This is a genomic window from Neisseria sp. HMSC058F07 (assembly GCF_001810035.1).
Classification (GTDB): Bacteria; Pseudomonadota; Gammaproteobacteria; order Burkholderiales; family Neisseriaceae; genus Neisseria; species Neisseria perflava.
Genome location: NZ_KV799663.1, coordinates 113,782 through 154,512, shown reverse-complemented (window position 1 = coordinate 154,512; position 40,731 = coordinate 113,782). Strand labels below are relative to the sequence as shown.

Below are 40,731 nucleotides of genomic sequence, written 5' to 3'. Positions count from 1 at the left end.
AAAAAGGCCGTCTGAAATATTCAGACGGCCATTGGTTTATCCCTACAAAGCGAAACGCTATGAAACCCAAAATCCAAAGACACGAACATATCCTCACCCTTGTCCGCGAACATAACTTCATGACGGTGGAAGAGTTGGCGGCGAATTTGGATGTTACGCCGCAAACCATACGCCGCGATGTGCAGGAGTTGAGCGAGACCGGACAGCTCAAACGCTATCACGGCGGCGCATCTTTGGGCGACGTTTCAGTCGTAACGGCAGGGCAGGAGCGGCGCAACCATCAGCAGCAGGAAAAAAACGCCATTGCCCAATTGATCGCTTCCACCATTCCCGACAATGCCTCGCTCTTTATCAGCATCGGCACCACCATGGAAGCCGTTGCCGCCGAGTTGGTCAGACAGCGTAAAAACCTGCGGATTATCACCAATAATATCTACGCCGCCTCTATCACTGCGGCGCGTACCGACTACACGGTCATCATCGCTTCCGGTGTGGTCCGCCCGTTGGACGGCGGTATTACCGGTGTGGCGACCGTCGATTTCATCAACCAATTCAAAGTCGACTATGCCATCATGAGTACCCACGGCATAGAAAACGACGGCTCGCTTTTGGATGACGATTACAAGGAAGTCAGTGTCATGCAGGCGATGGTGAACAATGCACGCGTGCGCTATCTCGGCGTCGACCACAGCAAATTCAACAGCAATGCCTTGGTCAGACTGGGCGATATCGGCGCATTCGATAAGCTGTTTACCGACCGCCCACCATCCGCCGCCATGCAGAAAACCCTAAACGAGCGCGGCGTGGCGTGGCAGATTGCCGACCCTGTATCAAAGTAGCCAAGTCGGGTACAATTGAGCCATCATTCCATTCCTTTCAGACGGCCTGATTGAATGCTCAGGCCGTCTGAAAACAGAAAATCATTTTCCCATCAAAGAAATATTATGTTGAATAAAGACCAATTCGCGGACAACCACTTTATCCGCACCATCATCGAAGAAGACCTTAAAAGCGGTAAACATACAGCCATCCAAACCCGTTTCCCGCCCGAGCCGAATGGCTACCTGCACATCGGCCACGCCAAATCCATCTGCCTGAACTTCGGTTTGGCTTATATTTATGATGGTTTGTGCAACCTCCGTTTTGATGATACAAACCCTGAAAAAGAAAACGACGAATACGTCAACGCCATCAAAGAAGATGTTGAGTGGCTCGGTTTCCATTGGGCGGGCGAGCCTCGTTTCGCATCCAACTATTTTGACCAGCTCTATGATTACGCCGTCGGTTTAATCAAAGACGGCAAAGCGTATGTCGATGATTTGACGCCCGAAGAAATGCGCGAATACCGCGGCACACTCACCGAAGCAGGCAAAAACAGCCCTTACCGCGACCGCAGTGTCGAAGAAAACCTCGACCTGTTCACACGCATGAAAAACGGCGAGTTTCCAGACGGCAGCAAAACCCTGCGCCTGAAAATCGACATGGCTTCAGGCAACATCAATATGCGCGACCCCGTCATCTACCGCATCCGCCGCGCCCATCACCACAACACCGGCGACAAATGGTGTATCTACCCGATGTACGACTACACGCATTGCATTTCCGATGCCATCGAAGGCATCACGCATTCCTTGTGTACGCTCGAATTTGAAGCACACCGTCCGCTGTACGACTGGGTGTTGGACAACATTCCTGCGCCGCACGCCACCCGTCCGCGCCAATATGAGTTTTCGCGTTTGGAGCTTTTGTATTCCATCACGTCCAAACGCAAGCTGAACCAACTGGTTTCAGACGGCCACGTTGCCGGCTGGGACGACCCGCGTATGCCGACCATTTCCGGTATGCGCCGCCGTGGTTACACGCCCGAAGGCCTGCGCCTGTTTGCCAAACGCGCCGGTATTTCCAAATCTGAAAACATCGTCGACATGAGCGTGTTGGAAGGCGCGATTCGTGAAGAGTTGGAGAACTCTGCGCCACGCCTGATGGCGGTTTTGAATCCGCTCAAAGTGACCCTGACCAACTTTGAAGCCGGCAAAACCCAAAGCCGCCGTGCCGCGTTCCATCCGAACCACGAAGAAATGGGCGATCGCGAAGTACCTATTTCACAAACCATCTACATCGAAGCCGACGACTTTGCCGAAAATCCGCCCAAAGGCTTCAAACGCCTGGTTCCCGGCGGAGAAGTGCGTTTGCGCCACGGCTATGTGATTAAGTGTGATGAAGTAGTAAAAGACGAGGCAGGCAATGTGGTTGAACTCAAATGCAGCATCGACCACGATACCTTGGGCAAAAATCCCGAAGGCCGCAAAGTTAAAGGCGTGATTCATTGGGTTTCTGCCGAACACGCCGTCGAAATTAAAGTCCGCCTGTACGACCGCCTCTTTACCGTCGAGCGTCCTGATGCCGTGCGCGGCGAAGACGGCAACTATCTGCCGTTTACCGATTTCCTCAATCCAGAATCCATCAAGGAAATCACTGCCTACGCCGAACCTGTCGCAAAAGATCTGCCGGCAGAAAGCCGTTGGCAGTTTGAACGCATCGGCTACTTCGTAACCGACCGCAAAGACCACAGCAAAGACATGCCGGTGTTTAACCGCACGGTGACGCTGAAAGATTCTTGGCAGCCTAAGTAATCTGTTTGCAGTCGCTATATTGAAGGCCGTCTGAAAACTTGAAATCCGGTTTTCAGACGGCCTTTGTCGATAAAGGGATAAGATGGAACGTTATTCTGTACATTTGAAACTGCTGGGAATGGCGGTGTTGTGGGGTGCGTCTTGGCCGATGGGGCGGATGTTGGGGCAGTCGCTGCCGCCGCTGACGGGCGGGGCGGTTCGGTTTGTCTTGGCTTCGGTTTTGTTGTTGGGCTGGTTGTTTGCGCGCAGCAGGTTCGCGACTTTGGCGGCTTTGTCGGCGCGGCAATGGCTGGGTTTGACGGCAGCCGCTTCTGTTGGCGTGTGCGGTTATGCGGTGTTTTTTATGCTGGGTTTGCAGACTATGCCGGCAGGCAAGGCGGCGGTAGTCGTGGCGGTGAATCCGGTATTGACACTGCTGTTGGCAACTTGGTTTTTCGGCGAGCGTTTAAATGTGAAGATTTTGGCGGGTATGCTGCTGGCGGTCGGCGGTGCCATTATGGTGGTAACGCAAGGGCAGCCGTTGACAGTGTTATCGGGCGGCATCAAGGCAGGAGAGTGGCTGATTTTCGGTTGCGTGGTTTGTTGGGCGGCTTATACTTTAATTGGTCGCGCGGTTTTGCGTGGGATAGATGTGCTGACGGTAACGACGGCAACGTCGTTCATTGGTGCGTTGATGTTGTCGGTGGTGGCGTTGTGGACGGACGGAATGCCGTTTGAGGCGATAGCGGCAATGGATGGGCGAGGCTGGACAGCCTTGGCGTGGCTGGTCATCGGCGCGACGGTATTGGCCTACGCGTGGTATTTCGAAGGCGTGAAGACTTTGGGTGCAGGCAGCGCGGCGGCGTATATTACGCTCGTGCCGATTTTCGGTGTGCTGTCTTCGGCGTGGTTTTTGGGCGAACCGCTGCATATTTCGCTGGTTGCGGGCTGTGCGGCAGCGGTCGGCGGCATGACGCTGATGCGGTACGGGCAAAAGGCCGTCTGAAGTTGGGTAAATACTCGGATTTTGGTCGATAGGGTTGCGATTGCCAAGCTGTTGCCGGCCATAATCTTATTGCATGGTAAGATTATAGTCTCGGCTCAGTGTTCGATTTAAAAATTTGACACCCTGCCTCCAACTGCCTAAAATTCAACTTTCTCAAAAATCTACCGTATCCTGCGGCACGATTTCATACTTTCAGACGGCCTTTGTGCCATCTCTCTGATACTATTCAAAATATATCAATACTATGCACGTTTCAGAACTCCAAACCCTCCACATTTCCAAACTCTTGGAAATGGCAGAAGAACATGGCATTGAAAACGCCAACCGTTTCCGCAAACAAGACCTCGTTTTTGCCATCGTCCGCCAGATGATGAAGCAAAATGTCAGCTTTACCTGTTCCGGCACACTCGAAATCCTGCCCGACGGCTTCGGTTTCCTGCGCAGCGCAGATACTTCTTACCTTGCCGGTCCTGACGATATTTATGTTTCGCCCACGCAAATCCGCCGCTTCAATCTGCACACCGGTGACACCATCGAAGGCAGCGTGCGCGTACCTAAAGACAACGAACGCTATTTCGCACTTGTCCGCCTCGATACCATCAACGGCGATCAGCCTGAAGTCTGCAAACACAAAATCCTCTTTGAAAACCTCACGCCTTTATTCCCAACCGAACAATTCAAACTTGAGCGCGACATCAAAGCCGAAGAGAATCTGACCGGCCGCGCTATCGACTTGGTTTCCCCAATCGGTAAAGGCCAACGTGCATTGTTGGTGGCGCCGCCTAAAACCGGTAAGACCGTGATGTTGCAAAACATTGCCCACGCTATTACCGCCAATTATCCCGATGTCGAGCTGATTGTCCTGTTGATTGACGAGCGTCCGGAAGAAGTGACCGAAATGAGCCGTTCTGTACGCGGCGAAGTCGTTTCCTCTACGTTTGATGAACCGGCGCAACGCCATGTACAAGTGGCCGAGATGGTGATTGAAAAAGCCAAACGTATGGTTGAACACAAAAAAGACGTGGTCATCCTGCTGGATTCGATTACCCGTTTGGCGCGCGCCTACAATACCGTTGTGCCGACTTCGGGCAAAATCTTGACCGGCGGTGTCGATGCCAACGCCTTGCACCGTCCGAAACGCTTCTTCGGCGCAGCGCGTAATGTGGAAGAGGGCGGTTCGCTTACCATTATTGCGACAGCGCTTGTTGAAACCGGTAGCCGCATGGACGACGTGATTTACGAAGAGTTCAAAGGCACGGGCAATATGGAATTGCACCTTGACCGCCGTATGGCCGAAAAACGCCTGTTCCCGGCCATTAGTATCAATAAATCCGGTACGCGCCGCGAAGAATTGCTGGTGCCGAACGATCAGTTGCAACGCATGTGGCTCTTGCGCAAATTCCTGCATCCTATGGACGAAATCGAAGCGACCGAGTTTTTGGTGGGCAAACTCAAAGACTCTAAAAATAACGACGATTTCTTTGAATTGATGCGCGGTAAATAAGCATAAGGCCGTCTGAATATGTTTCAGACGGCCTTTACTTTGCTTGAGGAACCTTTATGACCATCCGAATGAATTGGCAAAACTTATTATCCACCCAACGCTTCCGTACTAAAAACGGCGAAATCGTGCCGACCGTTACCCCTTCGACTCAAGAAGGTGCCGATGCCTTGCGTACGGATTTTCACATCGACTACGACCGGGTTGTTTTTTCCGGAGCCTTCCGCCGCCTTGGCCGTAAAACACAGGTGCATCCGCTGGCGCAACATGACTTGACGCACAACCGCCTGACGCACAGCGTTGAAGTTGCCAGCGTGGGCAGGAGCTTGGGCAACCGCGTGGGCGTGATGTTGCATAACGGCGGTTTTCTGCCGCAGGGCAATACGCCCAGCGATATTGGTGCCGTGGTGCAGGTTGCCTGTTTGGCTCATGATTTGGGCAATCCGCCGTTTGGCCATACCGGCGAAGATGCTTTGCGTGATTGGTTCAGACGGCCTGAACATCAAATTTATCTGAACACATTAAACGAAGCGGAACGCAACGATATTCAAACCTATGAAGGCAATGCGCATAGCCTGCGTATCGTCGCCAGCCTTGAAATGTATCCGGAGGCAGGCGGAATGCGCCTGACTGCGGCAGCCATCGGCGCATTGCTGAAGTATCCGTGGACAACGCAACATCCAAACGGCAGAAAGAAATTCAATATTTATCAAACCGAGTTGCCGTTTATCCGTCAAGTTGCCGACGAATTGGGGCTGGTTTCCGCGGGAGTAGACAGCTGGGCGCGCCATCCTTTGTCTTATTTGATGGAGGCTGCCGACGATATTTGCTATGCCTTGCTGGATTTGGAAGATGCCGTCGAATTGGATTTGCTCACGGATACGGAAGTAGAAAGTATTTTGTCCGAGCTGACCTTCGCCGAAAGCGCATGGCACGCCAGCTCCAGCCGTCAGCGTTGCGCCATGTTGCGCGGCATTGCGATCGGCAAGGCGATTGATGATGTCGCGCAAACCTTTATGCTGCATCAGTCCGACTTGTTGGACGGAACATTCAAAGGCAAAGACCTGCTTGCTCTGTGCAGCCCGCAAGTGCAAAACACTTTGGCAAAAGCGAAAGAATTGGCACAAACACGGATTTTCCGCCATCACACCAAGCTCTTGACCGAGATTGCCACGTTCCCATGCTTAGGCTCCATCTTAGATTTGCTCGTCCCTGCCGCCTATGCCCTGATTGCAGAAAAACAGTTAGCAACGCGTCAGTCTTTGGCGTTGGAATTATTGAAAAAGCACAATCCGATTCTTCCTGAAGACAGTCTGTATCAGGCCTATATGAAGATTTTGGATTTTGTCGGCGGCATGACCGATAACTCCGCCGCTAAAATGGCGCAGGATTTGTCAGGAGTAGGGATTTTACGTTAATTTTATATTGTTTAACTTCAATTGGTTAAATAAAAATATAAAAAGTTTCTGTGAAAAGAGTAGACAGGCTTTAGTAAAGCCTATATCATTCGGTCTTCTTGATTCACAACGCACTTGCGAAGTGATGAGGATGCACCCGTAGCTCAGTTGGATAGAGTATCTGGCTACGAACCAGAGGGTCGGGCGTTCGAATCGCTCCGGGTGCGCCACAAGATTTATCCGCGCCCATCGTCTAGCGGTTAGGACATCGCCCTTTCACGGCGGTAACCGGGGTTCGATTCCCCGTGGGCGTGCCAGTTTTCAAAAAAAACGCAATCTGTTTCAGATTGCGTTTTTTTATTGCATTTACTGTTTGTGTTCTAAGGCCGTCTGAAATGCTCAGCAACTCAAGAGACAGAAGTGTGTAAAATCAATTGCCCTGAATTTTGTCATCTCTATGCGCTTTTCAATCTCATTTTACCATTGTCAAAACCCGATTTATTGACAACAGTATTCATCTTAAGAGTTCCTAAACCTGAATTTACATGATTTCATATTTATAATTTCTTGATTTTAGAAAATAAAAATATTTATTTGAACTTTTCTTAAAAAATGCCGTCTGAGATAAAGACAAGACGGAATATCTCTGTTAATGTGTAAATGTCAGCCGGCGTTTGCCGGTTTTTTATTGAAACCATTTGGGAGTCAATTATGAATATGAATGTTAAATTAATCGTTCCTGCCGTTTTGGCGGCTGTTGCCCTGACTGCATGTAGCAGCGGTTCTAAAGCTAAACCTGAAGCTAAAGCTGCGCCTACTGCGCAACAACAAACTCAAGCTCAGGCTCAACAAGCTCAAGCTCCAGTACCTAATACTTTGAAAGTAGACTCTATCGACGGTACTAAAGAAGTTCACTACAAATGCGGTAAAGACGGCAAAGAGCCTCTGAGCGTAATGTATGGCTTCAAAGGCAACGAAGTTGTTGCTGCACAAGTAAAATACAAAGGCCAAGTAACTGAAAACCTGTTCCGTATTACTGACAGCAGCAAAGATGTAAACGCATTCTGGGGCGGCAATGTTGCTTGGATTGCTGAAGCAGCCACTGCAGCCAACGTGGACAAAGTTGATGGCAACATGCTGACTATCCGCGGTACTACCGAAGTAAATGGCAAACAAGAAGTGGTTGACCAAATCGCTACCCGTTTCTGCGCATTGGACAAAGGCGCGAAAGCTGCCGCTAAACCAGCTGCTAAAAAAGTGAAAAAATAATCTTTTACCGACAGCTTTAAACGCTGGGTAAAATAAAACAGGCCGTCTGAAAAGTTTTCAGACGGCCTGTTCTTTTGAGCAGTTTAACCCAAGAACCAGAATTTCAATGCCCACAACACGGCGACAATCCATACCATAGGCGGTACGTCTTGAGTGCGGTTGCACAAGAGTTTGATGAGTGCATAGCTGATAAAGCCAAACGCAATACCGTCGGCAATCGAGTAGGTAAACGGCATGAAGACGATGGTCAGGAATGCCGGTGCGGCTTCGGTCATGTCGTCCCAATCGATTTCACGCGCGCTGCGCAACATTTGCGCGCCAACATAGAGCAGGGCGGGTGCGGTAGCGAATGCAGGAATGCTTTGAACCAGCGGGGAGAAAATCAGACAGGCAAGCATCAGTACGCCGACGGTAACGGCAGTCAGGCCGGTACGGCCGCCGGCAGAAACGCCTGCCGCGCTTTCAACGTAAGGGGTGGTAGAAGAAGTACCCAAGGCGGCGCCTGCAACGATGGCGGTAGAGTCGGCAAGCAGGGCGCGTTTCAAACGCGGCAGTTTGCCGTCTTGCAACAGGCCTGCGCGGTGGGAAACGCCGACCAATGTGCCGGTAGAGTCAAACAGGTCAACCAGGAAGAATACAAAAATCACGCTGACCATGCTGACGGTGAATAAGCCTTTGAAGTCCATCTGCATGAATGTTGGTGCAATGCTCGGAACTTCGCCGACCACGCCTTTGAACTCGCTCAAGCCCAAGATGGTGGAGACGGCGGTCAGCGTTAGAATGGTAATGATGATAGAGCCTTTAACGCGGAAGTGGCCAAGTGCAACCACCATGACAAAGCCTGCCATCGCCAGCAGGGCGGTGGGCTGGTGGATGTCGCCCAAGCCGACCAATGTGGCAGGATTAGCCACAATCACGCCTGCGCCTTTGAGTGCAATCAATGCCAAGAAGAGGCCGATACCTGCGGCAATCGACATTTTCAAGCCCATAGGCAGGGCGTTGACCAGCATTTCGCGTACTTTAAAGAAGCTGAACAGGATGAAAATAATGCCTGAAATGAAAACGGCACCCAAAGCCACACGCCAGTCCACGCCCATGCCTTTGACGACGGCAAAGGTAAAGTAGGCGTTCAAACCCATGCCCGGAGCGAGGGCAATCGGGTAGTTGCCGACAAAGCCCATCACGAAACAGCCGATGGCGGAGGCGATACAGGTGGCCACAAATACTGCGCCCATATCCATGCCGGTTTCGCCCAAAATCAGGGGATTGACGATGATGATGTAGCACATGGCGAGGAAGGTTGTCACACCGGCCATAATTTCCGTGCGGACGTTGGTCTGATTGGCGTTGAGGTTGAATAATCTTTCCAAAACGCTTTGATTTGAAGAACTCATTTCGAGATATTCCTTTGGGGAAAGCCGTTTAAGGACGGTATCAGCGGGTTTAACTGCCGGAAGCTCGGATTTGCTCCTTAACTTCTCAACAGATAAGGGAATTTTCGGGCGGTATTATACTGAAAAGCCTTTTGTTCGGGTAATAAAAATACATGAATCAGATAATGCCGGGCCAAGCCAAGATAAAGGCCGTCTGAACAGTTTCAGACGGCCTTTGTTTGTGTGTGCTTATACCGGTTTGCCTTTCAGGGAGAAGGTGTAGGCTTCGGTGATTTCCAAATCGATCATTTGGTTGATCATGTCGGGTGTGCCGGTAAAGTTGACCACGCGGTTGTTGGCGGTACGGGCTTGCAGTTGGTCAGGGTCTTTTTTGGAGATACCTTCAACCAAGCAGCGTTGAACCGTGCCGATCATGGTTTGATTGATGCGCGCGGTTTCGGCTTCGATGACTTCGTTCAAAGCTTCGAGGCGGCGCACTTTTTCTTCGTGCGGCGTGTCGTCGTGCAGGTTGGCGGCAGGCGTACCTGGGCGCGGACTGTAAATAAAGACGAAGCTCAAGTCGAAGGCAATGTCTTTCACCAGTTTCAAGGTTTGCTCGAACTCGCGCTCGGTCTCGCCCGGGAAGCCGACGATAAAGTCGGAGCTGAGGCACAAATCAGGACGGATGGCGCGCAGTTTGCGGATGATGGATTTGTATTCCAAGGCGGTGTAGCCGCGTTTCATTGCGCTCAATACGCGGTCGGAACCGCTTTGAATCGGCAGGTGCAGGTGGGAAACCAGCTTCGGCAGGTCGCGGTAGCACTCGATAATCGCGTCGGTAAATTCGCGCGGATGGCTGGTGGTAAAGCGCAGGCGTTCGATGCCGGGGATTTCGTGGACGATGCGCAACAAAGTGGCAAAGTCGCAGATTTCGCCGTTTTCCATTTCGCCGCGATAGGCATTGACGTTTTGGCCTAAGAGGTTGATTTCTTTAACGCCTTGTTGCGCCAAACCGGCAATTTCGGTCAATACGTCGTTGAGCGGGCGGGAGAATTCTTCGCCGCGGGTATAAGGGACGACGCAGTAAGAGCAGTATTTGGAACAGCCTTCCATAATGGAAATGAATGCCGAACCGCCTTCTACGCGCGCAGGCGGCAGGTGGTCGAATTTCTCGATTTCGGGGAAGGAAATGTCGATTTGAGACAGACCGGTGGTTTCTTTATCGACGATGAGTTTGGGCAGGCGGTGCAGCGTTTGCGGGCCGAAAACCACGTCCACATACGGAGCGCGTTTGACGATGTTCTCACCTTCTTGAGAGGCAACGCAGCCGGCAACGCCGATGATGAGGTCGGGATTTTTTTCTTTGAGCGGACGTACGCGGCCTAAGTCGGAGAAGACTTTCTCTTGCGCTTTTTCACGCACGGAGCAGGTGTTGAACAAGATGATGTCGGCGTCGTCAGGTTGGGTAACCTGCTCGATGCCGCCGTGTTCTTCGGCGAGGACGGACAGCATTTTTTCGCTGTCGTACTCGTTCATTTGGCACCCGAAGGTGCGGATAAATACTTTTTTCATGGTTTGTTTTGATTGACTTGCTTGTTGTAAAAGGGTTCAGACGGCCTGTGCAATACTCTGGTCGTCTGAAAAATTATTCTTCCGCCTTTTTCTGCTTTTTGGCGTGTTCGATGAACCTGTCGGCCTCGGCGTCGGTCAAAATCCAGATTTCGCGGACGAGGCGGCTTTCTTCGTTGTATTTGAACGCAACGGCTTTGCCGGTTTGATTCAGCAGGCGGCCCATGGGGATGAAACGGTCGTTTTCATCGTGGATTTTGGTGAAGCGGGTGATTTGCAGTTTGGCTGCGTTGCCGTCCACAATGCCCAAGGTCAGCAGGCGCGTCCAAGAAAAACCGCCTTTGCTGACTTTCAGATAAGGCAGATCGACGGTTTTTAAAACGGCCACATCCATATCGTCAGGCAGGCTGCGTTGTGCATGGACGAGGGAGGACGCCAAAAGGGCGAGGCTGAGTATGAATCCGCGTAACATGATGCTTTTCTTTTATTGTTTCAATAGGTCGCGGATTATAGCACAAGCAGGAAAAATATGGATAGAGTGTTTGTTTTTAAAGAATAATTTTGATTTTGCGCCCGATTCTTATTTTGAAGCCTGGGCCGTCTGAAAAGGATTTGGTGTTAAAATGGCATCGATTTGATTTTCAGACGACCTCTTACGAAAGAATTGACCATGAACCGTAATGAAAGCTTGTTCAACCGCGCCAAAGCCATTATTCCCGGCGGCGTGAACTCTCCTGTGCGCGCATTCGGCAGCGTCGGCGGCGTACCGCGCTTTATCAAAAAGGCAGAAGGCGCGTATGTTTGGGACGAAAACGGCACGCGTTATACCGACTATGTCGGCTCTTGGGGCCCTGCGATTGTCGGCCATGCCCATCCCGAAGTCATTGAAGCCGTGCGCGAAGCAGCATTGGGCGGTTTGTCGTTTGGTGCGCCGACTGAAGGCGAAATTGTCATTGCCGAAGAAATCGCTAAAATCATGCCGTCCGTCGAGCAGCTGCGCCTTGTCAGCTCCGGCACGGAAGCAACGATGACCGCCATCCGTCTGGCACGCGGTTTTACCGGACGCGACAAAATCATCAAGTTTGAAGGCTGCTACCACGGCCATTCCGACAGCCTGTTGGTGAAAGCAGGCAGCGGTCTGCTGACGTTTGGCAACCCTTCTTCCGCCGGTGTGCCTGCCGACTTTACCAAACACACTTTGGTACTCGAATACAACAATATCGCCCAACTGGAAGAAGCCTTTGCCCAAAGCGGCAATGACATTGCCTGTGTGATTTTGGAGCCTTTTGTCGGCAATATGAATCTGGTTAGGCCGTCTGAAGCCTTTGTCAAAGCCTTGCGCGAATTGACTGAAAAACACGGTGCCGTGTTGATTTACGACGAAGTGATGACCGGTTTCCGCGTGGCGCTGGGCGGTGCGCAATCTTTGCACGGCATCAAGCCTGATTTGACCACCATGGGCAAAGTGATCGGCGGCGGTATGCCTTTGGCGGCGTTCGGTGGCCGTAAAGACATTATGGAATGTATTTCCCCGTTGGGCGGCGTGTATCAGGCAGGCACATTGTCCGGTAATCCGATTGCGGTTGCGGCCGGTTTGAAAACGCTGGAAATCATTCAGCGCGAAGGCTTCTATGAAAACCTGACTGCCCTGACCCAACGCCTCGCCAACGGTATTGCCGACGCGGCTAAAGCGCATGGCGTTGAATTTACGGCGGACAGCGTGGGCGGTATGTTTGGTTTGTATTTTGCCAGCCATACGCCGCAAAACTATGCCGACATGGCGCGTTCCAATATCGACGGTTTCAAACATTTCTTCCACGGTATGCTCGACCGCAATGTCGCATTCGGCCCGTCAGCTTACGAAGCCGGTTTTGTTTCCGCCGCGCATACGCCTGAGCTGATTGACGAAACCATTGCTGTGGCACACGAAGTGTTCAAAGAAATGGCAAAATAAAAGCTGAAGTTGTCATGTGAAAATGAAAAAAGGCCGTCTGAAAAATATTCAGACGGCCTTTCGCTATTTTAAATAAATGCTTGATTATGCTTCTTCAGCTTTGCTGCGGATAATCAGCAGAGGCAGGTGGCTTTGACGCATTACGGTCTCGGCGAAGCTGCCCATCAGCAGGTGCATCAGGCCGGTGCGGCCGTGTGTGCCGAGTACCAACAGGTCTGCGCCGTTGTTGTCGGCGTAGTCAACCAAGTCTTGCGCCATTTCGCGCGCGCCTTTGTTGGCAACCAACAGGTGTTTCACGATGTTTTCAACGCCGCTTTCACGCGCTGTTTTTTCTGCGAAATCCAAAACTTCGTTACCTTGAGCCACTGCGGCGGCTTCGTAGCTTTCGTGTTGCAGGAATTCAGGAGCCAAAGCCATGTATTCTGCAGGGTTGGCAACGTGAACCAAAGTCAGTTGGGCTTTGTTGAGGCTTGCCAGTTCGGCGGCATGTTTCAATGCATTGAGGGAGGTCTCGCTACCGTCAACGGCTACAACCAGATGTTTGTACATATTCATTCTCCTTTTGCGCCGAGTAGCGGCACTTTCGTTTAATATGAAATCAGAACTTGTCTGAATGTGAAACGATTATAAACTCTTTCGGGCAGGTACAACAGCCCATCTGCTTTCAAGTATAATGTCTGTCCGAATCGCCTGTCGCGTTTTTCATTAATTTATTGATATATCACAAGGTTGCTTATGCAGGACGCTGCTTTTCTTTCTTCGCGCCGCTTTGGCGGTATTGCCAGACTTTACGGAGACGAAGCGCTGGCGCGCTTTTCGCGTGCGCATGTGTGCGTGGTCGGCGTCGGCGGCGTCGGCTCGTGGGCGGTGGAGGCGTTGGCGAGGAGCGGCATCGGTCGTTTAACGCTGATTGATTTGGACAATGTTGCCGAATCCAATGTCAACCGCCAGTTGCACGCTTTGACCGATGATTTCGGTAAGGCAAAAGTTACCGCTTTGCGCGAACGCATTGCCCAAATCAATCCGCAATGCGAAGTGACGGAAATCGAAGATTTTGTGACGGAAGATAATCTGGACGAGCTTTTCAGACGGCCTTTTGACTTCGTCATCGACGCCATCGACCAAATCCGTGTCAAAGCGGCGATGGCGGCGTATTTCGTGCAACATAAACAACCGTTTATTATCAGCGGCGGCGCGGGCGGACAGAAGAATCCGGCGTTGATTCAAACCGCCGATTTGAGCCGCGTTACCCACGATCCGCTGCTTTCCAACTTGCGCTACACCTTGCGCAAACGCTACGGCTTCAGCCGCGATACCAAAGAAAAAATGCGCGTGCCTTGCGTTTATTCAACCGAGAATATTACGCCGCCGCAATCCGGCGAAGCGTGTTCGACCGATGCCGCGCCGCAAGGTTTGTCCTGCGCGGGCTATGGCGCGAGTATGCTGGTGACGGCTTCGTTTGGGTTGTATTGTGCGCAAGCTGCGGTGGAGCATATCGCAGGGCGGAAGTGAGGGGTAGGAAATGGGTAAGAGCCGATTTTTTAAAGCCTACTTTATCGCCAGTCTGATTTATGCGGTATGGTTCGGCGTGTTGATGTATGCCGTCGATCCGATGTTTCTCGATGTGATGGAATGCAATACGCTGCCCGGCGATTATTTGTGTGTGCAAAGCGGTTATACCCGCCCGTTCACCACTTTTCTTTATCCGTTTCTGTCCATCGTGATCTTCAGTCTTGTGCACGCCGGTATCATGAAATGGCGCAAACGCCGCTCGGTTAAAATGATTTGGTTTTTGGTCGGCTGCGAAAGTTTGCTGTTGTCGGCTTTGATGGTGGCGATGCTTGCGAGGGATGGTTTTGTGTTGTCCCGAGATATTGGTTCGGTACTGACGGGTACAGTTTTCGCCAGTCTGCCGCTGTTGGGCATGGCCTTGGCGCAGACCTTTGCCGTCGCCATTGTTTCTTTGCAAATCAATCGTAAAAACCGCTGATTTTTATATTAAAAACAGGTCGTCCTTGTTTCAGACGGTCTTTTGTTGATGAAACTTCTTACTAAACTTAAAAAGAAAAAGACCCTTTAACCATGCCTTCAGAACACCTTATTTCTTCCACTGCTGCAACGCCGTCTGAACATACCGTTGCGTGGGTGTTCGGTCAGCCTGTTACCGATGTGCCGCAGGATTTGTTTATTCCGCCCGATGCATTGAAGGTGGTATTGAGCAGCTTCCAAGGGCCGTTGGATTTGCTGCTGTACCTTATCCGCAAGCAAAATATCGATGTCCTCGATATTCCGATGGTGAAAATTACCGAGCAGTATCTGCACTATATTGCCCAAATGGAGGCATATCAGTTTGATTTGGCGGCGGAATACTTACTGATGGCGGCGATGTTGATTGAAATCAAATCACGCCTGTTGTTGCCGCGTCCTGAAGAAGTTGAGGATGAAGAGGCGGATCCGCGTGCCGAGCTGGTGCGTCGTCTGTTGGCTTACGAACAGATGAAACTGGCGGCTCAGGGTTTGGACGCGTTGCCGCGCGCCGGACGTGATTTTGCTTGGGCGTATTTACCGCTGGAAATTGCGGTCGAAGCGAAGTTGCCGGAAGTGTACGTTGCCGATTTGACGCAGGCTTGGTTGGGTATTTTGTCGCGTGCCAAGCATACGCGCAGTCATGAAGTGGTGCGGGAAACCATTTCCGTGCGCGCGCAGATGACGGCGATTTTGCGCCGTTTGAACGAAAGCGGCATCAGCAAGTTCAGCGATTTGTTTAAGCCGGAGCAGGGCGCGACATATGTGGTGGTCAATTTTATTGCATTGCTGGAATTGGCCAAAGAAGGCTTGGTGCGTATCGTACAGCCTGAAAATTATGGCGAAATCGAAATCAGCCTGAAAGACGGTTTGGAAACAAACGAAGCCGAAATGCTTTCAGACGGCCTTGAAGTCGATGAAACCGATAACGGTTATTTGAAAAAAGAGAATTTAAGATGAATTCGACGACAAGTCGCAGCAAGGCCTCTTTATGGGCGGTGGGCTTGATGCTGTTTGCGCTGTTTTTTGGCGCGGGTAACTTAATTTACCCGGCTTATTTGGGGCAGCAGGCCGGCGAAAACTGGCTTTCGGCAATGTTCGGCTTTTTGTTGACTGGGGCGGGGTTGCCATTGCTGGGCGTGATTGCCGTCGGCTATTCCGGCTCGCGCGATGTGGAAGCGCTGGCTTCCCGTGTTGCGCCTTGGTACGGCGTGACTTTTGCCGCCGCGCTTTATTTGGCAATCGGCCCCTTGTTTGCCATGCCGCGTACGGCAACGGTATCTTTTGAAACCGCCATCTCTCCTTTCATTGATGAATCTTGGAAAAGCATCGCATTGGCCGTATTCAGCCTGGTGTTTTTCGGCATGACTTATTGGCTGTCGATTTCTCCGGGGAAACTGGTTGACCGTATCGGTAAAATCCTTACGCCCGTTTTATTGCTGGCAATTGCAATATTGGTCGGCTATGCCGCTATTAACCCGATGGGTATGCCACAGACTGCACAAGGCGATTTTGCCACTCATCCGTTGGTTAAAGGTATTTTGGAAGGCTACGGCACCATGGACGCGCTGGCTTCGCTGGTGTTTGCCATTATCGTCATCGATGCCGTTCGCTCCATGGGCGTGGACAACCGCGCGGACTTGCTGAAGACAACGACGATTTCCGGTGTGTTGGCGGCTTCTTGTTTGGCAGTGGTTTACCTGTTTATCGGCTATATGGGCGCGACAGGTGTGGCCGGTATCGGCTTGCAGGAAAACGGTGCGTTGGTTTTGTCTAAAACCGCACAGCATTATTTCGGTACGGCCGGTATTGTGTTGCTTGGCGTCATGGTGCTGCTTGCCTGTCTGAGTACGGCGGTGGGTTTGATTACTTCATGCGCCGAATATTTCAACCGTCTTTGCCCGGGTATTTCTTATAAAGTCTTTGTAATACTGAATACGGTGGTGTCTATCCTGTTGGCCAATAAAGGCCTGTCAGCGATTTTACATTTTTCTATTCCAATGTTGATGCTGTTGTATCCGCTGACCATCGTCATCATTCTGCTGGCTTTGACGGATAAACTGTTTGGTGGCAGCCGTATTGTCTATTTTTGCACCATGATGGCGGCCCTTGTAGTCGGTCTGCTCGATGCCTATAAGGCCGCGTTTGGATTGGATGCCGACACCGCTGCCGCCATCGAGCGCGCATTGCCGTTTTACAATATCGGTTTGGGGTGGGTTGTTCCCTCTTTAGCCTGCTTTATACTCGGCTGCGTTTTGAATGCGGCGTTGAAGAAAAAAGCATGATGACAAGCAGGCCGTCTGAAATTTTCAGACGGCCTGTTTATTTCGCCGACCACGCAAACGACAGATGATTTTTTTAAAGAAATCCGTTATAATTGAAAAGTTAAGGCTTTGCGAGATACCGTTTCGCAGATGCAACATATTGAGAAGGTTTATTTCCACAAATCCCGTTTTTTCAGCAAACGACTTGAACTGAAGGCGGATTTCGTGGTATAAATCGCGTTTTACTATTTTAGAAGTTTGGAGACTAACCATGGCACGAGTTTGCAAAGTGACCGGTAAGCGCCCGATGTCTGGCAATAACGTATCACACGCCAACAACAAAACCAAACGTCGTTTTTTGCCTAACTTGCAATCACGTCGTTTCTGGGTAGAAAGTGAAAACCGCTGGGTTCGCCTGCGCGTTTCTAACGCTGCATTGCGCACCATCGATAAAGTAGGCATTGATGTCGTATTGGCTGATTTGCGTGCTCGCGGCGAAGCTTAATTTAAACACCATTAATTAAGGATTACTGCAATGCGCGATAAAATCAAACTGGAGTCCAGCGCTGGTACTGGTCACTTCTACACAACTACTAAAAACAAACGTACTATGCCTGGCAAACTGGAAATCAAAAAATTTGACCCAGTAGCCCGTAAACACGTTATTTACAAAGAAACTAAATTGAAATAATCCGGTTTCTTCCAAGAAAAAGCTCCTGTTTTGCAGGAGCTTTTCTTTTTGTTTCATGATTGGTTTTGGAGGGCTTGTTTCAAATGTGTATGCAAGATATTTTTGGATTGCTTTGGAAGAGGCAAAACAAAAGAGCGTGTATCCATTTGGATCACGCTCTTTTGTTTTTCAGACGGCCTGATGGGGGATAAACAGCCTTGAGTTATGAATAGACATTCAACAAAGACTTAATGATCGACCTTGATGTCTTGATTGTCGGAATGTTGTTTTTTATCCAGCTCTTTTTGCAAAGTATCGCATGGCGTGTCGCAATCGCACATTTTCTTCATGCCGAGAGAGGAAATGCCGCCGCAGCTGCCTTTGATGGTGCGTTTAGAGAAAATATAGCCGACTGCCATGCCGAGGATGACAATGATAAAGATGCCGAAAGTCAGAAGGAGGGTTTTCATGTGTGTATTCCTGAAGGTTAGTTTAATAATTTCTTGAATGCGCTAGACATTTTAGTATGGTAGCCGCCTTGCGGGGTTCGGATGATAAGGAAAACGGCGAGATTTTCTTGCTCGGCAAGTTTAAGCGCTTCGGTTTCTCCGAGAACAAACAATCCGGTGGAAAGGCCGTCTGCAAGTGTGGCGTTTTCTGCTACTACGCTGATGGAGGCGAGGTTGTGGCTGATGGGTTGTTTGGTTTTAGGGTTGATGATATGGGAAAGGCGACGGCCTGACTTATCGACATGGAAAATGCGGTAGTCGCCGGATGTGGCCAGTGATTTATTGTCCAATGGAATGGTGATTTGAGTGGCGCCGCCTTGAACGATATTGGGTTGCTCGATGCCGATACGCCAAGGGTTGCCTTGCGCATTGTGGCCTTTGCCATGCAACTCGCCGCCGATTTCTACCAAATAATTACCGAGATTGAGTTTTTCAAGTTCGGCGGCGGTTTTATCCACGCCGAATCCTTTGGCGATGGAGGATAGGTCTAAATAGACTTCGGGATGGGTTTTGGCAAGTGTAGGCTGCTTTCCGTCTTGGGAAAGTTTGAGTTTGTCCGTACCGACCATTTCTGAAGCATGTTGGATTTCTTGTGCGGTTGGTTCATGTGTGATTTCTTTTTGCGGGCCGAATCCCCAAAGGTTGACCAAAGGGCCGACGGTTACGTCCAATGCGCCGTGCGTCAATTTGTTTAAACGCAAGGCTTCGCCGGTCACATAGGCAAAGTCTTGGGAAATGGGCATGGCCTGATTGACGGTACGCAGTTGGTTGAATTGGCTGATTTCGGAATCGGTCTGGTAGGTAGACATCTGCCGGTTGACTTCTTTAAGCGCGTCATCAATGCGTTTTTGTATTTCGGCAGGGGAGGGGAGTTTGTCTTGGCCGTCTGAAAGGTATTTGACGGTATAGGTTGTGCCCATGGTCTCGCCTTGCAGGGTGATGGTTTGTTGTTGTTTTTCAGGTTGGCAGGCAGAGAGTGTAAATGCGGAAAAGATGGCAACGGTGCAACCGATTATTGGACGGTAAAACGAATTGGAAAGAAACGGCATAAGGGATTTGCGGATTATTTTTTGAAGCCTTTATTGTATCGTAAAAGAAAGGTTCAGGCCGTCTGAAAGTATGATTTTCAGACGGCCTGGCAATAAAAAAGGAAGAAACCGAAGTTTCTTCCTTTTTGTTGGTTAGCCGCCGAAATCGTCCAAGAGGATGTTTTCGTCTTCCACGCCCAAGTCTTTGAGCATTTTGATCACGGACTGGTTCATGATTGGAGGGCCACACATATAGAATTCGCAGTCTTCCGGTGCTTCATGGTTTTTTAGGTGGTTTTCGTAAACCACGTTGTGGATGAAGCCTGTGTAGCCGTCCCAGTTATCTTCAGGCAATGGGTCGGACAAGGCGACGTGCCATGTGAAGTTCGGGTACTCTGCCGCGAGTTGGTCGAAGTCTTCGACATAGAACATTTCGCGTTTGGAGCGTGCGCCGTACCAGAAGGTAATCTTACGTTTGGAGTTCAAACGTTTCAGCTGGTCGAAAATGTGGGAACGCATCGGCGCCATACCCGCACCGCCGCCGATAAATACCATTTCGGCATCGGTATCTTTGGCAAAGAATTCGCCAAACGGACCGGAGATGGTTACTTTATCACCGGGTTTAAGCGACCAGATGTAAGAAGACATTTGTCCCGGAGGCGCATCGGGTACGCGTGGAGGCGGTGTGGCGATACGCACGTTCAGCATGATGATGCCTTTTTCTTCTGGATATGAAGCCATAGAGTAGGCACGCAGAATCGGCTCGTCCACTTTGGAAACGTATTGCCACAGATTGTATTTGTCCCAGTCTTCGTGGTATTCCTTAGGAATATCGAAGTCTTTGTAGGCAACAGTGTGCGGCGGGGCTTCAATTTGGATGTAGCCACCGGCGCGGAAAGGAACTTCTTCGCCTTCGGGAATGGCAAGTTTGAGTTCTTTAATGAACGTGGCTTTGTTGTCATTGGAGATGACAGTACATTCCCATTTTTTCACGCCGAACACTTCTTCCGGTACTTCGATGTCCATGTCGGTTTTAACGTTGACCTGACAAGACAGACGGCAGCCTTCGCGTGCTTCGCGTTTGCTGATGTGGGATAACTCGGTCGGCAGAATGTCGCCGCCGCCGCTTTTCACGACAACGCGGCATTGTCCGCATGAGCCGCCGCCACCGCAGGCGGAGGGAACGAAAATACCTTGGCTGGCAAGCGCACCCAGCAGTTTACCGCCGGCAGGCATCGTCAGCTCTTTTTCGTTATTAACTTTGATGGTGATGTCGCCTTCGCTCACCAACTTGGATTTGGCAAACAGAATCATCAGTGCCAAAACCAAGACGATGACGGTAAACATCACGATACCTAAAATAATCTCCATGCCGATTCCTTTCTTATAACTGGATGCCGGAGAACGACATAAACGCCATTGCCATCAGGCCGGCGGCGATAAAGGTAATGCCCAAGCCTTTGAGGCCTTTAGGGACATCCGAATATTTCATTTTTTCGGTAATGCCCGCCAAAGCGACAATAGCCAAAAGCCAGCCCAAGCCTGCGCCGAAACCGTATACAACGGACTCGCCGAAGTTGTATTCGCGTTGCGCCATAAACGATACGGCACCGAAAATCGCGCAGTTTACGGTAATCAGAGGCAGGTAGATACCCAATGCGTTGTAGAGGGCAGGGACGAATTTGTCCAAGAACATTTCCAAAATCTGCACCAAAGCAGCAATCACGCCGATGAAGGTGATGAATTTCAGGAAGGTCAAATCCACGCCTTCAACCAGTGCGCCGTCTTTCAGTAGCGAGTAAACCAGTTGGTTGGCAGGGACGGACAGGCCGAGTACGAAAGTGACGGCAACGCCCAAACCGAATGCGGTGGATACTTTTTTAGATACCGCCAAAAACGTACACATCCCCAAGAAGAAGGACAGTGCCATGTTTTCCAGAAAGACGGATTTTACAAAGAGGCTTAAGTAATGTTCCATGTGTTATTTCTCCGCCTGTTCAGGTTTCCAAGTGCGCAGACCCCATACCAAGAAACCGATGATGAAGAACGCGCTGGGAGCGAGCAGGAACAAGCCGTTGGTTTGATACCAGCCGCCATCTTGTACGGTTTGGAAAATGGTGTAGCCAAAGAGCTTGCCTGAGCCGATCAGTTCGCGGATGGTCGCGATGATGATCAACATCATGCCGTAACCTGCGCCGTTGCCGATACCGTCAACCAAGCTTTCCAGCGGCGGCTCTTTCATGGCGAATGCTTCGGCACGTCCCATCACGATACAGTTGGTAATAATCAGGCCGACGAATACGGAGAGCTGTTTGGACAGTTCATAGGCAAAGGCCTGAAGCAGTTGGTCAACCAGCGTTACCAAAGAGGCAACAATCGCCATTTGCACAATAATACGGATGCTGTTGGGGATGTAGTTGCGTACCAATGAGATGAAAAAGCTGGAAAAACCGGTTACCAAACTCACGGAAATACCCATCACGATGGCCGTCTGAAGCTTGGTGGTAACCGCCAAAGCCGAACAAATACCCAAAACCTGCAAGGCAATCGGGTTGTTGTCGATAAAGGGTGAAAACATCAAATATTTCAAGCGTTTCATGTCAGCCATTATTGTGCTCCTGCTGATTTCAATTTGTTCAGGTAGGGGATATAGCCGTTTTCGCCGAACCAGTAGGCGAACGAACCTTGCACGCCTTTAGATGTCAGCGATGCGCCGGAGAGGGCATCTACGCCGTGTTCTTTGTCCGAACTTGCGCCTTTGCCGACATGCAGGGCGAGTTTGCCTTGTTCGTCAAACAGTTTTTTGCCGACGAATTTTTGTTGCCACAACGGATTGCCGATTTCGCCGCCCAAGCCCGGGGTTTCGCCTTGGTCGTAGTAGGTGATGCCGTTGATGGTGTTGCCGTCGGGTTGGATGGCGACAAAGCCGTACATAACAGACCACAAACCGTTGCCGTGCATAGGCAGGATGATTTGGCTGACTTTGCCGTCATCGCCTTTTACCAGATAAACCTCGGTGTATTTGGCACGGCTTTTGATGCCGGCCAAATCGTCTTCGGGTTTGATTTGGATGCTTTGGGCAGGGTCTTTGCCTGCGATGCGCGCGCTGAAGTCTTTCGGCGCATCTTTCACGTATTCGCCGGTTGCCAAATCGACCACGCGTTGCTCGATACGCTCGGCAAAGGTTTTGCTGATGTCGGTGTTTTTATCCATCAAACCGGCTACGCTCAGGATATAGCCTTGTTTGTCTTGGAGTTTTTGTTTCTCTTGGATGGGTTTCAAGCCGACGACCGCACCGGCAACGATGATGGAACAAATCAGGCTGACAACCAATACCACAATCAGCGTGCCGCTGAAGCTGTCTTTATCGAATTTCTTAGCCATTGCTGCGCGCCTTTCTGCGTTTGATGTTCGCTTGTGCGACGAAATAGTCGAAAATCGGGGCAAACAGGTTGGCAAACAGAATCGCCAACATCATGCCTTCGGGGTAAGCAGGGTTGACCACGCGGATCAATACGCACATCACACCAATCAGCGCGCCGTACCACCATTTGCCGACATTGGTAAAGGAAGCGGAAACAGGGTCGGTCGCCATAAACAGCATACCGATGGCAAAGCCGCCGACAACCAGATGCCAATACCAAGGCATGCTGAACATCGGATTGGTGTCCGAACCGATGAAGTTAAACAGCGAAGACATGGCAATCATACCGATCATCACGCCGGCAATAATGCGCCAAGAAGCGATGCGGGCAAACACGATAAACGCGCCGCCGATTAAAAGCGCCAAAGTGGATACTTCGCCGATAGAGCCGGGCAGATTACCGATAAACGCATCCATCCAAGTGATGGATTTACCGGTAACGGCATTTTGCAGGCCGTCTGCACCGTGTGCCGCCCATTGAGCCAGCGCGGTTGCGCCGGAATAGCCGTCAACCGCCGTCCAAACGGTGTCACCGGTAATATTGGCAGGATAAGCGAAGAACAAGAAGGCACGACCTGCCAGCGCGGGGTTCATAAAGTTTTTACCCGTACCGCCGAATACCTCTTTCGCAACCACCACGCCGAAGGTAATACCCAAGGCGGCCTGCCACAGCGGCAGGGTAGGCGGAACGATTAAGGCGAACAAAATCGAAGTCACGAAGAAACCTTCGTTGATTTCGTGTTTGCGCACGGTGGCGAACAAGACTTCCCAGAAGCCGCCGACGATAAATACGGTTGCGTAAATCGGCAGGAAGTAAATTGCGCCGAACAGCATTTTGCCCAACACGCCCGCTTCAGACGACATATTGATGCCCAAAGCGTTGGCAAGGGCGTAATGCCAGTCGTTGGCGATATTTTGTTGCAGCAAATCAGGCGTTAACGCGCCGAATGCTTGTACGCCGACGTTGTACATACCGTAGAACATGGCAGGGAACAAAGCCAGCCACACCAAAATCATCATGCGCTTGGAGTCGAGCGCGTCGCGGACGTGGGCCGCTTTGCGCGTTACCGCGCCGGATGTATAGAAAATCGTCGCCGCAGCTTCGTAGAGGGCATACCATTTTTCATGTTTGCCGCCCGGCAGGAAGTGCGGTTCGATTTTTTCAAGAAAATGTTTCAAGCCCATAATCAGCCTTCCTTCTCAATGGTTTCCAGCACCTTGCGCAACAGCGGGCCGTATTCGTATTTGCCCGGGCAGACGAAGCTGCACAAAGCGAGGTCTTCTTCGTCCAATTCCAAGCAACCTAAAGCCTGCGCGCTGTCGGTATCGCCGACGATTAAATCGCGCAAGAGCAGGGTAGGCAGGATGTCCAGCGGCATCACGCGCTCGTAAGTGCCAATTGGTACCATAGCGCGGTCGCCGCCGTTGACGGCTGTATTAAACTTGAAGAGTTTGTTTTTCAGGAAATGACCGAGGGTTGTGCGCGTGATGGAGTATTTGTCCGGCTGCGGCGCAACCCAGCCGAACAGCTCTTTGCTGCGGCCTTCTTCGATAACGGAAATCTGATTGTGGTAGCGGCCGAGGTAATCGTGCGCGCCTTGTGCAATCGCGCCGTTTAATACCGAGCCGGAAATCACACGGTTGTCTGCATTAACCAATTCGCCGGCGGTAATTTGCGATACTTTTGCACCCAAAACGGTACGCAAAAGGCGCGGTTTGTTGACTTGAGAGCCACCCAAGGCAATCACGCGCTCGGTGTTCAGACGGCCTGTAGTAAACAAACGTCCGATGGCAATCACGTCTTGATAATTGATGGTCCAAACGGTTTTATTCGCGCCGACTGGCTCGATGAAATGAATGTGCGTACCGCTCAAACCGGCAGGATGCGGGCCGCCGAATTCATGTGTTTCAATATTGGCGGCGTTTTCAGACGGCACGTCCGCACCGGCAGCTTTGCACACATGAATTTTACGCTCAGTCAGGCGGCTCAATACCAACAGGCCGTGTTTGAAGTCTTCGGCGGCTTCTTTGATGATGACCGTAGGATCGGCAGCCAGCGGATTGGTGTCCATCGCATTGACGAAGATGGCGAACGGCTCGGCATCGACGGCAGGGATTTTGCTGAACGGACGGGTGCGCAGCGCAGTCCACAAACCGGATTGAATTAGATTGCGGCGCACCTCTTCGTTGCTCAATTTTGCCAACGCTTCAGGTGCGTAGCGTTCGAACTCGATTTCGTCGTTGCCTTCAACGGCAATCACGACTGACTGAAGTACGCGCTTTTCGCCACGGTGAATCGTGGCGATTTTGCCTGAAGCCGGCGCGGTAAATACTACGCCCGGATTCTTTTTGTCTTCAAACAGCACTTGGCCTTTTTTGACGGCTTCGCCTTCCTTGATTTTCATCGAGGGGCGCATGCCGACATATTCTTCGCCAAGCAACGCGACTTCGGTAATGGCCGGGCCGTCATAAATGACTTGCTCCGGTCTGCCCGCGATAGGCAGGTCTAAGCCTTTTTTTATCTTAATCATAAGGATGCGTTACTTTTTGGTGGGTTGAGATTCGGATGTCGGATTGTTTTTTCAGACGGCATGTAATGCTTTGAAACAAAGGATGGGCCGTCTGAAAAAAGCAGAGGTTTGCTATAAAAACAACGAATAAACGCAAACAACAAAGCTTTAGATTCTATCAGGTATGGGCCGTTTTATGTCAGTTTTACGCTTATTTTTACGGGAAAAGTGGGAAAAAAGTAGGAATATGTAATTGAGTGTTAAGAGAAATAATTTTTAACTGATTGATATTTAAACGCTATGTTTGATGATATAGCTGAAAATAAAAGGCCGTCTGAAATTCAGACGGCCTTAAGTTTAAAAGAGCTGCCAAACGAAGAAAATCATCGTATGCAGGGCAAACAGCGGTATCAATACAATCACCGACCATGCCATATAGCCGAAGAAAGAGGGCATCGGTACGCCGCGCTGCTCGGCAATGGCTTTGACCATGAAGTTCGGCGCATTACCGATATAAGTGAGCGCGCCCATGAATACGGAGCCCATGGATACGGCCAGCAGCGAATGGAACAGATGGCCTGTCATCAAGGCTTGGGCATCTCCCCCTGCCATATTGAAGAACACCAAATAAGTCGGCGCGTTATCCAAAAATGCCGACAAAATGCCGCTCATCCAGAAATACATCACATTAATCGGATTGCCTGCCGCGTCGTGAACCAGAGAAACGACAGCGCCCAGTGCGCCTGTTTCACCGGCTTTCAAAATCGCCAAGACGGGCGAAATGGTAATGAAGATACCCAAAAACAGTTTGCCTACTTCGGCAATCGGCTCGAAGTTGAACTCATTGCCTGCGCGTACTTGTTTGGGCGTAATAATCCAAGATACGGCGGTCAGAGCCAGCAAAATACCATCGCGTGCCAAGTTTTGCAGTGCATAGTGGCTGCCCAAAATCTCGAAACCCGGATGATTCGGCTGCCACAAGCCGGAGAGCAAGACTGCGCCGACCACGCCTGCCAGCAACAGGAAATTCCATTTGCCGTAAATTTTGACTTTCTCTTCGGTTTCGGTAGAAGCAGGGACAAGGTGTTCGCGTTGTTCACGATGAAAATGTCTGCTGTCGATGATGTAGAAAACAGTCAGCAAAACCACGGAACTGATCAACACAGGCATCAGCATGTGTTTGACGGTCCACATGAAATCTACGCCTTTCAGGAAACCCAAAAACAACGGAGGATCGCCCAACGGCGTCAAGCCGCCGCCGATATTCGCTACCAAGAAAATGAAGAAAATCACGATGTGAACACGATAGTAGCGATTATGGTTGGCTTTTAAAAGCGGGCGAATCATCAACATCGCCGCGCCTGTTGTGCCCATGACGGATGACAAAGCCGTACCGACTGCCAACAGGGTGGTGTTTAATTTCGGCGAGCCGTGCAAGTCGCCGCTGACAAAAATACCGCCCGAAATGGTATAGAGCGCCAAAAGCAGTAGGATAAACGGAATATATTCTTCAACCAACGCATGGGCAACGGTATGTACGCCGGCGCTGAAACCAAAGGTTACGATAAACGGCGTTAAAAACAGCAGCGTCCAAAACGCTGTAATTTTGCCGAAGTGGTGGTGCCAAGTATGGGAGAAAAACAGAGGTCCGAGTGCAATGGACAAGAGAATCAGGGCAAACGGCAGACCCCAAAGCAGACTTGCGGATGAACCGTCAAAATCGGATGCCGAGGCAGGAAAGGCGGCAAGAAGCAGTAAAAATGAGAGAGAGCGCATAGTATTTCCTTTTTATTCTGTTGCACCGTTAGAAACTTCGTTGAGAAAGCACGGCGGTGAAATATTCAGGCCGTCTGAAAATATCCAGACGAACTGCGCGGTTGTGTCAGGGGAAAGTATAACGCAAAGCAAGTGTTAAGGGACGGTTTAGAGTGTTGGAATCAAAAGAAATGTTGATACAAATAAAGAAATAAAAAGGAGGGAAGTAGTCGAAAGTAGTAGAAAAGTGGTTTTGAAACAGGGGTTTGAATTATTAATAATAATCCTATCAGAAAAACAATTTAGATTAATTTTAGCTAAAATTTACATTTGATTGAATAAATAGAGGCCGTCTGAAAAATGAGGGTTGAATAGGGTGTTTTAGGTGTTACTGATTGTTTTGACGGATAAATCGGGTATAAAAACAAAAACAGGTGAGCAAAAATGCCTACCTGTTTTATTTATGCCTCCGGCCGCAGCCACATCCACACGGCCACGCAGCTGCAACAGATTGACGATATGACACCGATCCACCAGCGTTCCGGAAACCGCCAAAACATCAACAGGCAGGAAAAGGTCATCATGCCGATAGCGAAAAACTTTGCCTTGCGCGGCACGGCACCGTTGTTTTCCCAATTTTGTATGATGGGGCCGAAATAGCGGTGATGATAGAGCCAATTGTGAAAGCGCGGCGAAGCCTGTGCCCAACAAGTAGCGGTCAATAAAATGAAAGGCGTAGTCGGCAGAAATGGCAGGAAAATACCGATAATACCCAAGACAAGCGACAATGCGCCGCAAAAAATCAATAGATGACGAACCATCTTCCATCACCAATTAGTTGTTTTCAGACGGCTTGTGATGCGGAAATGGACAACGCGGAATGTCCAACTTATCCCAGCCCTCATGCCCCATTTTTTCCAGCAACGCAATATTGCGGTCAAAAATTGCCGAGGCATCGGGAAACGCTTCAGCCGCTTTGGCAATGCTGTCTTCACGAATCAGGTGTAAAGTCGGGTAGGGCGAGCGGTTGGTGTAGTTGCTGATGTCGTCGGCTTCTGTGCCTTCAAATTGAAAATCAGGATGGAACGGCGCAATTTGGACAATACCTTCCAATTCGTTTTCTACAACGGCATCATCGGCGATTTCCAACATTTGGTTGAAGGTTTCAAAATCAGGGAACAGCGTCGGATGAACCAGTAAAGTGGTTTCCAATTCCGAAGCAGGCGTATTGCCTAGAAGTTGCAATTCACGATCCAAGTCTTCAAGGAAACCGTCCAAATGACGGGCTTCGCTGACAACGATGCGAACCAGATTTTTAACGTGCGGCGCTTTGGCAAACGGGCAGAGATTTAGGCCGATAACGGCTTTTTCCAGCCATTGTTTGGTATGTTCTGCAACAGTATGGGCGTCGAGATGGGCGGTGTCAGTCATGGTAAAAGCTTATGTGAATTATTCTTAAAAAGTATACAAGTGTATGGATGTGAACGCAAACCATAGAAATTTAAAAGGCCGTCTGAACAACAGACGGCCTTTATCAGTTTCAAATCACTAATCCTGAACCAAATGAACCAAAGGCAGAGCGGTCGTGTTTTTAATTTCTTTCAACACAAAACTCGATTGCGCATCTTGCACGCCGTGGTGAGAAAGCAGCGTGTCTAAAACAAAATGGGAAAACGCGTTCATATCGGTAAAAAAGGCATGGAGCAGATAGTCGGTTTCACCCGTTAAAGCAAAGCAGCTCAATACTTCCGGCCAAGCGCGGACAGATTCGGAAAAATCCTCGCGCGCATCTTTTGCCTTGCTAATCGATACACGGATAAAAGCCTGCAAGCCCAAGCCCAAAGAAACAGGGGAAAGCTGGGCGGCGTATTTTTGAATAATGCCCGCATCTTCAAGCTGCTTGAGACGGCGCAGGCAGGGAGAAGGGGAGAGTGCCACCTTTTCAGAAAGTTCAACATTGCTCAACCGCCCGTTTTCTTGCAAAACCTGCAGAATCTTTAAATCCGTTTTATCTAAATTCAGATGAGGCATGATGTTTCTCCCAATGTAGGCAATGTATGTTTTAAAAATGAAAAATGCTTAAAAATAAAGACTTGTATGGTTAAATTATATATTGAGTTCAGATGGGCGACAAATTGTCTTATCAGGAGTGTTGCGAATTTGTTTTATGTAGTGGTGAAAAGACGAGGGCCGTCTGAACCAATCAAGTTAAAACTTTTCTGTCGGATCAGGATTAAATATAAAGAGGCCGTCTGAAAATGGATTTCAGACGGCATTTATTCTCGTAATGTGATGATTCAGGCTCTTAATGACCTTGTTTTGGAGAGTTTGGTTTCTTTTGCTTTTGTTCGTTTTCCGCGTTTGTATTTGGCTTTGCTTGGGATGTTTTCTTCGCAATGTATTTTTGTGTTTTTTTGTAGGGTATGGGCTTGGTTGTTATCCGTTTGAATTGTCACGACACATGGCGGGGATCATCATCGGATCCAGCGTTCCGCCGCATTGCCAGTTAAGCAACCAAGTCGAGTCATTGTTAATTCGATAAGGGGTCAGGGTCAGGACTTTGCCTTTGTTTTGGCCTTTATCGAAAGGAATACTGATTTTGCCTGTATCTGCTTCTACAGTTACGCCACCGTTTTGGATGTATGTACCGCCGATGCGTTGAGCAGTAATGCCGATTGCACCTTGTTTGCTGACATCCTCTGCATTGGGCAGGCGGTTATTTACCGTTGAGGTAATGCTGATTTCGGTTTTCAGGTCGTCGGCAAGGTACAGTGCTTCGGAGGCTTGCGCCCTACCGATATAGTTTTGATAAGTGGGTATGGCGACTACAACCAGAATACCGAGGATGGCGATCACTATCATCAGCTCAATCAGGGTAAAACCTTTTTGGGCTTGAAATGGGGTATTCATTTGAGTGTATCGTTTTCTTATTTTTATAAAGTAAATCCCATAATTGCCTTATGGGATTTACTTTTATTCAGGCTGCAATACCAATATTAGCGGCAGTTAGCAGGAACGTGTTTAGGCTCGCTGTCTTTATATTTACAAGTCCAAGTGATTGGAGACTCAGGATTTGCTTGGGATGGAGTCAGGGTTAGTACAGGTTGTTTACTTGCACCTGTATTTTGAGTAGTTACTGTAATTACCCCTGTAGTAGCTGCAATAGTAATACTTTTAACGTAGTTAGTGCCTTTTGCAGGGAAAGTGTAACCAGTATTGGTAGCAGTAATTGCTTTTAGGCCACCCAAAGCAGAAGCAGTTTCTGCTACAGCCAATTTTGCAGGCTCGGCCAAGCTCAAGCCTTCAGATACTTTAGCGCGGATGGTGTAGTCTTGGTATGCAGGCAGAGCGATTACGGCCAGGATGCCCAAGATGGCGATGACGATCATCAATTCGATCAGGGTGAAACCTTTTTGGATTGCTTTCATTGATTAAAACTCCAGTTTGAAAGTGTGAATAATTATGTTTAAGTAAAAAGTCCGTAATGTGCTTGGCACTTTGTATTATGAGTAAACCATAAAGTAAGAAGGAATATACAGCTTCCGTCGGGCTTGCTGCTTTGAGGCTTGGGCCTTGCCGGACGTGTTGTTTCAAGCAGTCGGTGTGCCAAGTGTGGAAAATGGGTTAAAAATTTTATTTTTTATTTTTTGTTTGTTGTTTTTATTGGGTTTATTTTTTAATTTTTAAGTTTTGTGAGGTTTTGTTTGAAAGTTTCAGGATTTTAGGGAATTTGGGTGGTTGACGTTTTTTGTCAGTTTTGTGTTTTTTGTGACAGGGAAGGGAGACAAGTTTGGGTGTGTGACGTTTTTTGTCAGAATTTTAGATTGATTCAATAATATGTTAATTGGTTTGGACAGGCGGTGTTTTTATGGCTTAATCGGTCGGTTTGATTTTTTGTGATTTTATTCTTTTGTTTTTTATGGGTTTTATTTTGAGTATGTATTTTGTGTGAATATTGATGGGGAAATGGTTTGGAAGGAGGGGATTTGAAAAGGGGTTTGGTGTAATAGATGAATGAAATTTTGTATTTGGAATTATATTTATTTGGGTTATGATTTTGTAATGTAGTTTTATATCAGGGAGCAGTCTGGTTTTGATTTTTAAGGCGTTGGATTTCTTGAGTGTTTTAGAAGGGTATATTCAGGATGTTTATATGTTGAATGCGATTAGGGTGAGCAAAAAATGCTCACCCTATATTTTTAAGATGTTCAGACGGCCTTTATGGGGTCAGAACTTCGATCAATGCTTGTTTTAGGGTATTTTGGGTTTGCGGGTCTTGGAGGGATGGGCTGTAGGTGATGAAGCTGTCTTCGATGCGCTGATCCAAGGTGGTGATTTTGGCGTAGCGCAGGCTGATGTTGTGTGCGAAGAAGGTCTCTGCGATGTCGGCGAGGAGGTGGGGGCGGTTGACGGCGGTGATGTCTATGGTGTGCCAGCCGGGATAATCTTCTTCGGGGGTGATGATTACGGTAGGCGGAATGGGGATGTGGCGGATGCGGCGGCTGATGTGTGGGCGGCCGCTTTGTTTTTGGACGGTGGTATTGCCGTGGATGAAGCTGTTGAGTTCGGCTTCGAGTGCGCTTTGGCGGTCGGGATATTCTTCGGGCGGGAGATTGTCGGGAAGTTGCAGGATAAAGGTGTCGAGGATGTAGTCGTGCTCGGTAATGAAGGCGCGGGCGGCTTGGATGTCGAAGCGGTGGCTGCTGAAGATGCGGCAGAGGCGTGCGAAGAGGCGGTCGCCGTTGGGCATGAAGACCATGACTTGAAGGCTGTTGCTTTGGGGGAGGATGCGGCTGCGGACGGCCGGACTTTGGGTGTCGTAGGCGAGGTTTGCGGTGTGCCAGAGGATTTCCCGCGTTTGATGGCGGACGTAGTATGCGCTGCCGAGGATGCGGCGGAGTTTTTGTTGGTTTTTGAGGGGAACGGCTGCGCGCGTGAGTTGGTCGGCCGCGGCTTGTTCGCGTCGGTTGGGGAGGCGTTCGGGATCGTGGTTTTTGCTGTTTAAAACGGCGGCGGTGCTGTGGTAGAGGGTTTGGAGCAGGCTGGCGCGCCATGTGTTCCAAAGTTTGGGATTGGTGCCGCGGATGTCGGCAATGGTAAGCAGGTAGAGTGCGTCGAGGTATTCGCGTGTGGGAATATGGCGGCAGAAGGCTTGGAGGACGTGCGGGTCTTGGATGTCTTCTTTTTGGGCAACGGTGGACATGAGCAGGTGGTTTTCAACCAGCCATGCGAGGAGGTGGCTTTCTTCGTCGGTGTAGTAGTGGTCGGCGGCGAATTGTTGGGCGTCTTTGATGCCTTCTTTGGCGTGATCGCCGCCACGGCCTTTGGCGATGTCGTGCAGCAGGGCGGCGGTGTAGAGGATGTGCGGTCGTGGGTAGGCCTGCATGATGGCGCTGGCCTCGGGCATTTCGTGGCTGTGGGTTTCGATGGCGAGACGGCGCATATTGCGGACGACGGTCAGGATGTGGTCGTCTACGGGGTAAATATGGAAGAGGTCGTGTTGGAGCAGGCCGGTGATTTTTTCCCATGCGGGGAGATAGCGGCCAAGTACGCCGTAGAGGTTGAGAAAACGGAGGGTTTGGGTAAGGCCGGTGCCGTGTTTGAAGAATTGGATGAAGCGGCGGCGGTTTTCTGGGTTTTGGGTGAAACGGGCGTTGATTTTTCGTGTGGCCGCCCACCATGCGCGCAGGGTTTGCGGCTCGATGGTGGTGATGCTTTGCTCCTGCATGGTTTGGATGATGGTGAAGATGTGTTCGGGGTTGTGTTCAAACAGGGCAAGGTCGTTGGCGGCGATTTGGTGGCCGATGCGTTTGTAGCGGCTGTCGATGGGGTGGATATGTTGGGGGCGGCTGGAGGTTTGATGGTTTTTGAGAACCGGAATGAGGATGCCGTTGAGTTGTTTGATGGCTTTGGTGGCGCGGTAGAAGGTGTGCATCAGAGCTTCGCTTCTGCCGCGGATGTCGGGTTGGGTATAGCCTAAGCTTTCGGCAACTTGGGACTGGTAGTCGAAAAGCAGCCTGTCTTCGGGGCGGTCGGCGGTAAGGTGGAGATGAATGCGGATGTTGGCGAGGCGGCGGTAGCCATGAGCCAGCATGCCGGCTTCGGTGCGTGTGAGGACACCGGCGGTAACGAGGGCGGTGGGGTTGCTGTCTATGCCTTGTGCTTTGGCTGTCCAGATAAGGGTGTGGATGTCGCGCAGGCCGCCGGGGCAAGTTTTGATGTTGGGTTCGAGTTGTGCGCCTGTGCCTTGGGATTTTGTATGGCGTTGCTCCATTTCGAGGAGTTTGGCTTCGATAAAGGCGGCTGTGTCGCGACGTGTGTTGAGTTTGTTTAGAAGTTGGGCGGTAAGTTTGGCATCGCCTTGTAGGTGGCGTGCTTCAAGAAAGGCGGTTTCGCCGGTAATGTCGTTTTGGGTACTTTGGAGGATTTCTTCTATGCTGCCGCTTTTGATGGCCGGATTGAGGCGTGCGTCCCAAAGGGTTTGGATAAATTGGGCGGTTTGTTGTTGCAGGCCGTCTGAAAATGGGGCCGAGGAAATAATCGCTAAGTCCCAGTCAGAATGGGGGTAGAGTTCACAACGTCCGAAGCCGCCGATGGCAATCAGACTGATGTCGTTGCTGTCGGGAAAGTGGATTTGCCAGAGGGTTTGCAGTAGGGTTTCAGCAGCGGCGATATGGTCGCGGAAGTAAGCGGTAGGGCGGTTGTTTTGGCGGTAGGCAGTTTCTGCTGCGGCTTTTTGCTGCTGGTAGATTTGGATGGCTTGTTGGGCGGCGGGCATGATGGTGTCTGGCTGTGAATTAGGCTTGGGTATCGGTAGGCTCGGTCATTTGGCGGAGCATTTCTTGCGGCGGAAGGAGGAGTTTGTAAGGGGCGATTTTAAGCGCGGATGCGATTTTTTCGATGTTGGAAAGGGCGATGTTCCAGCGTTTGCGTTCGACGGCGGAAACGTAGGTGCGGTCAAGTCCGCATTGGCGTGCCAGTTCTTCTTGCGACCAGCCGTGATTAACGCGGTAGAGGCGCATGTTGTAAGCGATAATGGCGCGGAGGTCTTGCGGATCGGGCAGGCTTGGAGGGGGAGTGAGTTTGTTGACCATGGTGTTTTGAGTTTGTGGTTTGAACGATAAGGGGATTTTATACTATTTTTGTGAGAGGAAAGGAAAGGCCGTCTGAAAGTTTTCAGACGGCCTGAAAGGGGGTAGGTATAAAAAAAAGGGGGTGGCTTTCGGCCACACCCAAACACACACACATCAAGAGGAAAGAAAAATCATTTAATAAGAGAGCTGGCTCTTATCGAGGAAACTGGAGGATTCGGGCTTGGCCCTGAATCATTGAAAGGCATTATAAATGAAAATAGGGTCAGGGTATTGATACAGGTCAATTCGGGCTTGATTTAGAAAATATATTTTTAGGATAGTGGAAATAAATTAAAAATAAGCTAAGGCAATCAGGCCGTCTGAATAATCGGTTTCAGACGGCCTGATTGGTTTGAAGGCTACTACTTATATATAAATAAAGTATTAAGCCAAACCTTTATCTTTGGCTTCTTGCAGGCGGGTTTCAAAGTTGCTGAGGTTGACGCCAGCCTGTTCGGCTGCGGCAACTACTTCGGCTACGGATGCGCCGTGTTGCACTTGATGATAACCCCAAAGCAGGGAGCAGCGAGTACCGGTGCGGCAGAAAGCAAGAATAGGAGCCGGAGATTGTTGCAACAGATTTTGGAAGGCTGCGACATCGGCTGCGTTGATTTGAGGCGCGACAACGGGCTGGGATGAGAATTGGTTGATGCCAGCCTCTTTAAACCAGTTTTGCACTTCGGCAAAAGCCAGTTGGTTTTCTTCTTCACCGTCCGGGCGGTTGCAGATGATGGTTTTGATGCCGAGACGTACGGCTTCTTGGACATCTGCTTCGGTCAGTTGGGGGGCGATATAGAGGGTGTCGGTCAGTTTACGGATGGGCATAGTTTTTCCTTTCTTTATATTAAATGGATATGTTGATTTCAGACGGCCTAGGAAGTGGCAGGCCGTTTGAAGTTTTATTTAATGATTGTACAACCAGTTTTCGAGTTTTTGGCGATCGGTAATGTGCAGCAGGGCAGTATTGGCTTCTGCCGCTTGAACTGTGATGCTGGTTTCACGCAATAGGCCTTGACGGAAGAAATGGATGGTGGTGCGCGTGCCGATAGGCAGTTTGCTCCACTGTGCCGCAAGGTCGTTGCAGGCATAGCCGCCTAGGGCGATGATTTTGTCTTGCGGGCAGAGTCCGGCATTTTCTGCACTGCCGCCATTAAATACATGAGTCAGGACGGCATGATCGCTGCTTTGTTTGAAACGTGCGCCCAAATCGTTGGCGGGGGCAACCGATTGGGGTTCGCTTGCAAATGCTCCGCCATGTTGGCGAGGTAGGGGAATAAAGTCGAGTTTGACACCTACGCTTTGTAGGCATTCTGCGAGCGGAAGGTCTTCGGTGCTGTATAAGGCCGTCTGAAAGAAGGTTTCTAAATCTAAACTGGTCATTTCTTGGCAACGGATTTGCCAGTGTTTTTCGGGTATGCCTTGATGGGTGTTGCACCAGTCGCGATAGTGTTGCTGCATCACGCTGTCGATGGTGTATTTGCCTTGGCTTTTTTCACGGATGATAAGGTCGAGGCAAAGTGCGGCCAGTGCGCCTTTTTGATAGTAGCTGACGATGGCGTTTGGGCTGTTTTCGTCTTGTTTGTAGAACTTGTCCCACGCGCTGAAACTGGATTGGGCAAGTGTTTGTTTCAGGCGGCCTTGTGTCTGCTGTACACGTGTGATGCTTTGTGCAAGCAGGGTAAGGTAGGCTTCGGGGCTGATGGTTTTGCTTCGGGCTAGAAAGAGGTCGTCGTAGTAGGAAGTAATGCCTTCGAATGCCCAAAGTTGCTCGGTATAGTTTTCTTGGTCGAGGTTGTAAGGTGCGAATACGGCCGGTTTGATGGATTTGACGTTCCATGCGTGGAAGTATTCATGGGAGAAGAGGCCGAGCAGTTCGGTATAGGCTTTGTCGGCTTCACCCATATCGTAAGATGGCAGACTGTGGCGGTCGGCGAGTAGGGCGGTGCTGCTGATGTGTTCCAGTCCGCCATAAAGGTTGTCGCCCAGATGTAATAGGAAAAGGTATTCGGAAAACGGGGCAGGGGAGGGGAACATCGCTAACTCGGTTTCGCAGATTTTTTGAATATCGGCGAGGAAGCGGGTGCGGTCGAAATCAGGATAGATGCCGCTTAATGCAATACGGTGGGGGATGCCTTGTGCTTCAAAGTCGAGGAATTCGATGATGCCTGTTTCAACAGGATGATCAATAAGCTCGGCATATGAGGCCGTCTGAAAAGTGGTCGCCGAAATTTGGGGTAGGGTGGTGGCTATCTGCCATGTGTGTGGCAGGGTAGGAAATTCGACTTGGTGTGGTTGTTCCTCTTGTCCGTGCACTTTTAAGAATAGGCACGCGCCATCAAAAAAGCCGCGCTCGGTACTGAGGAATGAGCCGCGAACAGACAAGTCGAATGCGTAGACGGTGTAGTAAATTTCCCACGCTCCATTGAGGGCAGGGGTTTGCCAATAGTTTTTGCTGGTTTGTGTCAGTGGCTGGGCTTTGCCGTTGCAGCACGCGTTGATGTGTGTGATGTGGCGGGCAAAGTCACGGATGAGATAGCTGCCGGGAACCCAGTTTGGCAGGCTGATTTCTGTTTCAGAATCATCAGTTTGAGTGAATGATAAGGTGATGTGCCATTCATGAGACAGAAAGTTGGGGGTAATTTTGTAATTAATCATGGCTATTGGTTAATTTGCTAAAGTTTATTAAGAGGAAGGGGTTTTAAAGGGTAGGCTTAATCTATATCAATAAAACTGTACGAAAAAGGGGGCTTGAAAAAATGCTGTGTCCGATTTATTGAACATGTTTAAATAATTTATTGATTATAAAAGAAATGAGATTATGTCTCACTAAAGTTTTTATGCAATATGGAATGTAATTTTGCTTGGCATGTTGTGGTGTCTATGTTAAATTTAGAAAAATTTGAGCCTTGGCCGTATTGCGCTTTTCGTAAATGCAGGGGCTGGGGTGAGATAAAAATTTTTTATACCCATAATTTATGGAGACTTCCATGGACACACAAACTTATAACTACAAAGTGGTGCGCCAGTTCGCCATCATGACTGTAGTTTGGGGTATTGTGGGCATGTTGGTTGGCGTTATCGTCGCTGCCCAGCTTTTTGCTCCGGCCCTAGATTTATCCAATATCGGACCTTGGTTCCACTTTGGCCGCCTGCGTCCTCTGCACACCAATGCGGTTATTTTTGCATTCGGTGGTTGTGGTTTGATCGGTACATCATACTACGTTGTTCAACGTACATGTAATACCCGTCTGTTTGGCGGTTGGCTGCCTGCATTTACCTTCTGGGGTTGGCAGGCCGTTATCGTGGCTGCTGCCATCAGCTTGCCTATGGGTTACACCCAAGGTAAAGAATACGCCGAGTTGGAATGGCCTATCGACATTTTGATTACGCTGGTGTGGGTTGCCTACGCTATCGTATTCTTCGGTACGATTGCCAAACGTAAAATCAAACATATTTACGTTGCCAACTGGTTCTACGGCGGCTTTATCTTGGCCGTTGCACTGTTGCACATCGTCAACAATATCAGCATCCCTGCCGGTTTGATGAAATCTTATCCGGTTTACGCAGGTGCGATTGATGCGATGGTTCAATGGTGGTATGGCCACAATGCGGTGGGCTTTTTCCTGACAGCCGGCTTCTTGGGTATGATGTACTATTTCGTACCTAAACAAGCGGGCCGTCCGATTTACTCTTACCGCTTGTCCGTCGTTCACTTCTGGGCTTTGATTTTCACTTATATGTGGGCTGGTTCACACCACTTGCACTACACCGCATTGCCTGACTGGACTCAATCTTTGGGTATGGTATTGTCTTTGATCCTGTTTGCGCCTTCTTGGGGCGGTATGATCAACGGTATCATGACTCTGTCCGGCGCATGGGACAAACTGCGTACCGACCCGATTTTGAAATTCTTGATCGTTTCTCTGTCTTTCTACGGTATGTCTACCTTCGAAGGCCCGATGATGTCTATCAAAACCGTTAACGCTCTGAGCCACTACACCGACTGGACTGTTGCACACGTTCACGCCGGCGCATTGGGCTGGGTGGGCTTTGTAACCATCGGTTCCGTTTACTATATGATTCCCCGCTTGTTCGGCAAAAATGAAATGTACAGCACCAAATTGGTTGAGGCGCATTTCTGGATCGCGACCATCGGCGTGGTTCTGTATATCGCTGCAATGTGGATTGCCGGCGTAATGCAAGGTCTGATGTGGGGTTCTTTGAATGACGACGGCACGCTGACTTATTCCTTCGTTGAATCCGTAAAACGTACCATGCCTTACTACATGATTCGTTTCACCGGCGGTCTTCTGTACCTGAGCGGTATGTGCATCATGGCATATAACGTTTACCGTACTGCTATCAGTGGTAAAGCAGTTGATGCTGAGATTCCTGCGGTTTCTCAAACTCAACACCACTAATGACAAGAAAGATAGGCTACCAAAATGAAATTACAACAATTAGCTGAAGAAAAAGTCGGTGTACTGATTGTATTCACCCTGCTTGTAGTCAGCGTCGGCCTTCTGATTGAGGCTGTTCCGCTGTTCTTCACCAAGGCAGTTACCGAACCTGCGCCCGGCGTGAAACCATATAACGCTCTGCAAGTGGCCGGTCGCGATATTTATGTGCGCGAAGGCTGCTACAACTGCCACTCTCAAATGATTCGTCCATTCCGTGCAGAAACTGAACGTTACGGTCATTATTCCGTTGCCGGTGAGTCTGTTTATGACCATCCGTTCCAATGGGGTTCTAAACGTACCGGTCCGGATTTGGCTCGTGTCGGCGGCCGTTATTCCGATGAATGGCACCGCATCCACCTGCTGAACCCGCGCGACGTTGTGCCGGAGTCCAATATGCCTGCATTCCCATGGCTCGCACGCAATAAAGTCGATGCCGAGGCAACTGTGGCGCATATGAAAGCCCTGCGTAAAGTGGGTACACCTTACAGCGATGAAGAAATTGCCAAAGCACCTGAAATGCTGGCTAACAAATCAGAGCTGGACGCTGTTATCGCCTATCTGCAAGGCTTGGGCTTGGCATTGAAAAACGTAAGGTAACATCATGGACGCTAACTGGGCTCGCTCGCTCTTTACTGTTTGGGTATTTATCAGCTTTATTTTAGTCCTCTATATTGTGTTCAATAGACGCAATAAGAAAAACTATGACGATGCTGCCAGCAGTATTTTCGATAATGACGAACGAAGGCCGTCTGAAAAGGACGATCAAGCTCAGTCAGTCCGTGATCACGGAGCAAAATAATGAACACAACATCCCAATTTACCAGTAGTTTCTGGAGTATATATATTGCCGTTATCGTCGTGCTCAGCTTCATCGGCCTGGCTTGGCTTCTGCTTTCGCAAAACGTTGTGAAACGCCCTAAAAAAGGCGAAGAAGTAAAAACCACAGGTCATGAGTGGGACGGCATTTCGGAGTACAACAACCCTCTGCCACGTTGGTGGTTTTGGCTTTATGTCTGCACATGGCTGTTTGGCGTCGGCTACCTGATTATGTATCCAGGTATTGGCGATTACAAAGGCCTGTGGGGCTGGAGCAGCCATGGTCAATATGAAGAAGAAGTTGCCAAAGCCAATCAGCAATACGGTAAAGTGTATGCTAAATTTTCCAATATGCCGATTGAGAAAGTGGCTAAAGACCCTGAAGCCCGTGCTATTGCACAAAACCTTTTCAATACCTACTGTATCCAATGTCACGGCTCAGATGCCAAAGGCTCCAAAGGCTTCCCGAATTTGACCGACGACGACTGGTTGTGGGGTGGCGAACCTGAAAAAATTCAGGAAACCATTGAAAAAGGCCGTACTGCCTCTATGCCGGCATGGGGGCCTGCTTTGGGTGAAGAAGGAGTGAAAAACGTAACACAGTATGTTATGTCTCTTTCTAAACCTAAAGGTCAATACGACGAAGAACGTGCAGAACGCGGTAAAGCCCTGTTTAGCGGCCCACCTGCCAACTGTTTCACTTGTCACGGCGACAAAGGTCAAGGTATCCAAGGCCTCGGCCCGAATCTGACCGACGATGTATGGTTGTGGGGCGGTACTCAAAAAGCGATTACCGAAACCATTACCAACGGCCGCAGCAGCCAAATGCCTGCTTGGGGTCACTTCCTTGACAAAGACAAGCTGCACATCATGACCGCTTATGTTTGGGGTTTGTCCAACAAAGACGGTAAAAAAGCTCCTGCTAAAAAAGCCGAGCCTGCTCCGGTAGCTCAACCTGCCGATGTTTCTGCTCCGGCGGCTGCTTCTGCTCCTGCTGCCGATAAAGCTGCTTCAGATGCTAAAGCTGCTCCGGCTGCTGAAGCCAAACCTGCTGAAAAAGCAGAAGCAGCTCCGGTTAAGGTAGACGGCAAAGCTGTTTTTGAAGCCAACTGTAAAACATGTCATGGCGGTATGATTCCGGGCGCACCTGTTGTCGGTAAAAAAGACGACTGGGCTCCTCGAATTAAGCAAGGTAAAGATACTTTGCACAAACACGCGCTTGAAGGTTTTAATTCAATGCCTGCCAAAGGCGGCAACAGCAGCTTGAGTGACGATGAGGTTAAAGCGGCTGTAGACTTTATGGCAAATGAGTCCGGTGCAAAATTCTAATTTTGAGTCGGATTGAAAAAAGCGTACCTAACAAGGTACGCTTTTTTATATTTGATAAAACCAATAAGAGAAGACATATCAAAGAGGTGAAATATATAAGGCCGTCTGAAACATTCAGACGGCCTTT

At 49.8% G+C, this 40,731-nt stretch carries 39 protein-coding genes and 2 tRNA genes; 19 read left to right on the top strand and 22 right to left on the bottom strand.

What is annotated here, in order from left to right:
- The first annotated feature begins 59 nt into the window (after window positions 1-59).
- The 8 genes from HMPREF2696_RS00960 (at window position 60) to HMPREF2696_RS00925 (ending at window position 7,785) form a co-directional block, all read left to right on the top strand.
- The gene (locus HMPREF2696_RS00960) at window positions 60-839 is read left to right on the top strand and encodes a DeoR/GlpR family DNA-binding transcription regulator (protein ID WP_070587505.1); all 780 of its coding nucleotides are present in this window, start codon (window positions 60-62) and stop codon (window positions 837-839) included.
- Between the two features lie 105 nt (window positions 840-944).
- A complete protein-coding gene (locus tag HMPREF2696_RS00955) occupies window positions 945-2,633 on the top strand; it encodes a glutamine--tRNA ligase/YqeY domain fusion protein (RefSeq protein ID WP_070587503.1) in 1,689 nt (562 codons plus the stop codon).
- An 82-nt stretch (window positions 2,634-2,715) separates the two neighbouring features.
- Window positions 2,716-3,618: a DMT family transporter gene (locus HMPREF2696_RS00950; protein WP_004519553.1), complete on the top strand. Its 903-nt coding sequence runs from the start codon at window positions 2,716-2,718 to the stop codon at window positions 3,616-3,618.
- Window positions 3,619-3,862: 244 nt separating this feature from the next.
- Window positions 3,863-5,122, top strand: a complete 1,260-nt coding sequence (rho, locus tag HMPREF2696_RS00945) for a transcription termination factor Rho (RefSeq protein ID WP_003680905.1) — start codon at window positions 3,863-3,865, stop codon at window positions 5,120-5,122.
- A gap of 56 nt (window positions 5,123-5,178) precedes the next feature.
- Window positions 5,179-6,537 carry a deoxyguanosinetriphosphate triphosphohydrolase gene (locus HMPREF2696_RS00940; protein ID WP_049336415.1) on the top strand — a complete coding sequence of 453 codons (1,359 nt, stop codon included), beginning with the start codon at window positions 5,179-5,181 and terminating at the stop codon, window positions 6,535-6,537.
- A gap of 132 nt (window positions 6,538-6,669) precedes the next feature.
- Window positions 6,670-6,746: transfer RNA gene (locus tag HMPREF2696_RS00935), tRNA-Arg, on the top strand.
- Window positions 6,747-6,758: 12 nt separating this feature from the next.
- Window positions 6,759-6,833: transfer RNA gene (locus HMPREF2696_RS00930), tRNA-Glu, on the top strand.
- A gap of 394 nt (window positions 6,834-7,227) precedes the next feature.
- Complete coding sequence (locus tag HMPREF2696_RS00925; protein ID WP_039862107.1) at window positions 7,228-7,785, top strand: hypothetical protein; 558 nt, start codon at window positions 7,228-7,230, stop codon at window positions 7,783-7,785.
- Between the two features lie 83 nt (window positions 7,786-7,868).
- On the opposite strand, the gene HMPREF2696_RS00920 is transcribed toward HMPREF2696_RS00925, so the two are convergent.
- From HMPREF2696_RS00920 to HMPREF2696_RS00910, 3 genes are all read right to left on the bottom strand, one after another.
- Window positions 7,869-9,179: an NCS2 family permease gene (locus HMPREF2696_RS00920; protein ID WP_004519556.1), complete on the bottom strand. Its 1,311-nt coding sequence runs from the start codon at window positions 9,177-9,179 to the stop codon at window positions 7,869-7,871.
- Between the two features lie 228 nt (window positions 9,180-9,407).
- Window positions 9,408-10,730 carry a tRNA (N6-isopentenyl adenosine(37)-C2)-methylthiotransferase MiaB gene (gene miaB, locus HMPREF2696_RS00915; protein ID WP_003684389.1) on the bottom strand — a complete coding sequence of 441 codons (1,323 nt, stop codon included), beginning with the start codon at window positions 10,728-10,730 and terminating at the stop codon, window positions 9,408-9,410.
- Between the two features lie 73 nt (window positions 10,731-10,803).
- Entirely contained in the window at window positions 10,804-11,199 is a 396-nt protein-coding gene (locus HMPREF2696_RS00910; RefSeq protein ID WP_049333912.1) for a hypothetical protein, read from the bottom strand.
- 198 nt (window positions 11,200-11,397) lie between these two features.
- On the opposite strand from HMPREF2696_RS00910, the gene hemL reads away from it, so the two are divergent.
- Window positions 11,398-12,681 (top strand): glutamate-1-semialdehyde 2,1-aminomutase, encoded by a 1,284-nt coding sequence (gene hemL / locus HMPREF2696_RS00905; protein WP_049336068.1) that lies wholly within the window; start codon window positions 11,398-11,400, stop codon window positions 12,679-12,681.
- Between the two features lie 84 nt (window positions 12,682-12,765).
- On the opposite strand, the gene HMPREF2696_RS00900 is transcribed toward hemL, so the two are convergent.
- Complete coding sequence (locus tag HMPREF2696_RS00900) at window positions 12,766-13,230, bottom strand: universal stress protein (protein ID WP_003680896.1); 465 nt, start codon at window positions 13,228-13,230, stop codon at window positions 12,766-12,768.
- A gap of 186 nt (window positions 13,231-13,416) precedes the next feature.
- Here HMPREF2696_RS00900 and HMPREF2696_RS00895 point away from each other — a divergent pair, with 186 nt between their 5' ends.
- The 6 genes from HMPREF2696_RS00895 to rpmG all read left to right on the top strand — a co-directional run bounded on the left by HMPREF2696_RS00895 (window position 13,417) and on the right by rpmG (window position 17,661).
- Complete coding sequence (locus tag HMPREF2696_RS00895) at window positions 13,417-14,193, top strand: tRNA threonylcarbamoyladenosine dehydratase (protein WP_003748819.1); 777 nt, start codon at window positions 13,417-13,419, stop codon at window positions 14,191-14,193.
- A 10-nt stretch (window positions 14,194-14,203) separates the two neighbouring features.
- Complete coding sequence (locus HMPREF2696_RS00890; protein ID WP_036492987.1) at window positions 14,204-14,671, top strand: hypothetical protein; 468 nt, start codon at window positions 14,204-14,206, stop codon at window positions 14,669-14,671.
- Between the two features lie 92 nt (window positions 14,672-14,763).
- On the top strand, window positions 14,764-15,666 hold the full coding sequence (locus tag HMPREF2696_RS00885) for a segregation and condensation protein A (protein ID WP_070587500.1): 903 nt from the start codon (window positions 14,764-14,766) through the stop codon (window positions 15,664-15,666).
- Window positions 15,663-16,991 carry a branched-chain amino acid transport system II carrier protein gene (brnQ, locus tag HMPREF2696_RS00880; protein WP_070587497.1) on the top strand — a complete coding sequence of 443 codons (1,329 nt, stop codon included), beginning with the start codon at window positions 15,663-15,665 and terminating at the stop codon, window positions 16,989-16,991. Before HMPREF2696_RS00885 ends, brnQ begins: the two co-directional genes overlap by 4 nt.
- 250 nt (window positions 16,992-17,241) lie before the next feature.
- Entirely contained in the window at window positions 17,242-17,475 is a 234-nt protein-coding gene (gene rpmB, locus HMPREF2696_RS00870; protein ID WP_002216391.1) for a 50S ribosomal protein L28, read from the top strand.
- 30 nt (window positions 17,476-17,505) lie between these two features.
- Entirely contained in the window at window positions 17,506-17,661 is a 156-nt protein-coding gene (gene rpmG / locus HMPREF2696_RS00865) for a 50S ribosomal protein L33 (protein WP_003684373.1), read from the top strand.
- A 227-nt stretch (window positions 17,662-17,888) separates the two neighbouring features.
- Here rpmG and nqrM read toward each other — a convergent pair whose 3' ends face one another.
- The 18 genes from nqrM to HMPREF2696_RS00775 form a co-directional block, all read right to left on the bottom strand.
- Complete coding sequence (nqrM, locus tag HMPREF2696_RS00860) at window positions 17,889-18,110, bottom strand: (Na+)-NQR maturation NqrM (protein ID WP_070587495.1); 222 nt, start codon at window positions 18,108-18,110, stop codon at window positions 17,889-17,891.
- A 17-nt stretch (window positions 18,111-18,127) separates the two neighbouring features.
- On the bottom strand, window positions 18,128-19,198 hold the full coding sequence (locus HMPREF2696_RS00855) for an FAD:protein FMN transferase (RefSeq protein ID WP_070587494.1): 1,071 nt from the start codon (window positions 19,196-19,198) through the stop codon (window positions 18,128-18,130).
- Window positions 19,199-19,330: 132 nt separating this feature from the next.
- A complete protein-coding gene (gene nqrF / locus HMPREF2696_RS00850) occupies window positions 19,331-20,548 on the bottom strand; it encodes an NADH:ubiquinone reductase (Na(+)-transporting) subunit F (RefSeq protein WP_003748808.1) in 1,218 nt (405 codons plus the stop codon).
- 13 nt (window positions 20,549-20,561) lie between these two features.
- Entirely contained in the window at window positions 20,562-21,155 is a 594-nt protein-coding gene (gene nqrE, locus HMPREF2696_RS00845) for an NADH:ubiquinone reductase (Na(+)-transporting) subunit E (RefSeq protein ID WP_003684365.1), read from the bottom strand.
- A 3-nt stretch (window positions 21,156-21,158) separates the two neighbouring features.
- Window positions 21,159-21,785 carry an NADH:ubiquinone reductase (Na(+)-transporting) subunit D gene (locus HMPREF2696_RS00840; protein ID WP_036493003.1) on the bottom strand — a complete coding sequence of 209 codons (627 nt, stop codon included), beginning with the start codon at window positions 21,783-21,785 and terminating at the stop codon, window positions 21,159-21,161.
- Window positions 21,785-22,561, bottom strand: coding sequence for a Na(+)-translocating NADH-quinone reductase subunit C (locus HMPREF2696_RS00835; protein ID WP_003748805.1), 777 nt, complete (start codon window positions 22,559-22,561; stop codon window positions 21,785-21,787). Before HMPREF2696_RS00835 ends, HMPREF2696_RS00840 begins: the two co-directional genes overlap by 1 nt.
- Window positions 22,554-23,786, bottom strand: coding sequence for an NADH:ubiquinone reductase (Na(+)-transporting) subunit B (locus tag HMPREF2696_RS00830; protein WP_049323895.1), 1,233 nt, complete (start codon window positions 23,784-23,786; stop codon window positions 22,554-22,556). Before HMPREF2696_RS00830 ends, HMPREF2696_RS00835 begins: the two co-directional genes overlap by 8 nt.
- A gap of 2 nt (window positions 23,787-23,788) precedes the next feature.
- Entirely contained in the window at window positions 23,789-25,132 is a 1,344-nt protein-coding gene (locus HMPREF2696_RS00825) for a Na(+)-translocating NADH-quinone reductase subunit A (protein ID WP_070587491.1), read from the bottom strand.
- A 336-nt stretch (window positions 25,133-25,468) separates the two neighbouring features.
- Entirely contained in the window at window positions 25,469-26,887 is a 1,419-nt protein-coding gene (locus HMPREF2696_RS00820) for a sodium:proton antiporter (RefSeq protein ID WP_070587489.1), read from the bottom strand.
- Between the two features lie 440 nt (window positions 26,888-27,327).
- Window positions 27,328-27,687, bottom strand: a complete 360-nt coding sequence (locus HMPREF2696_RS00815) for a YbaN family protein (protein ID WP_049323898.1) — start codon at window positions 27,685-27,687, stop codon at window positions 27,328-27,330.
- Window positions 27,688-27,700: 13 nt separating this feature from the next.
- Entirely contained in the window at window positions 27,701-28,297 is a 597-nt protein-coding gene (locus tag HMPREF2696_RS00810) for a DUF1415 domain-containing protein (RefSeq protein WP_070587487.1), read from the bottom strand.
- Window positions 28,298-28,414: 117 nt separating this feature from the next.
- Complete coding sequence (locus HMPREF2696_RS00805; protein WP_003684427.1) at window positions 28,415-28,897, bottom strand: Lrp/AsnC family transcriptional regulator; 483 nt, start codon at window positions 28,895-28,897, stop codon at window positions 28,415-28,417.
- Window positions 28,898-29,302: 405 nt separating this feature from the next.
- Window positions 29,303-29,776 (bottom strand): pilin, encoded by a 474-nt coding sequence (locus HMPREF2696_RS11900; protein WP_070587484.1) that lies wholly within the window; start codon window positions 29,774-29,776, stop codon window positions 29,303-29,305.
- 86 nt (window positions 29,777-29,862) lie between these two features.
- Window positions 29,863-30,294 (bottom strand): pilin, encoded by a 432-nt coding sequence (locus tag HMPREF2696_RS00795; protein ID WP_070587482.1) that lies wholly within the window; start codon window positions 30,292-30,294, stop codon window positions 29,863-29,865.
- A gap of 791 nt (window positions 30,295-31,085) precedes the next feature.
- The gene (gene glnD / locus HMPREF2696_RS00790; protein ID WP_070587479.1) at window positions 31,086-33,644 is read right to left on the bottom strand and encodes a [protein-PII] uridylyltransferase; all 2,559 of its coding nucleotides are present in this window, start codon (window positions 33,642-33,644) and stop codon (window positions 31,086-31,088) included.
- 19 nt (window positions 33,645-33,663) lie between these two features.
- Window positions 33,664-33,960 (bottom strand): helix-turn-helix domain-containing protein, encoded by a 297-nt coding sequence (locus HMPREF2696_RS00785; protein WP_004519584.1) that lies wholly within the window; start codon window positions 33,958-33,960, stop codon window positions 33,664-33,666.
- 423 nt (window positions 33,961-34,383) lie between these two features.
- Window positions 34,384-34,824, bottom strand: coding sequence for a TIGR01244 family sulfur transferase (locus tag HMPREF2696_RS00780; RefSeq protein WP_070587477.1), 441 nt, complete (start codon window positions 34,822-34,824; stop codon window positions 34,384-34,386).
- A gap of 78 nt (window positions 34,825-34,902) precedes the next feature.
- Window positions 34,903-36,654, bottom strand: a complete 1,752-nt coding sequence (locus tag HMPREF2696_RS00775; RefSeq protein WP_049336034.1) for a M61 family metallopeptidase — start codon at window positions 36,652-36,654, stop codon at window positions 34,903-34,905.
- 332 nt (window positions 36,655-36,986) lie between these two features.
- Here HMPREF2696_RS00775 and ccoN point away from each other — a divergent pair, with 332 nt between their 5' ends.
- The 4 genes from ccoN to ccoP are packed head-to-tail and all read left to right on the top strand — an operon-like array spanning window position 36,987 to window position 40,604.
- Window positions 36,987-38,420 carry a cytochrome-c oxidase, cbb3-type subunit I gene (ccoN, locus tag HMPREF2696_RS00770; protein ID WP_003748780.1) on the top strand — a complete coding sequence of 478 codons (1,434 nt, stop codon included), beginning with the start codon at window positions 36,987-36,989 and terminating at the stop codon, window positions 38,418-38,420.
- 24 nt (window positions 38,421-38,444) lie between these two features.
- Window positions 38,445-39,056: a cytochrome-c oxidase, cbb3-type subunit II gene (ccoO, locus tag HMPREF2696_RS00765; protein ID WP_003748778.1), complete on the top strand. Its 612-nt coding sequence runs from the start codon at window positions 38,445-38,447 to the stop codon at window positions 39,054-39,056.
- 4 nt (window positions 39,057-39,060) lie between these two features.
- Window positions 39,061-39,258, top strand: a complete 198-nt coding sequence (locus HMPREF2696_RS00760; RefSeq protein ID WP_004519588.1) for a cbb3-type cytochrome oxidase subunit 3 — start codon at window positions 39,061-39,063, stop codon at window positions 39,256-39,258.
- Entirely contained in the window at window positions 39,258-40,604 is a 1,347-nt protein-coding gene (gene ccoP, locus HMPREF2696_RS00755) for a cytochrome-c oxidase, cbb3-type subunit III (protein ID WP_004519589.1), read from the top strand. The genes HMPREF2696_RS00760 and ccoP overlap by 1 nt, the downstream gene beginning before the upstream one ends.
- The last annotated feature ends 127 nt before the right edge of the window (window positions 40,605-40,731 follow it).

What these genes read in the sequence shown, in the direction of transcription:
- HMPREF2696_RS00960 (WP_070587505.1), top strand. Translation starts at nt 60, where the DNA reads ATGAAACCCAAAATCCAAAGACACGAACATATCCTCACCCTTGTCCGC.
- HMPREF2696_RS00955 (WP_070587503.1), top strand. Translation starts at nt 945, where the DNA reads ATGTTGAATAAAGACCAATTCGCGGACAACCACTTTATCCGCACCATC.
- HMPREF2696_RS00950 (WP_004519553.1), top strand. Translation starts at nt 2,716, where the DNA reads ATGGAACGTTATTCTGTACATTTGAAACTGCTGGGAATGGCGGTGTTG.
- rho (WP_003680905.1), top strand. Translation starts at nt 3,863, where the DNA reads ATGCACGTTTCAGAACTCCAAACCCTCCACATTTCCAAACTCTTGGAA.
- HMPREF2696_RS00940 (WP_049336415.1), top strand. Translation starts at nt 5,179, where the DNA reads ATGACCATCCGAATGAATTGGCAAAACTTATTATCCACCCAACGCTTC.
- HMPREF2696_RS00925 (WP_039862107.1), top strand. Translation starts at nt 7,228, where the DNA reads ATGAATATGAATGTTAAATTAATCGTTCCTGCCGTTTTGGCGGCTGTT.
- HMPREF2696_RS00920 (WP_004519556.1), bottom strand. Translation starts at nt 9,179, where the DNA reads ATGAGTTCTTCAAATCAAAGCGTTTTGGAAAGATTATTCAACCTCAAC.
- miaB (WP_003684389.1), bottom strand. Translation starts at nt 10,730, where the DNA reads ATGAAAAAAGTATTTATCCGCACCTTCGGGTGCCAAATGAACGAGTAC.
- HMPREF2696_RS00910 (WP_049333912.1), bottom strand. Translation starts at nt 11,199, where the DNA reads ATGTTACGCGGATTCATACTCAGCCTCGCCCTTTTGGCGTCCTCCCTC.
- hemL (WP_049336068.1), top strand. Translation starts at nt 11,398, where the DNA reads ATGAACCGTAATGAAAGCTTGTTCAACCGCGCCAAAGCCATTATTCCC.
- HMPREF2696_RS00900 (WP_003680896.1), bottom strand. Translation starts at nt 13,230, where the DNA reads ATGTACAAACATCTGGTTGTAGCCGTTGACGGTAGCGAGACCTCCCTC.
- HMPREF2696_RS00895 (WP_003748819.1), top strand. Translation starts at nt 13,417, where the DNA reads ATGCAGGACGCTGCTTTTCTTTCTTCGCGCCGCTTTGGCGGTATTGCC.
- HMPREF2696_RS00890 (WP_036492987.1), top strand. Translation starts at nt 14,204, where the DNA reads ATGGGTAAGAGCCGATTTTTTAAAGCCTACTTTATCGCCAGTCTGATT.
- HMPREF2696_RS00885 (WP_070587500.1), top strand. Translation starts at nt 14,764, where the DNA reads ATGCCTTCAGAACACCTTATTTCTTCCACTGCTGCAACGCCGTCTGAA.
- brnQ (WP_070587497.1), top strand. Translation starts at nt 15,663, where the DNA reads ATGAATTCGACGACAAGTCGCAGCAAGGCCTCTTTATGGGCGGTGGGC.
- rpmB (WP_002216391.1), top strand. Translation starts at nt 17,242, where the DNA reads ATGGCACGAGTTTGCAAAGTGACCGGTAAGCGCCCGATGTCTGGCAAT.
- rpmG (WP_003684373.1), top strand. Translation starts at nt 17,506, where the DNA reads ATGCGCGATAAAATCAAACTGGAGTCCAGCGCTGGTACTGGTCACTTC.
- nqrM (WP_070587495.1), bottom strand. Translation starts at nt 18,110, where the DNA reads ATGAAAACCCTCCTTCTGACTTTCGGCATCTTTATCATTGTCATCCTC.
- HMPREF2696_RS00855 (WP_070587494.1), bottom strand. Translation starts at nt 19,198, where the DNA reads ATGCCGTTTCTTTCCAATTCGTTTTACCGTCCAATAATCGGTTGCACC.
- nqrF (WP_003748808.1), bottom strand. Translation starts at nt 20,548, where the DNA reads ATGGAGATTATTTTAGGTATCGTGATGTTTACCGTCATCGTCTTGGTT.
- nqrE (WP_003684365.1), bottom strand. Translation starts at nt 21,155, where the DNA reads ATGGAACATTACTTAAGCCTCTTTGTAAAATCCGTCTTTCTGGAAAAC.
- HMPREF2696_RS00840 (WP_036493003.1), bottom strand. Translation starts at nt 21,785, where the DNA reads ATGGCTGACATGAAACGCTTGAAATATTTGATGTTTTCACCCTTTATC.
- HMPREF2696_RS00835 (WP_003748805.1), bottom strand. Translation starts at nt 22,561, where the DNA reads ATGGCTAAGAAATTCGATAAAGACAGCTTCAGCGGCACGCTGATTGTG.
- HMPREF2696_RS00830 (WP_049323895.1), bottom strand. Translation starts at nt 23,786, where the DNA reads ATGGGCTTGAAACATTTTCTTGAAAAAATCGAACCGCACTTCCTGCCG.
- HMPREF2696_RS00825 (WP_070587491.1), bottom strand. Translation starts at nt 25,132, where the DNA reads ATGATTAAGATAAAAAAAGGCTTAGACCTGCCTATCGCGGGCAGACCG.
- HMPREF2696_RS00820 (WP_070587489.1), bottom strand. Translation starts at nt 26,887, where the DNA reads ATGCGCTCTCTCTCATTTTTACTGCTTCTTGCCGCCTTTCCTGCCTCG.
- HMPREF2696_RS00815 (WP_049323898.1), bottom strand. Translation starts at nt 27,687, where the DNA reads ATGGTTCGTCATCTATTGATTTTTTGCGGCGCATTGTCGCTTGTCTTG.
- HMPREF2696_RS00810 (WP_070587487.1), bottom strand. Translation starts at nt 28,297, where the DNA reads ATGACTGACACCGCCCATCTCGACGCCCATACTGTTGCAGAACATACC.
- HMPREF2696_RS00805 (WP_003684427.1), bottom strand. Translation starts at nt 28,897, where the DNA reads ATGCCTCATCTGAATTTAGATAAAACGGATTTAAAGATTCTGCAGGTT.
- HMPREF2696_RS11900 (WP_070587484.1), bottom strand. Translation starts at nt 29,776, where the DNA reads ATGAATACCCCATTTCAAGCCCAAAAAGGTTTTACCCTGATTGAGCTG.
- HMPREF2696_RS00795 (WP_070587482.1), bottom strand. Translation starts at nt 30,294, where the DNA reads ATGAAAGCAATCCAAAAAGGTTTCACCCTGATCGAATTGATGATCGTC.
- glnD (WP_070587479.1), bottom strand. Translation starts at nt 33,644, where the DNA reads ATGCCCGCCGCCCAACAAGCCATCCAAATCTACCAGCAGCAAAAAGCC.
- HMPREF2696_RS00785 (WP_004519584.1), bottom strand. Translation starts at nt 33,960, where the DNA reads ATGGTCAACAAACTCACTCCCCCTCCAAGCCTGCCCGATCCGCAAGAC.
- HMPREF2696_RS00780 (WP_070587477.1), bottom strand. Translation starts at nt 34,824, where the DNA reads ATGCCCATCCGTAAACTGACCGACACCCTCTATATCGCCCCCCAACTG.
- HMPREF2696_RS00775 (WP_049336034.1), bottom strand. Translation starts at nt 36,654, where the DNA reads ATGATTAATTACAAAATTACCCCCAACTTTCTGTCTCATGAATGGCAC.
- ccoN (WP_003748780.1), top strand. Translation starts at nt 36,987, where the DNA reads ATGGACACACAAACTTATAACTACAAAGTGGTGCGCCAGTTCGCCATC.
- ccoO (WP_003748778.1), top strand. Translation starts at nt 38,445, where the DNA reads ATGAAATTACAACAATTAGCTGAAGAAAAAGTCGGTGTACTGATTGTA.
- HMPREF2696_RS00760 (WP_004519588.1), top strand. Translation starts at nt 39,061, where the DNA reads ATGGACGCTAACTGGGCTCGCTCGCTCTTTACTGTTTGGGTATTTATC.
- ccoP (WP_004519589.1), top strand. Translation starts at nt 39,258, where the DNA reads ATGAACACAACATCCCAATTTACCAGTAGTTTCTGGAGTATATATATT.